Genomic DNA, 57,671 nt, shown 5'->3' on the forward strand with positions numbered 1-57,671 from the left:
GAGCACCGGCAGATTGGTCAGCACCGCGTTGCCGAAGCGCCGGTCGGGTCCGTCGAGCGTCGGGCCGGGCACCGCATGCATGCCGGTCAGGTCCTGCAATTCGCGCAGCACGTCGATGCTCGCCGCGCCGCCGAGCGGCACCTCCTGCAACGCGACCACGTCGGCGTTCAAGGCCGCGATCACTTCGGCGATGCGCGCCGCCGAGCGTTTGCCGTCCGTGCCCACCGCGCCGTGAATGTTGTACGTGACGATGCGCAGCGGCTCGCCTGCGTCGCGTGTATGAGCCGACGCTGTACGCACGCGCGGCACGGGCTGCGCTTCTTCGAGGGTCACGGTTTCGTTGGCGCGGCCACTCATTGCCGCCTCATCAGCATGCGCCGCAAGACGAGCGACATGGACACCAGCGCCACGCCGATCGCGGCCACCAGCAGCAACGAAAGCGGCGTCGGATGCCTGACCGCCGTGACGAGTTGGCGAGCAAACGACGTCGCCAGCAAGACGCCCGGCGCCATGCCGATCGCGGTGCCCGCCATGAAATCCCAGAAGCGGATATGCGATGCGCCCGCCGCGAGATTGACGATCGAAAACGGCGCGACCGGCACGAGCCGCAACAGGATCACCGCGACGAGTCCCTTGCTGCGCAAGCGTTCGCTGAGCTGATTCAGGCGCGCGCCGGCCAGTTCGCGCACGGCGTCGCGGCCGAGCCAGGCGCCCACCGCCCAGCCCGCCGCCGCGGCGATCAGCGTCCCCGTGAGCGCATAGGCGGCGCCCGCTATTGCGCCGAACACGAGACCCGTCACGGCGATCAGCAACGTCACCGGCACCGAAAGCAGCGCGGCCACCACGTACATCGCCACGACCGCAATCGGGCCGAAGTGCGTGGCCGCGAGCCGTTGCGTCTCCGAGGTGAGCTTGGCGAAGCTGAGTTCGTGACCGAACGGCGTGAAGCGCCACACGACAGTGAGCGCGACGACGCCGAGCGCCAGCGCGCCGAGCACCAGCAGCTTGGCGATCACCGGACGATGTGTCGGCTCCGGCAGAAACTGTGCGAGCAGTTCATTGGCGGCGATCGGCGCTTCGGGGTCGAGCACGTGAACGCCATCCGCGATATCGCGCAGTTCGGGCGGCACTTCCGGCGTCAACGGTTCGAGCGTGCGCACCGAATCGCTGTTGCTCTTGATGCTCGCGATCGCCGCGTTGAGCCGGCCATGCTGCGCGAGCGCCTCGTCCACGTCGGCTTCGCTCGAATCGAGATGTTCGGCGAGCAGGCGGTTGCGAATCCGCGCGATCGCCGCTTGCCGCTCGTGATCGTCGCGAGCGTCGATCACGATGCAGCACTCGGAGTCGAGCACCATCGAACGATTGTTGAGGTTCGCGCTGCCGATCACGAGCAGCCGCTCGTCGACGATCATGATCTTGCTGTGCACGTTGATGAAGCGGCCGTTCGGCGCATCGACGGCGGGCGCGTACATCGCATAGCGGCCGTTGCTGTCCGCCGCTTTCAGCAGCTTGTGCAGACGGGCGCGCAGCACGCCCATCGTCGCTTCCTGAAGCCAGCCGCTCTGCCGGTACGGACACACGACGGCGAGGTCCGGGCCGTCCGGTTCCGCGATGCGTTTTTGCAGCGCCGAGCCGACCGAATTCGCCGTGAAGTACTGGTTCTCGATATAGATGTTGCGGCGCGCGGCGGCCACGGCGGCCAGATGCAGCGCCTTCACCTGCTGGATGGCGGGCCGGCCGTCGTAGGCCGGCTCCGTGAGCGAGATGCCCAGATCGACGTCGGCGAAATCCGGCTCGATGTCGGACGGCCACAAATCCGTGCGCGGCGGCGACTTGCCGTTGAACGGCCGGCCGGCCTTGCCGCTGCGGCGCGAACGGCGCCAGCGCTCGCGGGCCAGATGCGCGATGGCGGCGGCCGCGGGGCCGTCGAACATCAGTTGCGCGTCGTGCATCGGCTCGTAGCTCGTCTTGCCGAGATTCTTGCGCAGCGGATCGTCGGGCCGATGCTCCGGCGTGTCCCAACGCGAGCCGGTGAGGTCGATGCCGCCGGTGAACGCGAGGCTGTCGTCGATCACGACGATTTTCTGGTGATGCGATGCACCGAGCGGATGCCGGCCGTCGAGCCGGAACCACAAGCGGCGGTGCGCATGCCACGCCGGTTTGTACGAGGGCAGCCATTCGCGCTCGAACGCGTACAGCATCGCGAAATCCCAGCCGAGCAGATAGATGCGCAACTGCGGATTCGCGTCGAGCACCGCGCAGAGAAATTCGGAAAGCTTCGGCGGAAAGCCGTCGTCGACGCCGCCGGGAACCAGCTCGATGCGGCTGTCGATATCCCAGCCGAGGATAAACACCGAATGACGCGCGCGCGGAATCACCTTGCGCAGGACCGCGTAATACGAAGCCGCGTCGATCAGCACGCTTGCACGGTGCGCCTGGAGAATCCATTCGCAGGTGGAGCCGGTGTCCATCACCGCGCCGTTCGGGACGGCGGGCGGCGCGTCGGCGGTATCGCGCGACGGCGGATCGAGCAGTTCGGATTGCATCGGGTCAGGTTCACTCATGGCGGCGCGTGCTGCGGGTTTGTGCAACGGGTTCGTGCAACGGGTTCGTGCAACGGGTTCGTGCAAAAGGGTCGTGCAGCGGGTTCGTGCAGCGGTCAGTGGCAACCGGCATGCAAGTCGCATTCCACGGCATGTCAGCCGGGTGCATTCGACCGCGTGTGACTGCGCTCGCCGCTATTGCAAGCGGCGGGCGGCGTGTATTTGCTCTACGTCCGTTGAAAATTTGGCAGACATAACGCAGCGATTGTTTAAAGCTCCGCGCGAGGCCTGGCGCACGCGCGAGGCATGCGCTTTGCAAGGCGCTGCCTATTTGCTTCCAGGAGTCGTGCATGAATTGGCAGGCACCGTATGTCGTCGCGCGATCCGGCGAAGGCGCGCCCCGCAGCGCGAAAAATCGCGTGCAAGCGGGCACGGCGAGACTTGTCGGTGCGACGCTCGTGGCGCTGTCGTGCGCGTGGCTGCCGTGCGTGTCGGTGGCGGGCTCGCTGACGCAGGCGCCGTATGGCGTCACCGCCGATGGTCATCCCGTCACGCGTTACACGCTCACGAACGCGCACGGCTTGAGCGTCAGCTTTCTGAGCTATGGCGGCGTGATCAGCGAGCTTCGCACGCCGGACCGTCATGGCCGCATGGCGAACATCGTGCTCGGCTTCGCGAGTCTTGCCGACTATGAGAAGTTCAACGGCAACATCCATTTCGGCGCGCTGATCGGCCGCTATGCGAACCGCATCGCGAACGGACGCTTTACCCTCGACGGCCAGACGTGGACGCTGCCCGTCAACGATCCGCCGAACGCGCTGCACGGCGGTCCGTCGAGTTTCGATGCCAAGGTATGGACCGTGAAGCCGGTCGAATCGCCCCACGGCGCGAGTGCCGAATTGAGCTACGTGAGCCCCGACGGCGAGAACGGATTTCCGGGCACGCTCACCACGCGGGTCACCTACACGCTGACGGACGACGACGTGTTCCGCATCGACTATCGCGCGAGCACCGACAAGCCGACCGTCGTCAATCTCACCAATCACTCGTATTTCAATCTGGCGGGCGAGGGCAGCGGCAGCATCGAGCGGCAGACGATCCAGATCGCGGCGTCGCGCTACACGCCGACCGATTCGACGTCGATCCCAACCGGCGAACTCGCGAGCGTGGCCGGCACGCCGATGGACTTGCGCAAGCCGACCGCGATCGGCGAGCGGCTGCGTTCGTCGTTCAGGCAACTGGTCTACGCGCACGGCTTCGATCAGAACTGGGTGCTTGACGCGGCGAGGCAGGAAAGCAACGCGGCGGACAAGTCCAGCGAAAACGCGCTCCCGCGCTTTGCGGCGCGCGCCGTCGATCCGGCAAGCGGCCGCGTGCTCGAGCTTTATACGACGCAGCCCGGCTTGCAGTTCTATACCGCCAACGGCCTGAACGGCAGCGTTGTCGGCACGTCGGGCAAGACCTATCGGCAGGGCGACGCGTTCGCGCTCGAGGCCGAGCATTTTCCGGATTCGCCGAACCAGCCGGCGTTTCCGTCGACTGTGCTGCGGCCCGGCGAGACGTTCCACGAAGTCACCGAGTGGCGCTTCAGAACCCAGGGCGCCGCGGGCAAATAAGCGCGCGGCACACATTATGCGAAACCGTTGAGACCAGGCTTTTCCACCGGCAAGGAGATGAATATGGCTCAGCATCCCGCTCGCTCGCAGAACCACCGCCATCCCGACGAACCGCGCATGGAGGAAATCGAACGCGCGCTCGAAGGCGCCGAGTTTCCGACCACCCGCGACAAGCTGGTCGAGCTTGCGCAGCGCAATGGCGCGGACGGCGAAGTTCTGGCCGTGCTCAAACGAATGGGCGATCGCTCTTTCGACAGTGTGTCGTCTGTGGTTCGGGAGGCTTCGAACGTGGAATAGGGCGCGGTGTTGCGTCCATGATGCGTCGCTGCGTCCCTGCGGTCGTGATGCGGCGCTCGCAGCAGCGTAGTAGCGCGATAACGTGAATGGACCGCGCCGCGCGTTTCGGCGCGCGGTCCATCCATTCACGACCACGCAAAATCGCGCGCATTCAGCACAAGCGCAAGCGTGCCGACGAGAATAAAACTGAACGCCCAAATTGCGTCGAGATTGAACCAGCTTCGCGACACGAACCTGAGCCCGAGATAACGGTAGACGAGCCACGCGATCGCGCCGCCCGTGAGCACCATCGCCGCAGCATGCACGCCGGACACGACGAGCGCCATGCCGAGCCGCGACTGCATCAGCGTCTGCGCGGCTTCGTGCGCGCGGTCGAGATCGTTCGCGCTGCACAGGCCCAGGTAGATCGGCACGAGCATCAGTCCCGCGCCGTGCGCGAGCGCGATTGCGAACGACCACAGCGCGAGCCGCGACGGCGCAATGCGCGCGAGCACTCGCGGATGACGCCGCCACAGCAACAGGAAAACGCCGAAGCCGATCACGAGCGCGCTCGCGCCCGCCTGGATTTCGCGCTGCCACGCGAGCAGCGCGCCGAGCATCGCGAACGGCATCACCATCAGGAAGATCGCCAGCACATGGCCGGTCGCGAGCCACAGCAGCGCGCTAACAAGCGCGCACGCTTTCCGTTGCATCAATGCGCTCGATACGGCGAGCGGCCATCCCATCGCCGGATTTGCGCCGTGATAACAACCGCTTGCGACGACCGCGAGCCACAGGCCCGCGTGCGACCAGCCTGCGCTCAAACGCCCACCGACGGATAGCAGAACGAATCCGTCGAGCAGTCGCCGCCTTCCAGACGGATCTGATGCGCGCGGTAGCCGTCGGGGAACCTGACCCAGAAATTGTCCGCGAGCGCGAGGCCGCCCGCCGGGTCCGCATGCGCCATCACTTGCGCGGCGGGCACGCCGTTCGGATAGAACTGGTTATCCCACGTCGAGTAAAGCGAGTTGGTCCAGTAGACGCGCTTGCCGTCCCGGCTGATCTCGACCATCTGCGGGCCGCCCGTGAACGCCTCGCCGTTCGGATGCGGCGTGCGCCGCACGATGCCGCCAAGATGCACCGAGCCGGCGAGCTTCGGCTTGCGCGGCTCCGTCACGTCGTATTGGCGCATTTCGCCGGTGCCCCAGCAGGCGACATACAGGAATTTGTCGTCGATGGAAAGATCGATGTCCGTGACGAGCGGCGGCACGGCGCCGAATCCTTGCAGCAACGGCGGCAGCGATGCCGGGTCGGCGGGCTCCGGTGGAATCGTCGCCGTCTTCTCGATGTGAAACTGTCCGCCTTCGCGCCACCAGGTCCAGATCGAGCCTTCGAGATTGGTCGTGTCGACCACCACGCCGATAAAGCCGTATTCGCGGCTCGGATCGTGCGCGGGCCGCACTTCGAGCGCCATCTGGTGATTCGCGCCGAGATCTATCGTCTGCACATTGCGCCGCGCGCGAAGGTCCCAGAAGTGCACGGCGTGGCCGTATTTGTTCGCGAGCAGGTCCTCAGGCACGATGCCGTTTTCGAACTGCGGCGGCAACGCCCATTCGCTCGACACCATGTAGTCGCGCGGCAGATTCCACCAGAAGTCGTAGTGCTTTTGCTGCGGACCGCGGTCGATTTCCCAGCGCCCGAGCACCTCGAACGTTTCGCAGTCCATGATGAAGATGCCGGGAGGGCCGTCGGTGCCGTCCGGGCCTGCGCCGCCAAGCGTGCTCACGTAAATGCCTTCGGGTCCGCAATGAACCGTGTGCGGACGCGAATAGCCGGTCTTGCGGAAGATTTCCTCGGGCTCGATGATCTTGTGAATCTTCGCCTCGGTCGGATGCGGCTTCGTATCGACGATGTAAATGCGCGACGAGCGCATGCCCGGAATGATCAGATAGCGCCGTTCGAGAAACGCGTGGCCGGTGAGCGGCGAGAGCGCCGACGAACACGCGTTCCAGCCGAAATGATGGAATTCGTCGCCCTTGTTCGGCACGGGCACCGTATGAACCACCTGGCTATAAGTCGGCGAGCCGGGCTTCACGTCGATGACGGCGAGTGCGTCCGGCTGCGAAAAGTCGGGGCTGAGCAGCAGCGTGTACGCGTATTCTTCCGCGGGCGCATCCATCGCGAGACGCGGCGAGGCGTGGAACGTGGGATCGGGGCGCATGCCCATGACGGTATCTCCTCTGTCTGGCTCGGGGCGTGGCGCGGCGTGGGACCGCCGCGTTGCGCTGTGCGCGCTGGATCCACCGAGCGCGCCCCGGCTTTAGATTTAGTCCACCGCAGCCGCGAGAGCAACCCGGAGTTGTGCCGGGCTTTACAGGAAGCTATCGCGGGACACGGCTTTTAAGCGCTGGCCGCAGTGTCTGCAAGCGGCTCCTCAAGCCAGATCCGGTGGTCCGGCCCTCAGCACGTCGACGTGTTTCGGAATCAGGCCGAGGTCGAGGAACGCGTCCGCGATCTGCTGCTGTTCGCCGAGAATCACGCGCGTGATGCGCTCGGTGCCGAACTGCTGACGCGCCACGGCGGCATCCACGACCGGTTTCGGCAAGCCCCAAAGCTGCGCAAGTTCGCTCGACAACTGGTCCTTGTTGCGGCTGCCCCATTGGTCGACCTTCTCGATTTCCTCGATCACGATCCGGATCACGTCGGGATTTTTAGCCACATAGCTCTGCGACGAGAAGTAGTAGCCGCGATTGCCGACGACGCCGCTCGCATCCGCCACCACGCGCGCGCCGAGCGTCTTTTGCGCGGCGGCGAAGAACGGGTCCCAGATCACCCATGCGTCGATGGAGGCGCGTTCGAACGCGGCGCGCGCATCGGCGGGCGCGAGGTAAGCCACGTTCACGTCGGAGTATTGCAGGCCATGCTGGCGCAGCAGCTTGACGAGAAAGTAGTGGACGTTGCTGCCCCGGTTGAGCGCGATCTTTTTGCCCTTGAGATCCGCCACCGAGCGGATCGACGAGCCCGGCGGCACCAGCACGGCTTCGGATTGCGGCCGCGGCACCGTCGCCGCGACATAGGCGAGCGGCGCGCCTGCGGCTTGCGCGAAGATGGGCGGCGCTTCGCCGACATCGCCGAAATCAATCGAGCCGACGTTCAGCGCCTCGAGTTGCACGGGGCCAGCGGCAAACTCCGTCCAGCTCACGGATACATTCAGCGGCGCAAGCCGCTTTTCGAGCGTGCCGCGGCCTTTGAGCAGATTGAGGTAGCCCTTCTGATTGCCGATCCGCAGCGAGCGCGGCGCGCCTTGCGACGGCGCCTGCGCAAACGCGAGCGGCGATACCAGTGGCGAGACGGCGACCGATGCGGCTGCCGCGGCGGCGCCCACGGAGAGTTTGATGAACGAGCGGCGGTGGTTTCGATTTGTTGTCGTGGACATGGCAGGCGAGAAAGTTAGGGATGCATGGGCCAATCCATCGTACCCGCGGGCGCGAGCCTGACGAACCGATCTTTCGCCGTAAGCAAATCAGCGCGGATGGAATAGACGCGACGGCGCGCTTCGCATCGCGGCGCGCCGGTTCGCGCGAACGGAGCGCGGCGCGCAGTGCTCCGGGCATGATGAGAGCCCCGGTTCACCAGACGCGTTTTAATCGTGACGTCAGTGCTTTCCGCCTTCTGCCCGAGTCATCGCGTCGATACGCGAGCCATGCGCGCGCGTGTTGTGTCGCGCGTGCATGCGTGTGCCGTCGGCTTGGCGATTGCCTGCGCGGCGAGCGCCGCAACGCCCGCGCAGGCCAACTGTTTCGACGATGCCGCCGCCTATCAGCATGTCAATCCGCTGATTCTGCGCGCGATCGCGTGGCAGGAGTCGCGCAACCAGCCTGGCGCGACGCATGCGAACGCGAACGGCTCGACCGATTACGGCGTCATGCAGATCAACTCGATTCATTTGCGCACGCTGTCGCGCTACGGCATCACGCGCGACGAACTGATGACGCCGTGCAAGAACATCTACATCGCCGCGTGGCAATTGCGGCGGCAGATCGTCAAGTACGGCAATACGTGGGCGGCGGTGGGCGCGTACCATTCGGCGACGCCGGCATTGCGCGACCGCTACGCGCGGCAGATCGCGGCGATCCTTCGCGGCTGGAACGTGCTGCCCGCGCGGCGAGATAGTGGCGCGGGCATCGAGCGCGTGTCCGATTCACGGGATGCCCAACGCTGAGCGCAGCATGCGGGCCGCGTCGCGATGCGCGAGCGACGCCTCCGGAATCATGCCGCCCATCGAGAAAAAGCCGTGGATCATGCCGGGGTAATAGACGACGCTCGCTTCGTTGCCGTGGCGCTTCAGTTTGTCGACGTAGCGCGCGTGTTCGTCGCGCAGCGGGTCGTATTCCGCCGAGACGATCCATGCGGGCGCGAGTCCGCTCCAGTCGCGCGGGGCGTCGCGCTCGCCGTCGAGCGGCGCGAAGCGCCAGTCGCGGCGGTCATCCGCAGTGGCCAAGTAATGGCGCTGAATCCAGCGGATGATGTCGAGCGACAGGAAATAGCCGTCGCCATAGCGGCGATGCGCTTCGGTTTCCATTCCCGCCGACAGCGCCGGATAAACCAGCAGTTGCAGCGCGAGACGGATGCCGCTGTCGCGCGCGCCGACCGCGCAGACTGTCGCGAGCGTGGCCCCGGAGCTTTCGCCGCCGACGGCGAGCCGCGTGCCGTCGATGGCCAGCGACGCCGCGTTCGCATGCAGCCAGCGGAGGGCGTCGAATGCATCGTCGACGGCATGCGGGAAGCGGTATTCCGGCGCGAGCCGATAGCCGACCGAGACGACCGCGCAGCCGGCTTCGTCGGCGAGCGCGCGGCATAGCGCGTCGGCGGTCGCGACGCTGCCGACCACATAGCCGCCCGAATGAAAGAACAGCAAGGCGGGCTGCGGATCGGCCCAGCACGGCGGCGCCGGATAGTAGACGCGCGCGTCCAGCCGGGCGTGGTCGCGCGTTTCGATCGTCAGGTCCTCGACGGCCGCGAGCGCGCGCGGCGGCACGTCGCCGAGCGGCGTGTAGTAATCGAAGCGCTGCCGCGCGGCGCGCAGCTCGAGGGCGTCGAGAGTCTGCGCGCCGGCGCTCGTGCGACGCGCGAGGAACTGCTGCACGCTGGGGGCAAGCGACATGGCTTCGTCCGGTCGGATGTGACCTGATCGAGAGTAGAAACCGGTCCATGCAGATGGCTTGCAGGCGCGAAGGGGGAAGTGGGGATGCGAAGTGGGGGGGCGGAGTGGGGCGATGCCGAAGCGATGCGAAATGAAGCCGGAAGCTAAGCGGGTGCCGAAGCCGAAGCCGAACCGAAACCGGACGCCGATACCGGAGTGGAAGGTGAAGCCGCTGCCCGAGCCAGTGCGAACGCCGATGCCAGTTCCAATGTGTAAGCCGATCTCGATGCCGCTCTCGCTTTGATAGTCGCCAGGCACCCGCGCGCCTGGCGGCCATAGCGCTCAACGAGTAACGTCATCGCCACCCGCGTCCCGACCGGGCGGCAACACGCGCATCAGGCTGCGCGCCCGAGGACGGCCAGCCGTACGCCGCCGCATTAGCATCCCAACCCGTCGGCCGCGCATAAGGCGGTGGCGAAAACGGCGGCTGACCAGGCGCGCCTGAATACGGCGCCTGCGGCCCTCCTTGCCAGGGCTGCGCGTACGGCGCCGACTGCTGCCCATATTGACGCCAACGCGCGCCGAGTTGTCCCGCGCCGCTGCTGCTGCGGAACAGCAGCATGCCGAGCACGCCCATCTCCGCAATCGAACTCAGTCCGAACAGCGCGCTCATCGCGCCGAACGACATGCCGCCGCCCATCATTCCGAGCGACAGCACCGAGGGTATCGTCATCAGCCCCGCGACCACGGCCCAACCCTTCATGCTGGACCTGCCTTGCCACGGCTGGGTAAGACCTTGCGCGGGCGGCTGGTAATTCGGGGCGTGCGGCGGGTGCGGTGGATGCGGTGGATGCGGCGGATACGGTGGATACGGAGGGTGAGGCTGCCCGGCAGCGGCGGAACTCGGCCCGCCGAAAGCGCCGGGAGAGGGGCCAGCGGCGCCGGCGTTACCAACACCCGCACCACTGACGCTTGCAGCACCTCGACCCCCGCTCGCGCTCCATCGCACCCTTCGCGCACCGTCCCCGGACGTACCGCTTGCCGCGTGCGGAAGACCATCGATAGGCGAGTTCGAGCCCGGCCGGGCCCGAGCGCCGCCTGGCACGTGCGGACCCGTTGGCGAATGTGCATCGTCAGGCCCTTGCGGACCATACTGACCGTTGCCGATGCGCGGATCGGAGAATGGCGGGTTGCCGCCAACGGGAGTCGACATGATTCCTCCTGTGCCGCGGAACGGCTCAATCAGCGGATTGTCGTCTTCCTGCGAAGGACTTATATCCGCCGATGCGAACCCTCCATCGCACACGCGAAGCGGGATCGCGCTCAGCGATCCACGCGGTCAGCGTCCTGGACGTCGCGTCCTCGGCGAACTCATCGATCCCACGCTTGCAAGGTCTGGAACGTCGCGCCCGCGACCGACCTCAGCGATCAACGCTTGCAGCACCTTCACCACCGCGCTCTCGCTCACCCTCACCGATCCAACGCCTCCAGCACCTCAAACGGCACACCCTCCGTCACAATCTCCCGATCGCCCACAGCGCCGGTCCTTGTCGTCAGTTGCAGCACGGCGTTGGGGCCGAAGCTGCGCGCGCTCGCATTGCGCTCCTTCACTTTCAGCTCGATGGCCATCCACGAAGCGGGGTCGTCCAGGATCGTCGCGTTAGCCGCGGCGATGCGCGTCTGAAGCCGAGCGTCGCCGCCCGCCTGCGCGAGCGCCGCGTGATTCGCGTCGAGCCGCAATGCGGCCTGCCGCCGCAATCGATAGCGCTGCACATACGTCAAATTCGGCCGCTGGTTCTTGCGCACGCTCGCCAGATGCTCGTCGATGCGCTCCGCCGCCTGCGCGTCCGGCGAAGGTTCGTAACGCACATGACTCGCATGACCCCTCTTGCCGAGCGCCTCGTTGCGCTCGCGGCGCGCGAGAGCCTCGGCGGCAAAGAGCGCGACGAGCTCGCCGCGAGCGTCATCGACGGCGCGCGTGTAGGTCCGCGCGTCGAGATACTCGATGTCGAGAATCGAGCCGCGATGATTGAGCCGGCCATCCTCGCGCACCAGCAGCAGCTTCGCGGAACGGTTGCGCTCGCGCAGGGTCATCGTCGCGGCGGGCGCGTCGATAGAAAAGAGGCCCACCGTGTGCCGGCCCTCGCCATCGAGCGGATGAGAAAAGCCCGGCGCGATGCCGCCACGCAACTGCCAATGGCTGCCGATGCCGACACGATGCTCTTCGACCTGCACGCGGCCGCTGCGCTCGACCACTTCCGCGCTCTGACGCGAGCGCTGCCAGCCGCCGCCCGCCGACGGCCCGGTTCGCACCGACAACGGACGCGTGCGTTCGCCGCTTCCCGGATCGACGACGGTGTCGCGGCCGAAGCTCGCGACCCTGGCCGTCGCGTTCGCGTCGAGCGTGACGCCGCGCCGGCGGTTGAGCGTGTGAGCATCGGTCCAACTGATGGACACGTCCGCGTCGTCCCAGTAGCGCGACGCGAGGCGATTCCAGACGCCTTCGGGCCCGTCGTCGTGCGCGCTGGCCGATTCGTCGAACAGATGCTCGACGATGCCGGCCAGCTTCGCGCGCAGCGACGCGTCGTCGTAGCCGCTGCCGTCGGGCAGCAGTCGCCGCGCGACGCGCAGCGTCACGCCGCGCGGCTCGCTGAGTTCGCGCGCATGCAGCGTGGCGTTCGCGACGAGTCCCGCGCGCAGCGCCGTCAACGCGGTGCTCACGTCATAGCCGACCAGCAGCCCCGCGCCGACGTGCCGCATGCTCGACTTCGCAGTGCCGATGAAGAACGCCGCGCCATGCGTCGAGCGGCTGATGTCGATCACCGCCTCGCGGGTGCGCGACGCGCGCAGATCGAGGCGCGGCGAAATCGGCATGCCGTGTCCGCGCAGAACGGTTTCCACGGTGATGTTCAGGCCGCGCGTGCTGATGCCTTGCCGCCCGCCGTCGGTGAGGCGCAGACGCTGCCCGGATTGGAGATTCGCGGCCACGTCGACCAGCGTCTCGCGCACATCGTCGACATTGTTCGCGGCGCGCATGTCCGGCGCATGCTGCGTGGCCGCGCGCAACTCGTTCACGGTGTGCCAGAACGGCGCGTCGTCGGGCAGGCCCGCCACCTTGCCCCACACCGCAAGGCGTTCGACGGTGAACGGGCGCTTCGCGATCAAGCGGAACGGCCGCGTTTTCGCGAACTGCTGCGGCGGCATTGTGAGCCAGGCGGCGGTGGTTCGGCGGAGGCTGGCGCGGAGGCGGCGCGGCATCGGGGCGTGGGCTGCTGAAGCCGATGTGGATGAATTCGCGCCAGCCTGCACCGGCTGCGTCGCTTCCTCGCACATCGCGTTAGCGCGCTGCGCGATCGCGCGCAGCGTGTCGTCATCGGGACGGCCGGGCGGAAAGCCGCCGCGCTCCAGCCAGACGCTTAGCGCCGCGAGTTCCGCGAGCGACGCCTCGGGCCGTGCATGAGCGAGCGCCGCGCGCGGATCCATCGCCGGGCTTTCTAGCAACTGCGGCAGCGCCGCCTGCAAGTGCTTGCGGACCTTCGCCTCTTCGGCGGCGATGGTTTGGCGCGGCACGCCCTGAGTGCCGAGACGCAGCGCGGAAAGCGGTGAACCGTGCCGACCGCGGAACATGCGCGGCAGCAACGTCTTCCAACGTTTTTCGCCGACGCGCGGAATCGTGTTTTCTGTGAAGCGTGCGAGGCGCTGCTTCGTTTGCGACAACTCGCTGTGGCGCGCGTCGTCACGGAACGACTGACGCCACGCGAACAGCGCGCCTCGCTGATCGGCGGTCAATGCGTCGCGCCCGTGGGTCAGCAGGGTCGATGCGGCATCGAATGCGCGTGCGGCCAGCGTCGTGGCGCCAGCACTATTCGTTGTGGGCGCAGCCGCGGCTCGCGGATTTTCGCCGATCGTGCTTATGCGGGCCGCGAGTGCGCCGGGCGCGGGATCGTCGGTTGCGGTCGAATCGTCTGCGTGGATCGGCTTGAGTGCATTGGCGCTCGTCAACAACGCTTCGACGCCGAAGCGATGGAGGTCGTCGTCGTAGGGATTGAGCGTCGCGCTGCGCAGCGCGGTGAGGATCGCGCGGCCCTCGCCGGAGCGCGCGAGCATGCGCGCCGCGCGCCATGCGTCGCGCTCGGCGTCGCTCGCCGAACGCCGCAGATGCGGTGCCGCGAAGTCGAGCATGCCGATGCGCTCGATCATCAGATGCGCGGATCGGCAATCGACCGCGCCCGCTTGGGCGAGCGCGTCGGCTAACAGTGCGCCCCGCAGCGCCGCTTGCATGTCGTTGAGATCGGTGGCGTGGTCGGCGGTATTGTTCGCGATGTCGTTCGCAAGCTCGTTTGCGATTTCGTTGGCGATTTCGTTGGTGGTGTTGTTGGTGGTGGTGTTGTTAGCGGCGCGGTTCGCAATGTCGTTGGCGGTCTCGCTGGTGGTCGCATTGGCGATGTGGTTCGCGATACCGCTGACGGTTTCATTGGCCGTCCCGTAAGCGGAGAGCGAGGCAGCACCGACCCGCTCCTCAGCCGAGCAAAGTCGATGCAAACGATCAGCAAGGGTCGCTGCATCGACTGGCTGGTCGAAGCCGTCGTTAAATAGCCGCTGCACATACCCAACGAGCCCGGCGCGCGTCGTGATGGCATCGAGCGGAATCCGCCGCGATGACGTCGCTGCCTGATCCGCTTCATCTATGTCATGCGCGACGGCGCCACCCTTGCGCGTACCCAAAGCACCAGCAGCACCCGCGGCCAGCAGTGCCATATCCGCCAACGGATCGGTCCCGCGCCGCGCATGTCTCGCCGTGGTGATCGGCGGAAAGCGGCGCTCCCCAGGCGCGTGATCCTCGGGCCCCGATGCGCTGCCCTGCGTGCTGTGCTGAAACAGCGCGGTGCTCAATTCGACGCGGCGCGCGCCGACGACCCGCGCGGGCCGCGCAAGCGCCCCGCGAAACCACTCAGGCATGCGCCGCCGCGTCGGCGTCGGCGGGAGCGCCGCCGCGGCCTCCGCTTGCGCCGCGGCAGGCGCGTTTTCGATCAGGCTGTCAGCGGACGAAACATCGAGCGGGCGATAGCGGAACATGTCGACGCGGCAGAAGGAGACCGCGTTGCACTATGTCCTCCCAATGTGACAGCCGGTTGCTGCGGCGCCGCGCGATGCGAAGCGCGGCATCGAATTACGAAGCGACGATGTGCGATTCTTCCGCAGCCGCGTGCGGGTTCGCTGCATCGTGGACGTCGTCCGCGTCGAGATGTGCGTCCAGCGACGCGTATTCATTGAGCCAGCGTGTCGCAGGCGTGTCGTCGGGCGCTTGCAGCGGACGCGTCATCGCATACAGATAACTGTCGCCGGCCAGCAGACCGCGATTGGGCCGGCATTCGTAATTCGTCAGCTTCGCTTCGAGCGTGAAGCCGAGCTTCTCCATGCTGCTGTGCGCGTCGCCATCCACGGCGCAATACGCGTAAATGCGCAGAATCGGCGGCTGCGCGAGCATCCACGCGAGCAGCTTGCGCAGCGCATGCAGGCCCGCGCGCCGGCGACGCGCACCGCCGCGCCGGCTGATCATCACGCCGACTTCGACGCGCGGCGGATGCGGCCGCAATTCGATCATGCCGGTGAGCCGGCCGCTCGCGCGGTCTTCGAGAACCCAGCGGATCAGTGTGCCGTCGCGCCAGCCTTGCACGGAATCGTCGATGAATGCGAGTGTCTCGTCGAGTTGCGTGTGACGCTTGAAACTGAGGTCGCGCGTCGTCGCGGCATCGCCGAGCATTGCTTCGAAAAGCGCTTCGGCATCGCGCGGCTCGGGCGGCCGCATCAGCAGGTCGGCGGATTCGATCAGCGCGGGAAAGCGGAATGGCGATGGCGACATCGGAGATCTCCAGGCGCGGCGTTTGATCCCATTGTCGATGAAGAGATGCATGACACATCGCGGATGCCGCGAAGGCGGAGGCGCAAATGCGAAGGGGAAGGCCCACGCGTTCGCATCGCCTGCCGGCATTTCGCGCGGCCCGATACGTCGCGTGCGAGCCAACGCTAAGGTGCCGTCATGGCGGCACATGCCGGTTTGCCGCGCCGAACCTGGGAGAGTCCAACGTGAGCAGCAAAGCCATTGCCGCATTGCCGGCGGCGAGCGTCGGCGGCATAGAAGGTGCAGGTCATCAAGCGTCGTCAGAGAAAGCCGCCGGGCGCGCGGCGCTCGTGCCGACGAGTGTCAAGCTCGCAGGCGAACTGGCGCAGTTGCGCGACATCGCATCGCCGCCGCAAGGCCCGGTCAAGTTCAGCCTGTCGCGCAAGGGCGGCGACAATCTGCCGGTGCTGCGCAGACCAAGTGTCGTGGTGATCGCGCCAGGCGCGGCACGCGTCGACGACGATAGCCAGTCGTCGTGGACGCGCACGCTGCCGGTTCGGCCCGTGCAAACGCGATTCTCCGACGCGCCTCCTATCGGGCAAGCCGCATTCGACGCGGCCGCCGCGAGGGACATGTTCGCCAACATCGCGTTGCTCGTTGAATTCACGAAGCGTGTCGGCGAGGTGATTCACGGCGCGACGTGAGCCGGCTGTCATGCAGCGCTTGACCGGCCGCTGTACGCGGTCGCGTCTTCGCTTGCGTGTGCGTCATCAAGTTGGCGGCTGCGTCACAGGAACAGGTTCGACACCGTCGCGCAGCAACTCGCGTCGTTTCAAGCACGCAGCCACGTAAATTCCCCCGCCACGATCCCTTCGAACATCTCATCCGTCGATTCGATGATGTTCTTGCGCCAATAGCGGCCATGCTCGGCGTAGTGCGCAAGCAGATCGGCGAGTGCGGAGCCGTCGACGTCGTAAGTCATCGGCACGCGAAGCACGAGCACGATGCCGCCCGTATCCGTATCGAGCCCGAGTTGCGCCTGGTCTTGCGCGTAGATGAGCAGGTTCGCTTCCAGCATCAGCCGGAACACGACCAGCGTACGGCCGGCCGTCACCGTGCCGTAATGAAAATTGGCGTAGAGCGCGTCGAGATCGTTTTCGAAGTGTTCGAGCCGCACGTCGAAGCCTTCCACCTCGATCGAGCGCGTGCGCAACACATGCTCGGCATCGGCGAGGCCGACCGTCGCGCACAGATCGCGCACCAATGATGCGTAGCGCTCCGAACTATCGTTGGTGTCCAAATCAAAGGCCCGCGCAACTCAATAAAATCCCGCCGATGACGCAAAGAGCCGGCACGCGGCGAACCGCGAGCCGGCCGGCAAACTGGCGACAAGCTTGCACCGCATTCCGCAGCGCGGTTTGCGGCGCGCCTGGCGCTTAATGCCCGGTGCCGCCCTGGATCGTCTGACCCGCGGTTTTCATGGTGTTGGCAACCGCGCCCGCCAGCGACATCTGCAGCGTGGCCTGCGCCGCGCCGATAGCAGCGGTGCTGCCTTGCGCGGCCATGCCGGTGATCGCACCCATTGCCGGACCGATAGACATAAGACCTCCTCGTGCTCAAGTTAAGAAGAAATGCTGCCCTGTGCGGCAGGCAACCACAGCCGCCGCACAGGGGCGAGCCTCGTGCGCGGCGCTCAGGTTGCGCCGCGTTTATCCGCAAGCTGCCCGACGATGCGGCTCGCGGCGAGCAGACCGCGATAGAGCTTCGCGAGATCGTTGCGGTCGAGTTCGGTTGCGCCGTGCGCCTCGCCGACGTTTTTCGCGGTCGCCTCGAGCGCCTCGCGTATTGCGGCAGGACGCGGTCCGCCGGCCGGATCGGCGAGCGTCTTCTGCAGATCGTTGAAGTCGGCGGCGCACGCTTCGAGCGGCGCGTAGATGTTCGATGTTTGCGTCATGGGAACCTCACTTCGGTAGCGGCAGATAAGCGGTTTTGTTTGCCGCGGTCTTGTTCGCCGCGCGCGGGGCGGGCGAGGGCGGCGTCGCGGGAATATCCTCGACGGGCTGCATCACGCCGCGTGCAGCGCCGCTCGCGATTATCGCGGGACCGTTGTTGGCGGATGTTTCGTCGCTACTCGCATTCTTCTGCGCATCGCTCGCGCTATTTTCCGCGGCGTTTCCCGTGACGTTTCCCGCAGCAGCGGCCGTCGACGAAGCCGGTTCTTCCGGCTGCGTATAAATGTGTTTGACGCCGTCGGGTGTCTGGCCATAGCGCACATCGTCGGAGGACATCAGGAAAGAGAACGAAGGCGCCGACGGCAACGCATCGTCCGCTTGCGCGACGCGCACACGCACGTCCTTGACGTTGTCGCTCAGATCGTGGCGCATGCGCGCGACGGCCGATTCGACGTCGCGCGGATTGGCCGCCTTGCCGCTGATTTCGAAGTTTCCGCGTCCTGTGTAGACGACTTTGAGTCCCTGCATCGCGAGCGAATCCGCGATGTTGCGTACGTCGTTCTGCGCGATGTCGTAGTGCCGTACGATGCCGTTCGGCGAGATCCGCATCAGCATCTTGCGCACCTGCGTGTCTTCGTCGGGCGTCGCGACCATGCCGCTCACCATCACCGTCGCGCCTCGCACCTGCGCGTGCACTTCCTTCATGTGCGCGGCGGCGAGTTCGAGATTCACGCGCTGCGCGAGGTCGCCCGCGTCGCGCGGCAACGCGGCACGGCTGACGGCTGTCGTCAGCATCACCGAGCCGATCACGAGCACCGCGCCGAGCATCGCGCACGCCGAGACGATGCCCGTCATTCTGCGGCGGCGCGAGCGCTCCGCCGCGCGCCGGGTTTCGTCCGGCTTCACGAGCAGCGTCGAGAGCAGATCGAGATCGCTCGGCCAGGCCGCGTCGTCCGAGCCGATGCACACGACGGTATCGCCGAATTGCATCGGCACGAATTCGAGCAGGATGACGGTGCCCGGCTCGTCTTCGTCTTGCGATGTGGGGAAGGCTCCCTGAGTGCCGTCGTTGCTTTCGTTGTTGATACTGCTTGACTCATTGCTTTGAGCCGCGAAGTCTCCCGCCATGACCTCCATCATGCGACGCGCGCTCACCACGCCGCTCGCATCGACGATGAGCAGCACGTCGTCGCCATGCCAGTCGGAGATGCGGATGTCGGCGTCGTCATCCGCGCCGATCCGATGAGCGCCGGTGCCGAGACGCAATTCCGCGCCGGCATGCACGCCAGTCAGGATACGCAGCAGCTTCGTCATGGAAAGCCCGTTCAAGGATGATGCGGCGCGCAGCGGCACGCCTTCGACACTCACTCTAGCCGCCGCCGATGACGTTCCAGCACACAATGCGAAGCGGATACATGGAAAGCGAAACTGCGCGCGAGGGCGGGAGAATGCGAGGCATTAGCGGCATTAGCGGCGCGCGGCGGCCGCAAGCGCGGCGCCGCGCTGCACTATGCGCACGTTCAATGCGCGCTCGCGCATTGGCGATGTCGAAGGCTTGCCGTACATGAGCAGCAACAGCGGCAACAGCAGATTAAGCCGTCCTGTGCGGCCGATTTGTTCCGCCGATGCTTCGCCTCCTGCGCCTGCGCCCGCGCGATCTGAACCAGCGCCTCGCGATGCCGACGCGTCGATCAGCCGCTGCCGCCACGCGCCCATGTCCGCATCGCCGGGCGCACCGGTTTGCAACTGCACGCGAAGCAGATCGATGAAGCGCTCATGCAGCAGCGCATCGAGCGATGCCTGCGGACGCGCAGCGGCTTCATCGCGCGATGCGAGCAGCGCGTCGCACCAGAGGCGCGGCAGCGTCTCCGAAAGATCGGCGCGACCCGCTTGCACCTCGACGAACTTCTGCAACGGCCCGCGCTCAGGTGCCGCGATCGCCGCCTGGCCGCTGCTGCGCATGCGAACCTGCGTGTGCGGCGCGCCATTCTCGCGATTCTCGCCGTCAGCGCCGTCGCGGCCGTCATGCGATTGCCCGCCGTTGCCGCGGCCACCGCCGCCGTCGCGCGTTATACGAGCGGAGTCGGCGGCATCCGGCGCATGCTCGCTCGCATCGTTACCCGTCACGACGATGGGCCGTCGCATGCCCGTGCGACGCGCGGCATTGCGCCTGCGCGCGTTGAGCGCCGCGAGCTTGCGCGCGAGCTGCGAACCGCGCATCGCCGCTTGCTGCGTGCGCGCATAGCTGAACGTAATCGTGCCGCGATACAACACCGCGAAGCGCGCGACCGTTGTTTGCTGCGAGCGTTCGCGAGCCGCATCCGCGTGTGCCGTCAGCGACGCCGCGTTGAACGGTGTGCCGACGCGCGTCATTGCGGCACCGCCGTATGCATGATCTCGTTCGCGAAGTGCAGCAGCGCCGCCGCCGAAAACGGCGCGGCGATCACGATCGCCACCGTCACCGCAATCAGCTTCACGCCGTGCGAAAGCGTCTGATCCTGCATCGACGTGATCGCCTGCAGGAACGACACGCCGAGTCCCACCAGCGCGGCGACGATCACGATAGGCAGCGAGATATACATGCAGAGCAGCATGCCCTGAGTGGTGAAGCGAACGAGCGTGTCGATGTCCATGAGTCGATGTCCATGAGTCGATGTTCCCGATCTTTGCGTGCTAACGATACGTCATCACAAGGCCGTGAATCAGCGTCGACCAGCCGTCCATCACGACGAACAACAGCAGCTTGAACGGAATCGCCACGTTGGTCGGCGTGACCTGATTCAAGCCCATCGCGAGCAGCACATTGGCGATGATCAGATCGATGACGATGAACGCGATGTAGAGCAGAAAGCCGATCTTGAACGCGTCGGTGAGTTCGGTCAGCGTGAAGGCCGGCGCGAGCACGATGAGGTCGTTTTCATGCAGGCTCGATGCAGCGTCTTTCGGCCACACGACATTCGCCGAGCGGATGAAGAAGCGCTTTTCGCGCTCGTTCGTGTGCTTCTGCAAGAACGTGCGGAACGGTTCGCGCGCGGCGCTGAAGACCTGGATCAGCGCCTGAGTGGGCTGGCCGGCGATCGTTTGGCCCTGCATCGATTGCATCGCCTGCATGCCGACCGGCGCCATCACGTACAGCGACACGAGAATCGCCACGCCGTTGAGCACCATGTTGGGCGGCACCTGCTGCACGCCGAGCGCATTGCGCAACAGGCCGAGCACCACGACGATCTTCGCGTAAGACGTGACGACCATCGCGACGAAAGGGACGAGGCTGATCGCAACGATGACGATCAGCAGTCCGGTGATGTCACTGAACTGGACCATCGCCGTGCGCCATGCGCAAAATGCGGATGCCCAGATGATCGCCCACGGTGACGAGCTCGCCATAGCCGATGGTCTGGCCATGCGTGACCAGCTTGAGCTGCGCGTCGGCAACCGGCGTCGGCAGTTCGAGCACATAGCCGGGGCGCAACGCATACAGTTGCGAGAGCGGCAGCGCGACGGTGTCGACTTCGAACTGGACGGGCAGATCGAGTTCGCCGATGTCGATCGGATTCGAATGTTGATCCGGTGCGAGCAAATCGTCCGGGCGAACAGGGTCCAGCTCATCGGTCATGATGGGCTCCTTCGTAAGTGAAAGCCTGCGGCCTTCAATGTTGACTTGCGCGTGAACGCGCATCAGGCCGGGCGAGCCCCAGGCCACGGTGGCGGTCGCCATCGCCGTCGCGGGCTCGGCGAGCGGGGTGGCGTGGGTCGTGGCGTGGGTCGTGCCGTTGGCGTCGGCTGGGTGAGCGGCGCAGGTTTCGTCGATGCGTTCTACGCCGCTGGCCGGCAGCAGCGCGCGCAGATTGCCCGGCAGCGAACGCAGCAACACATCGCCGGCTTCGAGCGCGCGCAACGTGTCGACGGGCAGACGGCGTGAGCCGAGTATCAGGCGTCCGGGCACTTTATAGCCGTCGAACGGCGCGCTGTTTTGTGTCTGCGATGAAGCGTGCGCACGAAAAGCGTCGGCGATAAGGCGGACTGTGCGCGTGCCGTGCAATGCTTCGAGCGCGTCCACCACGGACGCAGCAAGCAGCACGCGCGCGCGATGCCGCGTGCCGTCGAGCGAGAAGGTCGCGTCGAATGTTGCGCAATCGTGCACCGAAGGTTCAGGCGGCGTGCCGCGCGCTAGCTGCGTGACATGCATATCGCCGAGGCCGAGCGCCGCGAGCCGCTTCAGCAGCGGTTCGACCAGCACACCGGCGACGGCGATGCGCAACGCGCGAGCCGTATCGCCGGGCACCGGCGCGCGAGAGAGCGTGCCGTCGGGCAGCGCGGCGATGTCGAGGGCAGGATACGCGGCGAGATCGAACAGCACGCGAACCGCGCCGGCCGCATGCGCGAGATCGAGCACGCCGGGCTGTTCGAAGGGCGCGTGACTGCGCTCGGCAGCGGGTTCGAGCGTCGCTTGCCAATCGACGATAGCGGCATCGCGCGCGAGCCATTGCGCAGCGCCGGCATCGCAGACGAGCCGCGCGACGCGCGCGGCAAGCGGCGGCACGGCGCGAAGCGGCAGTCTTGCGATGGGCGCCGTTTGGGGAACCCTCGCCGCCGCACGTTCCGCGGCAGCGTCCACCCCTGGCATTTCGGCGATCGAATAACCCATGCGGCGTCGGTTCAGGAATGCGGCCAGCGTCGGCCAGGATAAACGACGGGCGGCGCGCTCACCACACCGTCAGTTCGATGTCGCGCGGCGTGCCCCACGCGTTCAGCAGCGAAGCGAGCTCGCGTTCGAGCATCGCACTGTGGTCGAAGAGTAACTGCCGCGTTTCGATGCCCCGCGTGTCGAACCGAAGCGACAACCAGAAACGCGAAAGAGACAGATAGAGCGTCGTGTCCGGCAGAATGCGTTCGTCGAGCGGAATGCGCACTTCCCAGTTGCCCGCGTCGCCGATCGCGGGGTCCGCGCAGAAGGCCGCGACCTCTCGCGCGAGCGAGCGCGCCAGTTCGAGGAAATGGCCTTGCGTGCGAAAGAGGGCGTCGACGGCGGGCATCGTCGCTGGCGGCAGGCGCTGTAGCAACGCTTCGTGCGCGGCGATAGCGCGTTCCGATGCATGCGCGCTTTCATCGGCGGCATGGGCTTCGGTCTCGGCTTCTGTTTCGGCGCTTGAATCGCGGGCGTGATCGTCGCCGAAGCGGTTGGCGTGCGCGTCGTCGTCTGCCGCGCCGTTTGCTGCGCACGCGCACTCGGCTTGCGACGCGCCTGCGGCTTCGTCGAATGAAACCGGCGTGCGTTGCGAGCGCGTGCGACGCACCAGCGCCGCGTAATCGAAACGCCGCGCGCGTGCGGCGTCGGCGGCGGGACGCGAATCGGCGTCGGACGGAATGATGCGCAGCGGCCGCGGTTCGATGATCGTCATGAGCGTGAACGTGAAGGTGATCGGCGCGGCTAGATCGTCACGCGGCCGAGCGGCTGCAGTTCGACATGCTCGCCGAGTTCCTGATACGAATACACCGCGAGCCAGCCGAGCCGCGCCTCGATCATGCGGCGCACATAGCGGCGAATATCCATCGACGTGACGAGTGCGACGCCGTCACGCGGCGTATCGCCTACAAACGATTGAATGCGGTCGATCAGAAAACCGACTTCATCGGGCGGCAGAGCGAGGAAGTTGCCCGTCGGCGTCTGCTTGATCGCCTGGCGGATATGCTGCTCGACCGGCAGATCGAACAGTACCGCGGGCAATTGCCGTCCCGCGCCCGCCGCGCGATGCGCGAGAAAGCGCGCGAGGTCGCCGCGCACGTATTCGGTGAGCATCAGCATGTCCTTTTCTTTTGCGCCCCACACGACGAGGCTCTCCAGAATATTGCGCACGTTGCGGATCGGAATCTGCTCTTCCAGCAGCCGGCGAAGTACATCGGCGATACGCTGCGGCGGCAGCACTTTCTGCACTTCGGCGACGAGTCCCGGATACTCGGCGTTCTGCTGATCGAGTATCCATTGCACTTCCTGAATGCCGAGAAAGAGCGACGCATGTTTGCGCAGCATCGCGACCGATGCATGCGCGATCACCTGTTCGGCGCGCCACGCCGGTTGCTTCGGCGGCAGGCTCTTTTCGTCGATCCACCACGTGGGCCCAGGCCCGCCGTCGAGTCCGCGGCGTTTTTCACTACGAGCGGCGAGTGCTTCCGCGTCGGCGGAAATTGGTTCGCGTGTGCCCGTGAGCCTCGGGTCCGGCAGCATCACCTTGCCGGGCGGCAATTCGATCGCGCAATACGGCACGTCGTGCATCAGCAGTTCGCAGCTCGACGCGGGCAACTCGTCGCTGGTCCACATCGTGATGCCGGGAAACGGCAAGCCGAGATACTCCTGCAGACGTGCGCGTTCGGTTTCGAACGAGCGGTCGAGCGCGGCCGTCGACAGACGCGCGACGAGGTCGGGCGAGATGCGCACGCCGAGCGGGCAGGTGAACTGCGGCGCACGCGTGAGAATCGCGGGCGTCTCGGCTTTCGAGCCGGCGCGCTGCATCGCGTTGACGGCTTCGCCCGCATGCGTGGTCGCGGCGGGCTTGCGCTTGCCGAGCCGATAGCCGCAGAACGCGAGGATCGCCGCGAGCAGCAGGAACAGCGATGTCGGAAAGCCGGGCACGGCGGCAAAGCCGAGCAGCAGCAGGCTCGCGAAGTAGAGCGCGCGGGCGCTTGCCGACAACTGGCGACCGATCTCGTCGCCGAGCGACAGAGGCCGCGCGTCGCGTTCGTCGGAGACACGTGTGATCATGACGCCCGCGGCCACCGAAAGCAGCAGCGACGGAATCTGCGAGACCATCGCGTCGCCGACCGACAGAATCGAAAAGCGGTTCGCCGCTTCGCCCGCCGTCATCTCGTGATACGCGACGCCCACCGCGATCCCCGCAATGATGTTGATGAGCGTGATGATGAGCCCGGCCACCGCATCGCCCTTGACGAACTTCATCGCGCCGTCCATGCCGCCGTGCAACTGGCTTTCGACGGCCAGCGTCGCGCGCTTGCGGCGCGCCTCTTCGGGCGTGAGAAGGTTCGCGCGCAGATCGGCGTCGATGCTCATCTGTTTGCCGGGCAATGCATCGAGCGTGAAGCGCGCGCCGACTTCGGCCACGCGTTCGGAGCCTTTCGCGATCACGATGAACTGCACGGTCGTGATGATCACGAACACGACCATGCCGACCACAAGGTTGCCGCCCACCACGAGTTCGCCGAAACTTTCGATGATGTTGCCCGCGTCCGCGTGCAGCAGAATCGACTTGGTCGACGCAATGTTCAGCGAGAGCCGGTATAGCGTCGTGAAAAGCAGTAGCGACGGAAACACCGAAAGCGACACCACGTTAGGCACATACATGGTCACCATCAGCAAGGTCACGCTGATCGTGATGTTGATCGCGAGCAGGATGTCGATCAGAAACGGCGGCAGCGGCAGGATCATCAGCGAGATGATCGCGACCACCAGCAACGCGATGCCGATCTCACCGACGGCGGGTAGCTTAAGTGTCTTGAACATCGCGGCTCTGGAGGTTGTGGTGGCTGTTGTGGCTGTGCGCGCCGTGCGGGTTTTCGATCTGCCGCGCGCCGATCGCGTCGACCCAGCGGAGAATCGCGGCGACGGTCTCGAACAGTTCTTCGGGAATCGGCTCGTCGATGCCGATCTTGTAGAGCGCGCGCGCGACCGGCGGGTTGCCGATGATCGGCACATTCGCGTCGCGCGCGAAGCGCCGCAACTGCGCCGCGCTTTCGTCCATGCCGCGCGCGATCACGAGCGGCAACGGATGCTCGGCCGGCGCATAGCGGATCGCGACCGCATAGTGCGTCGGGTTCACAATCAGCGCATTCGCGAAGCCGACGCGCTGCGCGGGCGCCGCCGACGTCGCGAACTCGCGCGCGAGCTTCTTGCGTTCGGCCTTGATTTTCGGGTCACCGTCCATCTGTTTGCGCTCCCGCTTGACTTCGTCCTTCGACATCTTCAGCTTGCGCAGAAACAGCACGCGTTGCAGCTTGACGTCGATCACGCCGATCACGATGAACACGGCCACCGCGACGGCGAAGAGCTTGATGAGCAGCGACCAGAAGAGCTTCGACAATTCCGGCAGCGGCTGATACAGCGAACCGACGATCAACGGCAAAATCCATTTGATCGTGAACCACATCACCACGCCGATAATCGCGGCCTTGACGATCATCTTCACGAGGTCGATCACCGTGCGCCACGAAAAAATCCGCTTCACGCCGTCGACGGGGCTCACGTGCTTCAGATCGGGCACGACTGGTTTGGTCGCGATCTGAAAGCCCACTTGCGGCATCAGCGCGGCCACTGCCGCGAGCGCCGCGGCGCCCACGCACGGCACGATCACGATGAGCGCCTGTTTACCGAGGTCGAACAGCTTGCCGTACATGAGCGGCTGATCGTGGTTGCCGGACGCGAACTCGAGCGCGGTCGTCACGATCGAACGCAGCGCCCCGCCGAAGCTCGCCGCCGCGAACGCGAGTACGCCGACGACAGCGGCCATCGTCGCGGCGTCGACCAGGTCGACGCTCTTCGACGTCTCGCCGTCCTTGCGTGTGTCGCGCAGGCGTTTGTCGGTAGGCTGCTCGGTTTTTTCTTCGCTCATGACATTCCGCTGGGGTCATCGCATGCGCTGGGTGCCGCTGTGTTTGCCGCTGTTTGTGCCGCTGTGGTCGATATGCGGTGCACGCGGCTCCTTGCCCTGGTAGCCCGACGGTAGCGGGCCGCTCGTCACGCGGCGCTGCGGATGCGAAGCCCGCGTCCGGCAAACGAAGCGACGCGGTTCGGGCTCGCGGCGCTGCGTGGCACGGCACGCGACGCACGACAGAGAGCACGACACGCCGCTTGCCCACTTCGCGTGGATCACGCTCGCTTCGTATCGCGCATTTGCGGCGCAAAGCGGAGCGGTATCCTGGTGCATCGCTGCGCGCCGCATGCCGATGCTGAATCGGCCTTGCGTGGCAGCGCTTCGTCGACAAGTCCATCAGCAGGAGTTCTCGCCATGAGTACCGCCACGCCGGATTACCTCAACTGCAGTCAGGCCATTGTGGGCGGTCTGATCGACACGCTGTCCTGCGCGCTGCTCAACAATTTTCCGACGCTCGAAGCCGATCCGTACGACATCGAATTGACGCTCGACGCGCTGCGTCTGTTGCGCCCGCGAATGGCCGAGCTCGACACGATGGAAGCCGTGCTCTACATGCAGCGCGGCCATTGGGATGATGCGATCCGCGTGTTCTCGCGTGTGATCGAAGGCGCGCCGCACTTCTCGTATGCGAAGGCGCTGCTCGCGTTCTGCCTGTCCGTGAAGGGCGATACCGGCTGGCGTCAATGGGCGAGCGCCGCGCTCGCGCAGAACCCGGACCGCGACACGCGCCAGCTCGTGCGCGCGCTCGAAGCTCGCGACGATCTGCGCGAGGCGATTCGCGTCTATCGCAACGGCGGCACCTTCGAAGTGCCGCTGTCGATCACCGCGCTCAACGACGACCTGCCGCAAGAGCCGCCCGCCATGAGCCCGCCGCCGCCCACCGCCGCGCATAACGAGGCGATCGCGCAGCAAGGCTATTTGCGCATCTGATTATCTGTTCGCGGTGGTCGGCATGATGCTACGTTATCCGAAACATTCAACGGAACGAGGCTGAGCATGACACTTCCTGTGACGAACCAGCAGATCGCGGCCGCGTTGCAAGCGGCAGCGCCGGCATCGCACGCGGCCGGTGGCGACGCATCGCTGCAACAGGCCGGCGACCGCTTCAAATCGCTGATGCAGAATCCGCGCATGGCGCCGCCCAATCGCGGCGACGACATGAGCACCAATGTGATCGCCAAGATGGCGGCGTCGCAGGACGCGGAGATTCAGAAGTCGGTGAACGACGTGGTCGCGTTGTCGAGCCAGGCGAACAGCATGTCGGTCCAGGAGATGACCGCAGCCGCGATGAAAGCGACGCTCGAACTCGCCAGCACGCAACTCGACATGGAGGCCAAGATGGGCGTGGTCAACTCGTCGAAGTCGTCGGTTGAAACGCTGATGAAGAATCAATAGCCCATGTTGCAGACGATGCGAGACGCCACGCAAGCGAGACACGCCTCGGTCCGCGCGATGCGCGCGGCCGCGCTCGGGCTTGCGCTTGCCGGCTGTATCGTGCTCGCGGGCTGCCAGAAGGAGTTGTATCGCAATCTGACCGAACAGGACGCGAACGAGATGGTCGTGGCGCTGCTGGAGCAGGGCGTCGATGCGTCCAAGAGCACCATCGACAACGGCAAGACCTGGACGCTCGAAGTCGACGACAAGCAACTGGTCCACGCAATGCAGGTGCTGCGCGAGCGCGGCCTGCCGCATAGCCGTTACGACGATCTCGGCAGCCTCTTCAAGAAGGACGGCCTCGTGTCGACGCCGACCGAGGAACGCGTGCGCTTTATCTACGGCTTGTCGCAGGAATTGTCGGCGACGCTTTCGAAGATCGACGGCGTGATCGTCGCACGCGTGCAGATCGTGCTGCCGAACAACGATCCGCTTGCGCAGCAGATGAAGCCGTCGTCGGCGTCCGTGTTCATCAAATACCGGCCCGATTCGGACGCGAACGCGCTCGTGCCGCAGATCAAGACGCTGGTGATGCATAGCGTCGAAGGTCTGACTTACGACGCGGTGAGCGTGACGGCCGTGGCCGCCGATCCCGTCGATCTGCCGAAGCCCGCGCCCGCGCAAGTCTCGCCGCTGCCGACGCTGATCGGTGCGGCGCTGGTGTTTCTCGTCGGCGCCGCGAGTCTCTTTCTGTGGTTGCGGCGCGGGATGCCGGCGAAGGGCGCGGCGGGTCCGCTGTATCCGCGTGTTTATGCGCGAATCAGCGCGCTCGTCGGCAAGTGGCGGCGTGCGAAACCTTCTTCTGCGGCGTGATGATGGCGGCGGTGTCTTCGGGTGGGTTGGCGGCGTCGGGGGCGGCGGGGTCTTCGCCTGCGCTTTCGGCTCAGGCATCGGCGGGTTCTTCGGTTGGGTTGGCGGGGACGGGATCAGCGAGTTCTTCCTCTGCGCTTTCGACGCCCGCATCCACCGCGTTTCCAGCAGCACGCTCCGCGCCGTCCCCCGCAGCGTTCCCATTTTCGCGCGCCGCTGCAGCGCTCGCCGCGTGGCAGCGCAATGCAAATGACGCCGCTCGCTGGGCGCATCCGTCATGGTGGGCGCCCGCGCTCGATGTGTCGCCGGCCACGGTATCCGCCTCATTCGACGCACTGCGCGACGCGCTGGCGAGCACAGGCACCGGTGCCGCTGCCGCCTGTTCGCGGGCGCTGTTGCGCGCGGCCGGCGTGCCGCTGCCGGACTTCGACAGCTTGCGCGCGCCCAGTCCGCTCGTGCTCGATGCGTTGCCCGTCGACGACGCGTTGCGCGTGCTGCGCATGCGCGCGCTGCTGTTGCGTCGGGCGGAGGTGCGCAGGTTGATCGACAAGCCGAGCCGCCGCCGCCTCGCGGAATGGATCGGCATGCCGCTCGAACGGTTGGGTGCTGCGCCGAGGCGTCCCGGTGCTGACCGCGCGTCGGCTAATGTGCCGGATGTAGCGCGCCTCGTCGCGCGCGGCCATCTGCCTTCGCTCGAAGAACTCGACGCGGAACGGCTGGCGTACGAAGGCTATGCGCTGATCGCACGTGACGTGGCGCTGTCCGCCAGCGATGCGCAGGAGGCGGCGCTGTTCGCGTGGCCACGCCCCTGTCCACTCCTACGCCTCGCCTTGCCCCGCGACTTACCCCCGCCGTGGCCCGCCACGACCGCGCGCGAACTCGACACCGGCGGCACCGCGTTCCTGTTCGCGCAACTTCCCGAACTGCTTTCGGAGTGGGCATGGCTATTTGGCTGAGATCGGACCGTCTACTGCCCGCCGCGGTCAGCATCCACGGCGACGCACACGGCCGTGGCCATGTCGGCGCGCACGCGGACGTGGTGCCGCGCGCCGCGTTCGGCGCGCTGATCGAGATCGACGCCGCGTACGCGCAACTCGCCGCCGACCGCGAAGCGACCCTCGCCGCCGCGCGCGACGAAGCCGCGGCGATCGTCGCCGCCGCGCACGCCGAAGCCCAAACGATTCTCGCGGCCGCGCGCGACGAGTACGAGCACGCCGCCACCCGCGGTTACCGCGACGGCGAACAGCGCGCGCTCGCGGACTGGGTCGAGCGCCTCGCGGATGCAGGCGCCGGCCAACGCCGCGCGCAACTGAAAATGCGCGAGCGGATCGCGAGCATCGTGACCGTGGCCGTCGAGCAGATCGTGCAGGTCCAGCAGGCCGATCAACTGTTCGAGCGGGCGCTGTCGGCAGTCGACCGCATCGTCGAAGGCGCGACGTGGCTGCGCGTCGCCGTGAGCCCCGTCGACTACGACAAGGCCTGCGTCGCGTTCGAACGGCTGTCCGCGCGCTGGCGCGATCTCGGCCGGCCGTTTCCGCTGTCCGTGGTCGCCGACAAGCGGCTCGCGCCAGGCAGTTGCCTGTGCGAGTCCGATTTCGGCGCGATCGACGCGAGCCTCGCGACGCAAATGCGCGCGATGCGGCTCGCCGTCTCGCGGGCGCTCAAGCAGTCCGCGAGCGAACTCGGCGCGGTCGCCGAATCGCTCGCGCCGTATGCGCAGGAGCACGAGCACGCCGCCGCCGAACTCGCCCATGCAGACGGTGACTGGAACGGCGGGCACGACGAGGGCTCGCGATGACCCCGCCACGCGCGGCCAATGCGCCCGCCATGCACGAAGCCGACGACCCGGACGACGCGCTGCTTCCGCCTTTCGATGCCGAGCGCCTCGCCGATGCGATCGAACACGAGATCCTGTCGACAGCGAGCATCGCGCGAACCGGCAAGGTGCTGGAAGTCATCGGCACGCTCGTCAAGGTGGCCGGCCTCGACGTGACGCTCGGCGAGCTGTGCGAACTGCGCGCGGCGAACGGCGAATTACTTCAGCATGCCGAAGTAATCGGCTTCACGCGCGACGTCGCGTTGCTGTCGCCGTTCTCGCGGCTCGCCGACATCTCGCGCTCCACACGCGTCGTAGGGCTCGGCCGTTCGCTGACGGTGCCGGTCGGCGACGCGTTGCTGGGCCGCGTGATCGACAGCCTGGGCGAGCCGATCGACGGACTCGGGCCGCTCGATACCATCGAAGAGCGCCCGGTCTTCGCGAACCCGCCTTCGCCGATGAGCCGGCGCATGATCGACACGCCGCTTGCGACCGGCGTGCGCATCGTCGACGGCATGATGACGCTCGCCGAAGGTCAGCGCATGGGCATCTTCGCGCCGGCGGGCGTCGGCAAGAGCACGCTGCTCGGCATGTTCGCGCGCGGCGCGCAATGCGACGTGACCGTGATCGCGCTGATCGGCGAGCGCGGCCGCGAAGTGCGCGAGTTCGTCGAGCTGATTCTCGGACCCGAGGGCATGGCGCGCTCCATCGTCGTGTGCGCGACCTCGGACCGTTCGTCGATCGAGCGCGCGAAGGCGGCTTATGTCGCGACCGCGATTGCCGAGCACTTTCGCGACCGCGGCCAACGCGTGCTGCTGATGATGGATTCGCTCACGCGCTTTGCCCGCGCGCAGCGCGAGATTGGCCTCGCCGCCGGCGAGCCGCCCGCGCGGCGCGGCTTTCCGCCGTCGATCTTCGCCGAGTTGCCGCGCCTGCTCGAACGCGCGGGCACGGGCGAGCACGGCTCGATCACGGCGCTCTACACGGTGCTCGCCGAGGACGAGTCGGGCAACGATCCGATTGCCGAGGAAGTGCGCGGGATCGTCGACGGACACATGATCCTGTCGCGCGAAATCGCCGCCAAAAACCAGTATCCGGCCATCGACGTGCTCGCGAGCCTGTCTCGCGTGATGCCGCAAGTGATGACGCCCGACTATGTGCGCGCTGCAGGCCGGCTGCGCGAGTTGCTGGCGAAGCATCGCGAGGTCGAGATGCTGCTGCAGATCGGCGAATATCAACCGGGCGGCAATCCGCTTGCCGACGAGGCGATTCGCAAGATCGACGCGATCCGCGCGTTCTTCAATCAGGCGACGCATGAACTGGCCGCGCCGCAGGACACCGAGGCGCGGCTTTTCCAACTGGCGAACGGTTGACACGATGAGCACGACGCACAGTCCCGAGACGACACGACGACGGGTGGCCGCGCTTCAATTGACGATAGGCCGTCGCGAGCGGCTCGAGCGCCGTCTGCAAGCGGCCCTGATCGCCGCGCGCGCTGCGCATGCCGAAGCGCTCGCGCAACGCGACGCGCAACTCGCGCGCACGGAGGCCGAGCGCGAGCAATTGCGCGGCTTTCACGCCCGCATCGCGCAGATGATGACGGGCGGCAGCGCCGTTCGTCTCGCCGAACTCAACGCGACGATGCGCTACGCCGATGTCGTCGCCGTGCGTGTTCAGCAGATGGAAGGCGAACTGGCAGCGATTGACACCACGTTGCGCGGCAAGGCCGACGAACTCGCCGCGGCTACGCGCGCGTTGGCGGTGAATCGCAGCCGCATCGATCTGTGCGGCGAGCGCATCGCGCACTTGCATGTCGAGCTGGACCGTCAAGCCACCGACGCCGAGGACGACGAAGCGGAGGAAACCGCGCTAGCGCGTTTGCGTCCGCCGACCGGCATCCACGGCAGAGCCCTTTGAAGACACCGCGCAATGAGCACGCCACACGGTTCCAAATTTGATTAGCCATCCGTAATGTACGACACCATCACCACACTGCCGCAATTCGGCGCCACACTGATCCGCTCGCTGACGGTGCTTGGCGTGTGCTCGGTGCGGCTCTTCGTGATGCTCTACCTGTTTCCTCCGACGGCGGACGGCATCCTGCAAGGCGTGGTGCGCAATGGCGTCGTGCTGCTGTTCAGCTCGTTCATCGCGTATGGTCAGCCGGTTTCGCTTTATACGTCGCTGACCGGCACGGCGCTTGTCGTGATCGGCTTGCGCGAGGCGGCCATCGGGCTGCTGCTGGGCTTCGCGGCATCGACGGTATTCTGGGTCGCGGAAGGCGCGGGCATCTACGTCGACGATCTGGCCGGCTACAACAATGTGCAGATCACCAATCCATTGCGCGAAGAGCAGTCCACGCCGACGGGCACCTTGCTCGCGCAAGTGGCGAGCGTCGCGTTCTGGACCTTCGGCGGCATGACGTTCCTGCTCGGCGCGCTGTACGAGTCGTATCACTGGTGGCCGTTGACCGCCGCGACGCCGGTGCCCGCGAACGTCCTCGAAAGCTTCGTGCTGCAGCAAACCGACTCGCTGATGCAGACCACCGCCAAGCTCGCCGCGCCGATGATGCTGATGCTGCTGCTGGTCGATTTCGCGTTCGGCTTCGCGGCGAAGTCGGCGCAAAAACTCGAGCTGATGACGCTCAGTCAGCCGGTGAAGGGCGCGCTTACGGTGATGATGCTTGCGCTCTTCGTCGGGATTTTTGTCGACCAGGTCCGCGATCAGCTCGTGCTCTCGGGTCTCGGCGAACAGTTGCGCGCCATCGCGGGGCCGCTGCGCAAATAAGCGGGCAATGAGCGGGCAAATAAGCGTGCGCGCCGCGCCGCCAATTCTCAACACTCCTCAAATGCGCATGAACCGTCAGATTTGTTGAGGATGTGCTTCACACGCTTCGATACATTGGGCATCGCCGGCTCACGTTGCACGTTGCATGACGCACGGCCAACCCATCGACCATCGTGGACATCGTGGAACCCATGAACAACAAACGGCTCATGCTTGCTGCCCGGCTGGCAGCGTCTCTTGTCTTCGCGTTGCCCGCCTTGCTCGCGGCGCCCGCCGAAGCCGCCGCGATCCGCTGGCGCAGTTCCGTGGTCCACGTCAGCGCCGAAGGGCAGGACGTGAAAGACGTGCTGCGCGATTTCACCGCGGGACAAGGTGTGCCCGCAACCATTTCCGGCGACGTCCACGGCAGCGTGAGCGGCCGCTTCGACATGCCGCCGCAGCGCTTTCTCGACACGCTCGCGTCGAGCTTCGGCTTCGTGTGGTTCTACGACGGCAGCGTGCTGTCGATCAGCGATGTGAACACCGTCACGCGACGCGTGATCAAGCTCGATCATGCGAGCGCCGCCGACTTGCGCGCGGCGCTCACGCAACTGCGCATCGAGAATTCGCGCTTTCCGATCACTTACGACGAGAGCCAGAGCACCGCGCTCGTGAGCGGCCCGCAAGCGTATGTGCAACTCGTGTCGGAAGTCGCGCGCCGGCTCGACGACAACGCGGCGCAGCGCTCGGGCTCGATGATTCGCGTGTTCCAGTTGCATCATGCGTGGGCCGCGGATCACAACGTCGAGATCGACGGCAAGACGGTGACCGTGTCGGGCGTCGCGAACGTGCTGTCGTCGATGTACCATCCGCGCGACAAGCGCGGGCGCAACGGCGCGGACAGCTACGAGCAGGCCGCCAATCGCGCGGCGCGCGAACCGACGATGCGCCGCCTGCAACCGATGCGCGACGTCACCGGCAGCACCGACGGCGGCGGCTACGAAAGCGGCGTGAATCCGCCGCTGCCTGCGGGCATTGCGGCGAACGGCGGCGTCGCGCCGGGCATCGGCGGATTGCTGAACGGCATGGCCGCGGGCGGTGGCCCTGGCATGCAGTCGGTCGGCTCGTCCGATGGCGGCGACGGCGGCAGCGGCGACACGTCGGTGAGCGGCAGCCAGACGCTGCCCGTGATCGAAGCCGATCCGCGCACGAACTCGGTGCTGATTCGCGATGTGCCGCAACGCCTGTCGCAGTATCAAAGCCTGATCGACAAGCTCGACGTGCGGCCGCGTCTGATCGAAATCGAGGCGCATATCATCGAGATCGACGACAACGCGCTCAAGCAGATCGGCGTCGACTGGCGCGCGCATAACAGTCACATCGACATTCAGACCGGCAACGGCACGACGCAGCAAAACGGCTACAACGGCAACATCGATCCGATCTTCGGCACGCAGACGCTGTCGGACGGCACGACCGTCATCAACACGACGCCGCTCGGCGGATCGCTCACGGCGGTGCTCGGCAACGCGGGCCGCTATCTGCTCGCGCGCGTGAACGCGCTGCAGCAAAGCAATCTCGCGAAGATCGATGCGAGCCCGAAGGTCGCGACGCTCAACAACGTCGAGGCCGTGATGGACCAGAAGACGCGCTTCTTCGTGCGCGTGTCGGGCTACACGTCGGCGGATTTGTACAGCGTGTCGACCGGCGTGTCGCTGCGCGTGTTGCCGCTCGTCGTGGAAGAAAACGGCAGGACGGACATCAAGCTGAACGTTCATATCGAGGACGGCGCAATTACCTCGCAGCAGGTCGACAACATTCCTGTGATTACGACCAGCACGATCAACACGGAGTCGTTCGTCGGGCAGGGCGAGAGTCTTTTGATTGCCGGCTATCGCGTCGATACGTCGACGAACGGCGAAACCGGCGTACCGGGTCTTTCGAAGATTCCGCTGATCGGCGGGCTGTTCCGTTATCGCGACGACCAGCGCAGTCACATGGAGCGCTTGTTTCTGCTGTCGCCGCGCATCATCGAGTTTTGAGCGCGACGCTTGGGGCTTAGCCGTTGCCGCGCGTGCGCGCGGCGAGGGCGGCTGCGCTCAGCAACGCGTACGGCGCTTTCGGCGCGCCGCTCGCGGACGCGGCGAACGCTGCTTGCGAGTCGCCCCACGCGGGCGCATTGCGGGCCACCGCGCTATCGGCGGGATGCACTTCCGCGCGAGGCGTCGCGGCCGGCGCAGCGACGGGCTGCATCGGTGCGAGGCAGGTCATGGCTGCGGCTGTGCGGGCATCGTCGTGCAGTGTCTCCAATGCGACGCCGTGGCTATCCACGCAATCCACGCTATCCATGCTCTCCGCGCTTTCAACGCTTTCTTCAAGCGCGGCCTCCGCCGTATCGGTCATCTCGATGCGGTAGCCGTGCGCATACAAGGTCCGCAGATGCACGCCCCACGGGCCGTTCAGTTCCAGCTTCTTGCGCAGCTTGTAGATGTGCTGTTCGAGCGTGCGTCCGATGATGTCCTCGGAACGGCTCCATACAGCGCCCGCGATCTGGCGACGGCTCACATATTCGCCGCGGCGCGAGAACAGCAGCCACGCAATCGCGAATTCGCGCGGCGTGAGGCGCACCGCGTGGCCGTCGACGTGAACCGTGCAGTTGCGGCGATCGAGCCGGTATGCGCCGCATTCCAGCGTGTCGCTCGAATCGGCGCTCTGTAGTTGCACGCGCAACAATGCGAGGTGCACACGCAGCATCACCTCGCGCGCATCGACGGGCGACAGCACGACGTCGTCCGCGCCCGCATCGAACAGCCGCGCGATGGCTTCGCGGTCGTGGCCCGCGCCGATCACGATCAGCGGCGCGCGGCGGTCGGCATAGCAGGCACGCCGCGCGAGCACCGGGCGCAGCGGATTGAGACCGGTGTCGGCGTCGATCAGGATCGCGCTGTATTCGTCGCGATAGATTGCGCGCGCGAAGGCGACGTCATCGGCGAACCGATGGCAGACCGCGCCGTCGGCTTCGAAACAACGGCAGATCAACCCGAACAATGTTGCGCTTCTGGTCATCACTGCAAGTTTCATTTTTCCTCCGTGCGATACCGCTCGCCCGCGAGACTCACGGGCGAAGGGCGAACGTCATTCGTGGAACGGGTAGGCGGATGCGTTTGCGGTTTCGGCCGATTACGCAATTCGAATGACTCGACAGTAGAGGGAGCGGTCCATCAAGGATGTAACGTTTTGTTTCCTCACCGCGATTCAATCGCCTGATTGAAAAGCGGATCACGAAATTGCCATTTTTCGACTACCTGTTTCTCGTAGTTCACTCGGCGCAATAGACGTTTTTTGCCGCTTGCCGAAAAAATAATGACGGAGCAGGGCGCGTTGAACCTTACAGACGCGAAGCTGTGCGAAGCGCGGAAATCGCTTTCGCAACAGCCGTTTACGCGCTACCCTTACATTTATGTAATGTTGTTGTAAGGTTAAGGCGAGGTTTAGACGCCGGCCAATATTTAACCGCTGCGGTATTGGGGGCAAGCGACACGCGCGTCCATCGCTTGCAATCCGTAATACGCATTTATTTCCGCACGAGCGCCTGCTTAATTGCGCGTTTTCCGTTATTTACCGCTATGAGAATTGTTGAGCGTGTTTAATTGCGGATTGCCTAATATGGGCTCGCCGCAGGTGAATCGTGCCTCGATCCAACTGGAGACTCGCCGTGCCGTATCTGCTCAACGCCTGGTATGTCGCCGCGCTGTCCAGCGAGGTCACGGCGGATGCGCCGCTGGCGCGCACGCTGCTCGACGAGCCCGTCGTGCTGTATCGCGTCGCGGGCGGACAAGCGGTTGCGCTCGCGGATCGCTGCCCGCATCGCTTCGCGCCTTTGTCGCGCGGACGCGTGGTCGACGGTGCGCTCGAATGTCCGTATCACGGGCTGCGTTTTGGCGCGGAAGGCCGCTGCGTGTTCAATCCGCACGGCGATGGCCGCGTGCCCGCACGCGCCGAAGCGCGCCACTATCCGGTGCGCGAACGATACGGCGCGATCTGGTTCTGGCCGGGCGATGCGCAACGCGCATCGGATACGCCGCTTCCCGCATTCGATTATCTCGATCCGCAAGAGAACTTCACGAGCGAGCGCTATCTGCACACGCACGCGAACTATCAGTTGAGCGCGGACAATCTGCTCGACCTGAGCCACTTTCAGTACCTGCATCCGGAAACGCTCGGCAGCGAGCAGATGGCGAGCGGCGCGGTACGTGCGACGGTCGCGGGCAACACGGTGTCGGTGCGTCGCGAGATGAAGGGCGAATATCTGCGGCCGATGCTCACGCAGAGTTTCAATCTGCTCTATGGCGAGCGCGCCGACCGCGAACTCGACGTGCAATGGATACCGCCAGGGCTGCTCACAATCGTCGTGCGCATTTGCGAAAGCGGCTTGCCGGAGACGACGCGCGAAGCGGTTTCAGCGCATTGGCTCACGCCCGAAACCGCCGCGAGTTCGCATTATTTTTTCGCGTTCGGTTTGCCGCGCGCGATCGGCGAGCATGGCGCGGAGCTGGTGAGCCGCACGGCGCAAAGCCTGCTCGCGCCGTTTCGCGATGAAGACATTCCGATGCTCGAAGCGCAGCAATGCGTGATCGGCGATCGCGATTTCTGGTCGCTGCGCCCGGCGATGCTGCCGATCGACGCGGGCGCGGTGCACGCGCGCCGCATCATGGAACGGCTGATCGCGGACGAAGCGCGGCAAGGTGTATCGACGGCGGGGGAGGTGTTGTAGTTGGGGGCTGCGGCCAGCAGCCAAAGCCATCGACAAAGCGTCCGCCCGTCGTTACATCGCGCCGCCTGGCGCGTCAGCGGCCGCTGTGCCTGTGCCCGTGCTTGCAAGCGTCGGCACCACGCCACCAACTTCCAACGCAGCCGATTCACCCTCCGGTTCCGACACCGGCGTCCAGAACGTCAGGCTCTTACCGATCCGGCTTTGCTCATGCGATGCACGCAGTCCGTACTTCCAGCCCTGTGAACTGCTGCGCGCGACCTCACGCAGACCGAACAAACCGAGCGGCCGCCACGCCGACGGGTCTTCGAAAGCGCTCTGCATTTTCCGTTCGAGCGTGCGCAGCTTCGCCTCGATCAGCGCACGCTCCGCGCGGCTCAGCGTCCGCGTGGACGCATCATCTTCCAGACGCGAGCGCAACTGATTCGACAGCGTCAGATACTGGTTCAGGCGCGGCACGCATTCGTCCTTGATGACCCAGCGTTCGCCGAACGAAAACTCGCCGGACGATTCCAACTGCGTCTGCTCGATCACCTGTTGCAGCCGTTGCGCGCCGATGCCGTGCACCCACGCCGGATTCGCGCGCACCGAGCGGGCCCAGTCGTCGGCGTTGCGGAACATGCGGTCCTGCATCGTGTATTCGGCGACGAGGCCGCGGTTATCGCGCATCGCGAAGACGAACGACGAGCGCCCAAACGGCGTGACGTCGACGGCCGCGCCGGCCAGCGTCTTCGGGGCAGGGCTGACCGATCCCACGTCGCCTAAGTCCAAGCCCGTGCTCAAACCGTCGTCGCCGAGCGCAATCGCACGCGGCGCGAACTGCGCGCCCGCGCTCGCTGTCAGCGAGCCCTGCACGGACGTCGCGCCGATCGTGCTGGCAAGCGCGCCGCTCTCCTTCAGATCGGCGGCGGAATAGAGCGTCACGCCCGAGCTCACGCCCGCATAAACGCCGACGCGATCCGGCGAACTCGCGCCCGGCACGTTCGCACGCGCGACGCCGCCGACGGTCAGCGGCGTCGCCGTGACCGACGTCGCGTTATTGCTTTGCGACGACAGCGAAATACGTTCGTTGTCCGCGATACCGGCGGCGAGGATCTGCATGAACTCGTCGGGTGTCTGTGCCTGTTCGGCTGCGTCCCAGTAGGCGTTGACCATCTGCCGGCTGTCCTTGTGCCAGACCTCGGCCTCGTGCGCGGCGGTCGCGGGCGTGGGCGCGAGCCGCCGCGCGCGCAACACCACCGACTGCTCCCACGCAAGCGAGCCGCCCACGCCCGACGATGCCCAGCCGCCCGCCATGCCCGCGACGCCGGCCACATCGAGCGCCGCGCCGACGAAACCTTGCGCGCCCAGCGCGCCGTTCACGCGGCTGCGGTTGCCGAAGATCATCTGGCCGCCTTCGTACGCGGTGCCGATCGAATACATCGAATCGCGCCCGCCGAGTACCGTCACGATCGGTCCCGCGGAGACCAGCAGCTTCGCGGGCAAGTTGCCCCACGCGCTGGCGTCGAGCCCGAGCGCATTGCCGTCATACGATGTGAAGCCCGTGCCCGGCACGTTCTGCGCCATCAGCGCGAGATGCTGTTCGCGCAAGTTGCGCGTCGTGATCCGTTCGAGCGGCGCAATGCCGGGGTTGTCCAGCAGATCGTGCGCGGCCTGCAGATTGCGCTGCGTGGGCTCGGCGAGCGGGGCGTCGTCGGCGGCCATCGCGCTTGCATTGAACCAGCGTTCGAGCGTGGCAAGCGTGAAGCCGCCGTCCGTCATTTCATCGACGAAGCGACGGCGCCGCTCGCGGTCGTCGAACATGCGCAAGCAGCGCTCGACGTTGCGCTGCGCTCGCGGATCGCCTTGCCCGCGCATTGCGGCGACGCGTGCACGCGCGGCGTCCCACATCCGCCGCGCGTCGCGCCGGCCGATTTCGAACGATTCGGGCCGGCGCTTTTGCAACTCGCGAAGCCGCGCGTCGGACGGCACATCGGGGCGCGCATCGGTCCATGCCCGCAGGCGCTCCGCGTTCAGCGCATGCGTGAGCATCCGGCCGGGCGTGGCCGCGCGTGGCAACTGCTCGTTGCTGTAGTCGAGCAGCGCGGTGCGGGCGGCGATCAGCGCGGTGTCGTAGCGTCCGCGCGTCGTGTCGAAGAACGGCGTGTCGGCGCCGAGCAGACTCGAGACGCCGATCGGCGAGCGGTTCCTGCCGAACACGCGCGGCACGTCGTGCACCGCAAGCCCCACGCGCGCCTTCACATGCGCGAAGCGCTGGGCAGGCGGTGCGCCGTCGATAGAACCGAGCGCCGCGTCCTTGCGCTGCTGCCGCTGTGCGCCGCGCTCAACCCACGTCGTGCCGCCGTCGAACAGCAACTGTGACGCGCGCTCCAGATCGGAGCCGGGGCCGCTTTCGTCGAAGCCCATCTGCCACAAACGGTAAGCCGTGATCGCTTCGATGTCGCATGCGCCGATGTCGTGGGCGTTGGTCTCGTTCGCGTCGACGGCGTCGGGCGGCAGACGCCGCGCCGCATCGAGCGCGAGCATCGCGTGCCGGCCATACGGATCGTCGATGAACATGCGATACGTCGCGTCGTCGTTGAGATCGGCGGGTGTGGCGCCGAGGTCGGCGTCCATCGAACGCAGCTTGTGACCGGCCTGCAGATAGACGACGAGCCGCGCGGCCGCGCTGTTGCCGCGCTCCGCATGCGGGGCGCTGTCGCCGAACTGCAAACGCAGCAGACCTTCGAGTGCGGCGCAACGCGCCTGCGCGAGGTTTTGCGCGCAGCGCCAGGTGCGGGGTTCCAGATCGGTTGCGTCGGCTGCGTTGGACTTGTCGGGTGGTGCATTACTGGCGATGTCTAGCGGCTGCTGCAAGCGTTCGAGAATTCGCGCGGCCAGCGCGGGATCGCCGCCGCTCGCCTCGGCGAGCGCCTCCGCGACCGGCACCACGCACTCCTGCGGCAGGCGTTCGACGGCCGGCGGCAACGACGCGTCCGCACCCGCCGGCCGGGGCCTGCGCAGCGTGAGTCCGTCGAGCAGGCTATTGATGGCGGTCTGCCGCGCGTCCGCCGCCTCCGGCGTGGCATCGGCTGGAATCGGGAAGAGCCGGTTCACGGCGATCACGGGCTGCATGAAGTGATCGTCGAGCGTTTGCGCCCATTCGCGGGCGGCCGCGTTGGCTTCGCGGTTACGCAGACGGCGCAGCGTCTGGCCGATCGCGCGCGGACTCATGAACTTCGGCACGGGCAGCGCGCCGCGCGTTGCGTCGTCGGCCAGGAAGGCGGCCGTGCGTCCGATCGACGCGTTCGCGAGTTGCGCGCCCTGTGCGCCGATCGCGATTGCCGCGCTGTCGAGCGATGCCGGTTCATGCGCCGGCGCGCGTTGCGGCGGACGGGGAAAGCGCGTATCGGCGGCTGGGTTGGCGACGCTGCCGGCTGCGGTGAGCGTCGATTCGAGCACGGTTACCGTGGTGTTCGACGCGCGGAAAATCCGCGTGACCGGATTGTGGCGCACGCGGTCCGAGAGACGGGCGAGGCCGCTGAGCGGGGTCTGGGTGTCGGGGGTGGTGGGGTGTGTTTGTGGCTGCGGTTGCTGTTGTGATGAAGTCGCGGCGTTATCGCGGCTGGGTAGAAGAGAGGTCAGTGGCGGAAAGCGGAAGTTCATCGAGTCCTCCGAAGCATGCAGCGGCGCGGCGCGCGAGAAGCGGGAGTGTGGCGTCGGGCGTCGCGTGTGAGGCGGGCGCCGCGTTAGGCGCTATACGTCACGCGTTTCGTGCGAATTTGATGTGTCGTGTTTCGCCTCGTGCGTGACGCAAGACCCGACCACGCTATTGCGCAGCCGACGCCGCGTTCAACGGCGGCTCCGGCGCGGGCACCACTGCGGCGGGGTCGCTCGCGCGATAGAACAAATACGTCGCCGAATACGGCACGAACAGCGACACGCCTTCCTGGTCGCAAGCCGGATTCGGCGGGACGCCGCCCGAGGTCAGCACGCGCTGCACCGACGTCGTCCTCGCAAAGCGGCCTTCGCCTGTCCGCTCGCCGGCATTGAAGCGCGCGTCCATGCGTTGCCACGGCAGCGCGTCGGGCGTGACGGTCTGGTCGGCGGCGAGGCGTCCAATCATGTAGCTGCCGTCGTACGCGCTGAACATGCGGTTGGGCATCACCGTGCCGACGCTCTTGCGCGCCTGATCGACGAGCGTGGCTTCCGTGCCTGTCGACGTCCATTGAAGCGCGCCGCCGCTTCGCCGGCAGTTCCACACTTCATCGCCGACCGCGCTCAACACGTCTTGAAGGACTTCCTGCGATCCGGCTCGCAGCGACAGCGGCAAGGTTTCGTTGGCAGGCGGGACGAGCTTCTGCTGCTGGGCGATCTTCAGTTGCATGGAACCAGGCGTCGGGTCGGCACACGCGGCGAGAAGACTCGCGAGCGCAAGTGCGACGAGCGCGCGGACGGCGACAGCAGGCGCATGGAACGCGGCCACGGGACAGAGCGCGGAAAGAGAATGTTTCGGCACGGCGATCTCGACGCAACGCAATGGCGGTAGTAGACATGAAGCGCAACGGACGCGCCGGCACGCTGCGAAGCGCCGGACGGATTTGCGCAGAAGCGGCTTCTTGTGTCGACTTGCGCGAGATCGCCGCGAGTGCCGCGCAATGATGGCGGTTGTGCGCCGCTGCGCGCTCAAAACCGCCGGACCGATCTACGCAGAATCGACTTCTTGTGTCGACCTGCGCGAGATCGCCGCGATGCCGCGCAACGACGACGCGTGCGCGCCGCCGCACGTCGCAACCCGCCGAACGAACTTGCGCAGAATCGCTTTCTATGTCGGCTCCCGCGAGAATGCCGCAACGCCGTGCAAGTACCCGCGACAACCGCTAACGTCCACGTCACACCTGCCGCAACCCCTCATCGTCCGCTTCGCTTTATTGCGCATCGTTGCGCGCGGCACACGGCAACTGCATCGCGCCGCGTTTACATTCAAGCGTGCCCGGCAACAACGCGCGCCAGGCCACCGCGTCGCTTCGCTAACAAGGAGTCGTCATGACGTATAGCGCATTTTCCACGCTGTCCTATCCGGCAGGCGGATATACGGGCGCGGCCGATCCTTCGTCGCTGTTCACGCGATCCATCACTGCGCAGCCGAACGCGTGGGCAAACGTCGGCGGCAACGTCGGCAGCAACGCCGGCGCGAACTGGAATTCGCCAGGCGGCATGGGTGACAACGCGCTCGAACAACTCTTCCTGCAGTTCCTGTTGAGCATCACGAGTCCATCGCAGGAATCGTCGGGCATGCCGATGCCTTCCATGCCCTCGATGCCTTCGCTCCCGACGAGCAGCGGCGGCGTCACCCAAGCGAGCTATCGCAGTTCATCCGGCACGCGCGCGGTCAACTCGAACGGCGCCGTCGAGCGAGGCGACGCCAACGTGCGGCCGGCCGGCTCGGGCAATGCGGCGGGCGTCGCCCAGACGCAGTTGCACAAGTCGGCGGCCAGCATCATGGCGGACCAGGGTGTGCCGATGGACAAGGGCGTCGACACGACCGTGTGCTGCGCGAACTTCGCGTCGGCGTGTCTCGTGAAGTCGGGGAAGATTTCCGAGTCGCAGCACACGAATCTCGTGTCGACGCTTCACAGCGAATTGAAAGGCGACGGCTGGCGCACGGTGAGCCGCAACGAGGCGAAGCCGGGCGACATCTGCATCGTCGGCGACGATGAGCACGTCGAGATCGTCGCGAGCAACGACAACGGCCGCATCACGTTGATCGGTTCGAATAATACGCAAGGCGGCAGCGGCCCGCAGGTGGTGTCGTACGACACTTATACGGGCAATCGGGGCGACGTGAAGTTCCTGTCCGAGTGACAACCCGATATGCGATGCAAGATGCGCGAGCCTCACGCGCATCGCGTTCAATCACGACAGCCTAACGCTCAGCCTAACTAACGCTCGACCATCAACCGGTCATAACCATGAAACGAACCGTGCTGCTGCCGCGCCTGCCAACCAGGCGCGAGCCGCAAGTCCGGCATGCGCCGAGTCAACGCGCGCAATAGCGACTCCAGTTGCATCCGCGCGAGCGCCAGTCCCATGCAGCTATGCGGACCCGCGCCGAACGTCAGCGAACGTCCGGCCTCGCGTTCAAAGCGAATCTCATCGGGCGCGGCGAACACCGCCGGGTCGCGATTCGCGGCGCCGATGAGCGGCATCACGCGTTCGCCGCGACGAATCCGGCAGCCGTCGATCTCCACATCGTCCCATGCATAGCGAAACACGGACTGCACCGCGGGATCGTAGCGATACAGTTCGCGTACGGCTTGCGGCACCAGCGCGACGTCGTCCTTCAGCGCCTGCCACGCGCGCGGCTCGCGCAGCAGCGCGGCGACGCTATTGCCGATGGACAGCAGCGTCGTGCCGTATCCCGCGATAAACAGAAACAGGATATTGACGAGCATTTCGCGCCGGCCGATGCCGCCTTCCTGTTCGAGCCGCAGGAAGCGCGAGGCCGCATGATCGGGCGCGGCGTGAGGGTCGATCGCCCGCATGAACGATTCGACTTGCGCGAGGAAGGCTTCGGTGTGCATGGCCGCGAGCGCGTGTTCCGCGGCGGACATCGGCGCGCCGCTGATCAGTTGCCACGCGCCCGCCGACGCCTCCAGATAACTCGCGCCATGCGCATCGGGAAACCCGAGCAGACGGCAGATCGTGCGCACCGGCAACGCGCTCGCGATGTTCGCGACCAGATCGAAACGCGGCAAGTGCTCGCATTGATCGACGAGGCGCGCGACTTCATCGTCGATAAACGCTTGCAGCGACACCAACGCCTTGCGTGAAAACAGCGGCCCGAGAAAGCGCCGCAGCCGTTCGTGCGCTTCGCCCGTTTGAAACACGACCATGCTGGCATAGCCGAGCGGATCGTCGAGCGGCTCGGTGCCAGGCGGCGGCCGCGCCGAAAAACGCGCGTCGTCGAGTATGCGGGTGACGAGCGCATGCGACGACGCGAGCCATACGCCGCTCGCGTCGCGGCACAGCGGCCGATGCGCGCGCAACCATCCATAGAGCGGATACGGATCGCCCGAACCCGTGCCGATGATCGACGGCAGCACGCTGTACGAGCCTGGGTCCGGGATCTCGCAGGTCATCGGCGGTTCGCCGTCAGCATGCGTGCGTGTATCGGTGAACGGCACGTCGAACGTAAGAGTCACACGTTAAGAGTGTAATTGCCCGGCGACTGTACAGGCTGCTCGACCGTCAGCGGCTGAACCCGATTGTTCGGCGCGCTGTTCAGATTCAGATCGCCCGCGCCGATGTTCACCTGATCCGCTGCGAACTTGTACGTGCCGTCGCTCTGTTTCTCGCCTTCGACGAGGCCGCCGCTCATGATGAGATCGAAAGGCGAGCGGCCGTTCGTCATCAGTTCGTTGACTTCTTTCTTGCCGTCGGCGGTGAAGCTCACGCTGCCGTCCGCGCCCACCGTGCCGACCGATTTGCCGTTCTTGTCGTACAGATTGCCGGACGGATCTTCGAGCAGGCTCACTTCGCCGCCGGAGCGCGTCGAGAGTTTGATGGAGCGCAGCGGCGGATTGCCGTTCGACGGCGCGCCGGGATACTGACCGGTCGAGCCGGGGAACTGGCCGCCGCCGGGATACTGACTGCCGCCCGGATACTGGCCGCCCGTGATGCCGAGGTCGTTGAGCAACTGCTGGATGTCGGCGTCGATCTGCGCCTGGTTCGCGCCGCCGTTCTGCTGCCCGCCTGGGTACTGGAACGTCGGGCTCTGGTAGTACGCGGAGTTCACGTTATTGGTGGTCATGGTTCCTCTCACAAGGTTGATTCATGCGGATAACGAAGACTGATGAGGTCGCCAGATCGCGCCGACTTCAACACAGACAGACTATGGGAAGGGCATCGGCGTGCGCGGACGGATGCGAAGCGGGGTGTGAGCACGCGAAATCCGCGCGCCACAACCGCATGCTTCGCGATCACGCTCCGCGCTTCGTATGCGCGCGATAGCCACGCGCCGCGCGTCCGAGAATGCAGGGTGTCGCTCCATGCCATTCGTTCGCCCAGGTACGTGCAATGAAAAACGATCCATGCAGTGTCGCGGTGCTGGGTGTGCTGCTGACGATCTTCTCCGTGGGACTGCGGCTCGGCGCGCACGCAGACCTCGAGGAACTGCTGCTCGTGTTGCGCCAGCTTCATCCGAACCCGGCGGTCGTCGACATCTGCGAGGTGAGGCTGCTCGTCAATTCGCGGCGCTGGATCGATGCGTTGCGTCTGTTGCGGCAGATCGACGAGCAGGGCTACGGTTCGCCCGTCGTCACCGCATTGCAGGCCTGGTGTCTGTACATGCTCGCCGATCGCGACTGGCGGCGTTGCGCGGCTGCGGTATTGCGCAGCGGCGATCCCACGGCGCTCGCGATCGTCGCGAAGTTTTTGAGCGTCGGCGGGGACTCGATTGCCGCGCGCATTGCCGAAGCGTTAGGCAATGAATACACGTGACGATGCCCGCGATGAATTCCACGCCAAGTCGCCGCAATGCGCAAGCGATGTCGGCCAAGTCAGCGCCGTCATCGCGACGCGGCCCCGCTGCGCGCATTGCCCGCTTTCACGATGCGGTCGTAACGCGCCTGCAATTCCGCCGCACGACGTGTATCGCCGGCTTCGCTACAGCACACGATGAGACCGGTCAGCGCGCGCTCGCGGAACGCGCTGTCCGCACACGCGTTGGCCAGTTCGTAGACGGTTTCCCATGCGGCGATGGCCTGCGCGACCGGCGCATGCGCGAGCGGCAGCGTGCTCGCGAGAACCGCATGAACGCGCATCTCGTCCCGTCGACGCGGCGTGGCGCCGGCCTGCACGCCGGCGAGCACCGCACGGCTGCGCTGCAGATATTCGGGTTCGAGCGAAAGCCGCGTCCACAGCCAGGCCGATCCTTCGAGCAGCGAGATCGCCGTCTCGAAGCGTTCGCATTGCGTGCTCCATTCGAGCGACGCGCGCAGGTCTTCGAGATCGCTGATGTCGAGCGCGTCGATATGCGCGCGCTCGCCGCGCTTGCGATGCGCGTTCAGCCGCACCGGCAGACCGGTTGCGAGCGCGAGCGCGGTGCGGTCGTATTCGCCGGCGTCGCGCAGCATGTCGCGCGCGAGATGGCGGACGGGTCGCCGGATATGCAGCATCCACTGTCCGCTGCTGTCGATTTCCTCGACGAGGCCCGCTTCGGTCAACGCGTCGAGCGCGGCGTCGGCGAGCGCGTCGCTGCGGATTGCGTCGTGCAGGGTGGCGGGCGTGCGTTCGTGCGTTTGCTCCGGCGTTCCGACGCCTGTGCTTGCGGCCATCGACGGCTCGCAGGCGCCAAGCAGCCCGATGGCCGCGCAGCGCGGGAATTCGCCGGCGAACATCGAGAGGCGCAGCAAGTGCAGACGCGCGCGTCGGTCGAGCCGCGCGAAATGCAAATCGAACGCGAGCGTGATCGGCGCCGAGCGCGAATGCGGAACGCCGGGCGTTTCGATGCGTGGTCCGATGAGCGCATCCAGACATTGCGCGTAGCGGGCCAGTGCGCTTTCGAGCGGCTCGCCGGCGCGCATGTTCTGGTCGATGGTCGCCGCGGCGAGTTCGAGCGCGAGCGGCACGCCGGCGAGCAGTTGCGTGATGAGCACGGCGGCGTCGATGGCGGCTTGCGACATCGCCCCGCCGTCGAGCGCGGTCAGCAGCGCGTTGCCGCTCAGCGGACGCGGCGACGTTTGCTGGGACGTTTGCTGGGACGTTTGCTGCGACGTTTGCGGCGATGTTTGCGGCGACGAATGCGGCGACGAATGCGGCGAAACCCGTTGCCGCTCCCGCCGCGCGGACAGCGTCGCGAGCCGTGCGAACAGCAGACGCAGCGCGTCGTATTCCGGCGCGAGCGTCGCGTTCACGCGAGGCTGTTCGGGCGTGCGCAACGGGCCGAGCGTGACGACTTCCTCGATGCACAAGCCAAGCGGCGCACTCGCGGTCACGATCGCACGCACGTTCGGTCCGGCCGCCAGCAACGCGTCGAGCGTGTGGGCCGCGAGCGCTCCGTCGCACTCATTGCAATCGACGACGAGCAGCACTTCGCGCGTGCGCACGCCGTCGAGCAAACGCGCGAGCGGCGTCTGTCCCGAACCCGCGGGCAGATGCAACGCAAGCGCGAACGCAGCGGCGAAACCGTCGTCGGGCGTGAGCGCCGAGAGCGCCACCGGCACGACGCCGTCGCGAAAGCGCGCGGCGAGGCGGCGCGCCGCTTCGTGTGCGAGGCGCGCCTTGCCCGCACCGGTTGCGCCGACGAGCGTGATGAGCCGCGTGATCGATATGAGGCCGAGTACTTCCGAAAGCTCGGCATGCCGGCCGATGAACGGCGTGAGTTGCTGCTGCGTGCGGGCCGGGCTCGCCGCTGCGCCAAACGCGGGCTGCGCCGCGCGAGGCGCGGTCACGATCGGCGGCTCGCTCGGCAACTGCCAGCTCGGCGCGGGTGGAGCAGGCGGAGTGGGCGAAGCGGAATCGCCAGGGCCGTTGGTCTGAACCTCGGCGGCAAAGCGATAGCCAAAACCCGGCACGGTGACGATCAGATCGCGATCGTCGCCGAGCGCGCGCCTCAACGCGGAAATCTGCGATTGAACCGTATTGACGTCGACGTTCAGCTCAGGCCAGCCGCGTCGCCCAAGCTCGGCCTGCGCGACCGGCCGGCCGCGCGCCTCGACGAGCGCGATCAGCAGTTCGAGCGCCCGCGCGCCGAGCTCGACCTCGAGACCATCGGCGACGAGCCGCGGCGGCTCCTGGGACAGCGTGAAGCGACTGAACGCCAGGATCGTTTCGTTCGGTCGTAATGACGGCATCGTGGATCTCCAGCGGATTCGGCGAGCCCGGTCGGCTGGGCGCCACCGCGTGCGGCGGATCAAATGCTCACCGGTCATGTCGATCGTGGCCGCGTGCGCAGAGGCGTTCTCGCGGCGCACGCGCGGTCGACGCCTTTTGACAATTTCGCCGGGCAATGGATTCGTCAGCTTATTGCGAGTTGCATGGTTCGGCAATAGGGTCCAGCGCGCGGGCCTGTCCACGTTCGGCACGCATCGCGAATCTCAACAGTTCTCAAATCGGCCCGAACGCTCAGATTTGTTGAAGATGTGCGCCGCATATCTGCATAGATTAGGGGATGCGAACGATGGTGGCATTCGCAACGATCGGTTTGCAGCAGCATGCGTGCGGGTGAATCGAGCCGCGCGCATCAACGAGGAGTAGCGCAATGTTCCTGACGCTTTACTTTCCCCTGGCGGCGTCGTTGTCCGTGCAGGATCTGCCGGACGGGTTTCTCAACAAGATACGCGACGGCGATCTGCAACCGGCGGGCGCGCAGGCGAGCCGCTGGTCGGACCTCGCGCGCGGCGCTGCGGGCTCGCCCGACTTGCTGCGCCTGCATGCCGACATGCAGATGGCGCTCGGCATCTGCGATGAAGCCGAAGAACAGTATCGCCGCGCGCAGAAGGCGATCCGCTCGCCGCGTCAGGCGATCCGCGCGGCGTCGTGCCGCAACGCCGGCTGGCAGGCACTGTTTCGTCACCGGCTCGCGACCGCGCTGTCGTGCTTCGCACGGCTCGTCGACGAGCCCGACGTCGACGCGGCGCAGCAGATCGAAGCGCGGCTCGGCATTGTCGGTGCGTTGCACGAACTCGGCCGCTCGCGCGATTCGGGCGACGCGCTCGACGAACTCGCGGCCGCGATCACCGACCCGTCGCTCGGGCACTGGCGCGAGATGATCGCCACGTTGCGCTTCGACGTCGCGGTGCAGCGTGAGTTACGCGGCGCGACGCTGCTATCCGATCACGCGTACTGGCAGTCGGGCCTCGGCGACCAGACGCTGCGCGGCGCGGGCACACCAGGCACACCCGGCGCATTCCGCTCGATGGCCTCCGCAAGCGACGAAGCCGATCTTCACGAAGTCGAAGCGTTGAACGTCTGCACGCCGCTCTTACGCCAACGCGTCGATTATTTGCGTCAGTTGCGCGCGCTGGCGCGTGGCGAACGCGCGGCGCTCGACGGCATCACCGCGCATCTGAACTGGGCGCAACAGCGCGGCTTCGGCGATTATCTGCGCACCACGCGGCTCGAAGTCGTGCTCGCCGCGCTCGCGTCCGACGCGCCGCAATTGGCCGAGATGCTGCTCGAGCCGCTGCATCGGATCGACCACGCGGCGTCGACGGGGCATCGGCAGCTCGAATATCTGTATGCGGTCGCGAAGACGCATCAGGCGCTCGGGCGCAGCCGCGAGGGCATGCTGTTTTTCGGCCGCTACGCGCTGATCGCCACGCAGTGCCTGCGCGACGATTCGCAGGTGCTCGTGTCGTATGCGGGCAAGGCCGCGCGTCAGGCGCCGCAACTGGACGACGTCGCCGCACGTTTGCCCGCGCGTTACCGGCGCGCTTATCGCTACTTGCAGGAAAACCTCGATCGACGCGATCTGTCGGTGCGCGAAGTGGCCGCCGAAGTCGGCGTGACCGAGCGCGCGTTGCAAAGCGCGTTCAAGCATTCGCTAGGTCTTTCGCCGACCGAACTGATTCGCCGTCTGCGGATGGAGCGGATTCGCGCGGACCTTCTCGACGATTCGTTCAACGGCGAGCGCACGGTGCTGTTCACGGCCAACAAGTGGGGCGTGCAGAATCGTTCGACGCTGGTGAGCGGCTATCGCAAGCAGTTTCACGAGGCGCCTTCGGAGACGCTGGAGCGGTGACGCGGCGCGTGCTGTTCTAAAAGGCGTGTTCGGCGTGTTTGGCGCGTTTCGTTCTCAACACAAGTGGCTTTGAGAACCGCGCGCGCCGAACATGCTCGATCACGCGGTCAACACATACTGCAAGTCGGCGAGGCGGCTCGACATCTGCGGATCGCCTGGACGCTCGAACGTATTGCAGAACACAACGGTGGCGTCCTGCGCGGACTGTGTGCTTTTTATCGCGTCGATCGCGCCCGCTTGCGTGGTCTGCAATTCGTGCTTGAGGAAGCCGTAGTTGGCCTGCTCGCTCGACGGATCGAGATGATTCGCGGAGCAATAGTCGAGATAGTCCTGTTTGCGCGAGCCGGTCCATTGCGCGATGCCATAGCCCGATTGCATGTTCGAGTTCGGCGCGCCGATTGCGCCGCCCTGGTTGATGCCTGGGTTCATCCCGCCGCTTTCGTGCCACAGATTCGCGACGACGCCCGCGGCCTGGTTGCGGGTCAGGCCGAAGTCGCGTTGCAGATTGGTCATGAAGTACTGCGCGGTTTTTTTGGCTTCAGGCGTGCTGGCCGAACTGGATTGGCCCGAGCCGTCGCCGGCCGGCACGCCGCCTGTCGTCGATGTGCTTCGGTAGCTGGCGGGCGCGGCGCGAGTTGTCGAAGGCCGCGAAGGCATGGAGGGCATGGAGGGCAGGGAAGGCATCGAGGGCATGCCGGAGCCTGACGCGCCGCTATCGCTGAAAAGATCGGCGAGAATCTGCTCGATCTCGCGCGCGATGTTCTCATCGCTTGCGCTGCCCGTGCCGGAACCGCCGGGCCCGAGCTGATGAATGAGCTGGTCTAGACGTTTGAGTTCGGCGGCATCGATCATGGTGGCCTCGCTCGGAAGGTAAGGGACGAGATCGGTTGAGCATGCAGGATCGAGCCAACTGTAGCAGCGGCGAATTTTCGTTTGATGCGCGGTTCGGAAGTTGACGCCGCTAAAGCGAAGCGGCGAGGCAGCGAGCCACGGCAGCTACAAGCTAAAGCTTCGACCGTTTCCCCAGCCCGAGCTTTTCCATGCCCTCATGAGCGTCGATCACGATCGTCGCGATTTCGCCGACGGTCACGCGCAATTCGGTCGCGCGAGAACGCATGTGCTCATACGCTTCGTTCTCGCTCAGCCGATGCGCGTCGATCAGAATGCGCATGGCCCGCTCGATATGTCGGCGCGCCTTGATCGCCTCCTCGAGCTTGCCGATCTTCGCGTGCAGCCGCTGCTGATAACCCGACGACGCGCGCGCCAGCACGAGTGTGCTCAGCACACCGGTCGAGCGATACGGCTTCGTGATGACGCCGTGCGCCTGCGTATCGAGCAGCATCTTCAACGCAGTCGGGTTCTCGTAGTCGGACAGCGCAATCAGCGTGGCTTGCGTGTCGGCGGCGCTCCAGTTGCCCGCGTTCCTGATTTCGGGGCCCACCAGAAAAAAGATCACGTCGGCATCCGTGGGCAGATGAGCCGGCAGCGGCCAGATCGCGCGAACCGGGCAGCCGATGCGCCGCAACTGCTCTTCGAGCACGCTGCGGTCGTCGCCGGGCGGATGAATCACCACCACGCGCAGCGTGCGCAGATCGTCGAAGATGCGGCGCGCGCCTGCGTTCATACCGGCTCTCCGTCGAGCCAGAATTCGGCGAACCCGTAGGAAGTCAGATAAGGATCGGGTTTGACCGGTTGACGGCCTTCCCACACGATGTCGAATGCGCCGTCAGGCCGGCACACCGCAATGCGCGGCGTGAGGATCGCGTGATTGTTCGCGCGGTCGATTCGCAGCGAGCCTTCGGGCGAATCGAATTCGACCTCGTAGACCGCGTCGACCAGTTTCGCCGTATCGAGGCTGCGCGTGCGTGCCAATGCGAGCGCAAACAGATGCACCTGGTTGTAGGCCATCTCCGACCACATGCTCGCGGGCTGGTCGCCAAAGCGCGCTCGCCACGATTCGAGAAAGCGCTGGTTGCCCGGCAGCTTCAGCGTGTTTACGTAGCTCGCGGAAATGATGTGGTTGCCGCACAGTTCAGGACCGATCATCCGCGTTTCGCCCTCGGTCATCGTCAAGCTTGCAATCGGGATGCGTGCGGGATCGATTCCATGCTCGCGATAGAGCTTGTAAAACGCACGCGCGCCCCGGCCAATCAGGGTCGAAAATACCACGTCGGGCTCGACTGCCCGGATCTGCTCGATGACGTCTTGCAGCGCCGCGGGGTCCGCGTCGCTCGGCAGATAGACTTCTTCGACAATCTCGCCGCCATGCTGCTCGACCATGTCGCGCATGATGCGGTTCGATTCTCGTGGATAAATGTAGTCGGCGCCAACCAGAAAAAAACGCCGGCCATGATTGCGCAACAGGTAGGCCGCCAGTTGCATGCTGTTCTGGTTCGGCACCGCCCCCGTATAGATCACGTTCGGCGAGTATTCGAATCCTTCGTAGATCGAGCAATACCAGAGCAGCGCGTTATAGCGTTCGATGACCGGCAAGACCGCCTTGCGGCTCGACGAAGTGGAACAGCCGAAAATGACCGTGACCTCGTCTTCCTGCAACATGCGCGACGCGAGCCGGCGATATTCGTCGGGATCGCTTTTCGGATCGTACACGACGGGGTCGAGCAGACGACCGTCCACGCCGCCTGCCGCGTTGACTTCCTCGATTGCAAGGACGGTGCCGAAAAAATGCTCCGACTCCGTAGCCGCCGTCACGCCCGTGCGCGAGAACAGCACGCCGACGCGCCAGCCCGTTTCGGCGGACAGCGGTTTCGCGGGCTGTTGCCGGTTCGTCTCCATCGTCTCCATCGTCTCCATTCAGTGTTCTCCTCGCTGCGCTGCGCTTTGCGTTCGGTTAGACCGCGGCGCGTTGGCTAACTGTTATTCCCGCACTTGCGATGATTGCCTGCTCGACGAACCCTGCGGCGGCGAGGCAGCGTGCATCGTCTAACGGCCGGCCGATCACCTGCACGCCGATGGGCGCGCCGCGCGCGCCTCTGAGGCCCGGCACATTGACGCACGGACAGCCGAGCAGCGTCCAGTTGCGATTGAACGCCGGGTCTCCGGTCGACGCGAGTCCGTCGGGCGCTTCGTCGGGCGCGCTCGGCGTGAGCAGCGCCGTGACGCCGTCGAACAGTTCGGCGAGCCTGGCTTTCGCGCGAGCCATCGACGCACACGCGTTCGCATACGCCGCAGCATCGACATTGGATGCGCGCGCGAGAAACGCAAACAGCACCGGCGACAGTTGCGCGCGATGACAATCGTACTCGAAGCCGAGCGTTTGCCACGCTTCATAGCTTTGAATCGTGTCGTGCGCGGCGATCAGTTCGGCCATCCACGAGTCGAAGCGCAGCGGCCGAACGCGGCCGCCAGCGCGCTCGATCGCACGTATCGCCGTGTCGAGCACGTGGCTCGCATTCGCCGAAGGTTCGGTCCACGGATAGGTCTCGGGTACACCGAACACGGGCGGCTCCGCGTTCCGGTCGAGCGCGAGCGGACGTCCGCTCAAAACCTGCGCGAGATAGGCCACGTCGCGCACGCTGGCGGCAAAGAGGCCGACCGTATCGAACGACCACGAAAAGCATTTCATGCCGGCCGTCGGCAGCATGCCGAGCGTCGGCTTGAAACCGGCGACGCCGCAAAACGACGCGGGCCGTATCGTCGAGCCGCCCGTCTGCGAGCCGATCGCGAACGGCGCGATGCCGGCCGCGACGGCTGCGGCCGAACCGGACGACGAACCGCCCGCCGTGCGGCCAGGGTCGCACGGATTGCGCGTGACGGTCGGCGCCATGTAAGCAAATTCGCTCGTCACCGTTTTGCCGACGAGCACCGCGCCGTTGCGCTTTAACAAGGTGACGATAGCCGCGTCCGACTTCGGCCGATGATCCGCGTAGATCGGCGAACCGTACGAAGTCACGAAGTCGTGCGTGTCGAAGATGTCCTTGACCACGACGGGCAGCCCGGCAAGCGGCCCTTGCGCGGCGGACGCGTTCGCGCGCGCAGTTTCGTGCGCTGCCTGGCGCGTGGCAACGGCGGTCATCGCGCGAAGTTCGGCGTCGACTTCCTCGATGCGCGCGAGCGATTCGAGCACGGCACGGCTGCTGCCTTCATGCGGATTCTGCGCGCCGCGCTCGAGCAGCGCATAAGCGGACTGCGGTCGATAAAACGATTGGGCAAGAGTCATGGCGTAAGTGCAGAGGAGAGTCAAACGCGCAAATGTTCGTAGATCGATTCGGCTGCCGCATCGTCCTTCGCGTTGCCTTCGTCGACGATCTCGCCTTGCTTGAGCACCGCGTAGCGGTCGGCAACCTTCAGCGCGAACGGCACGTTCTGTTCGATCAGCAAAAGCGTCGTGCCATGACGGCTGCGCTCCCATAACAGCGCATCGGCCAGCCTGTCGATCACCGAAGGTTGCAGACCCTCGGTGATTTCATCGAGCAGGATGATCGACGGGCGCATCATCAGCGCGCGCGCCACCAGCAGCATCTTCTGCTCGCCGCCCGAGAGCGTGCCCGCGTACTGGCGCAAGCGGCTGCCGAACACCGGAAAAATCGGCTCGATTTCGGCGAAGCGCTCGTCGAACACGGAGACGTTCACGAGCCCGAGCCGCAGGTTGTCGCGGATGCTGAGATCCTGAAACAGCGCATGTTCCTGTGGCGCGTAGGCAATGCCGGCCCGCGCGATGCGATGCGGCGGCAGCCGCGTGATGTCCTGCCCATGCACATGCACCGCGCCGCTTTGCTTCGGCAGATAACCCATGATCGTTTTGAGCAGCGTGGTCTTGCCCATGCCGTTCTTGCCGAGCAGCGCGACGGCTTCGCCATTCGCGACGCTGAACGACAGCTTGCGCAGCACGACCGACGCCTTGTATCCGCTTGTCACGTCCTTCAGATTCAACGCGATCTGGCTCACGACGCCTCCCGTTGTGTTGCTGCGCCGGCGGCTGCATCGCCTTGCGCGGTGCCGGCATAAATGGTTCTGACGAGTTCCGAGTTGACCACTTCGTCGAAATTGCCTTGCATCACGATGCGCCCCTGATGCAGCACCACGATACGCGTGGCGATGCCCGCGACGAAATCCAGGTCGTGCTCGACCAGCAGGCAACACAGCTTGTACCGGTGAGCGAGCGTCGCAAGCACGTTGCCGATCTGCGTGCGCTCGGTTTTCGTGAGGCCCGCGGTCGGCTCGTCCAGCAGCACGATGCGCGGTTCGAGCGCGAGCACCATCGCGAGTTCGAGCGCCTGCTGTTCGCCGTGCGAGAGATCTTTCGCGACGGCGCCGAGCTTGCGCTCGAGGTTCGTCGCGCGAATCACTTCGAGCGCATACGGCGGCAATGCGAGCGTGGCCGAGCGCCGCACGAGCGACGGCCGCTCGATCAGCGTGCCCGCAATGCGCAGACATTGCGCGACGGTCAGCGTTTCGAAGATGTTGGCGTTCTGGAACTTGCGCCCGAGGCCAAAGCGCACGCAACGGTCGGGCGGCAATTGCCGGATATCGTTGCCGCACAACATGACCGTGCCGGCCGAGCGTTCCGCGCCGTCGCTCATGCAGCGCATCAGCGTCGTTTTGCCCGCGCCGTTCGGACCGATGAGGCCGACGAGTTCACCCGCCTGCGCGTCGAGGTCGATGCCTTGCAGCACCTTCAGACTGCCGAAATGACGCGCGACGCCGCTCATGCGCAGCGCGGGCGCGGCGGCATGAAGCGCGTCGCCGTCGCGCACCGGCCGCTCGATCAGCTCCGGTTCGCGCGTCTCGCCCGCGAGATGGCGCAGCGGCTTGACGAGCAGCGGCACGAGACCTTGCGGCAACAACACGATCACCGCGACGAACGCGGCGCCCAAGATCAGTTGCCACGCGAACGGCATGATGCCGCTCAGATACGACGTGCCCACGTTGATCAGCAGCGCGCCGATCACCGGACCCCACAACGTGCCGCGTCCGCCGAGCGCGACCCAGATGATCAGTTGCGTGCCGAGCACGAAGCCGGTCAGTTCGGGCGCGACCACGCCGCTGAACGAGCCATAGCCGAAACCGGCGAGTCCCGCGACCGCAGCAGTGGCGACGAGCAGCCCGATCTTCACGAGCGACGTGTTGATGCCGAGATACAGGCAGCGCGATTCGTTGTCGCGAATCGCCGCGAGCACGCGCCCGCCGTCGCTGCGCACGAAGACCCACGCGAGTCCCACGACGACCGCGAGCGCCGCGCCTGCGATCCAGTACCACGCTTCGAGCGAGAGATCGAAGGTCTGATAGCCGGTCAGCCCCGAGCTCGATCCGGTCCACTCGCCGCCGGAGAGCAGCAACTGACTCAGCACGATGGGCAGCACGAGCGACATGACCGTTGCGAAGAACGGCGAAGCGCCGCGATAGAACGACAGCCAGCCGAGCAGGGCGGCGACGCCGGCCGTCACGGCAAGCGTGGCCGCGAGCGCGAGCAGCACGTATGCCGTCGAAAAGCCGCCATGCGTGAACACCAGGCCGGCCGCATACGCGCCGAGTCCGAAGAAGGCCGACTGGCCGAACGTCAGATAGCCGGTGTAGCCCCACAGAATATCGACCGTCACCGCGACGATCGAGAAGAAGAACGCCTGAATCAGCACGTTCAGCAGATACGAGCCGAACAGGAACGGTCCCGCTGCGATCAACAGAATGCCGAGCACGCCGATCATCGCAAGACCGCGCAACGATTTTTGCTGCGTACCTAAGCGCTTGCTGCCCGGCGACGAGTCGCGCCCGGCATGATCCAGCGACGCGTTGACTTTAGCCATGAGAGAACCCCCGCGGACGGATGCGCAGCGTGAGCGCGGCCAGCACGGCGATGGTCAGCCCGCCGAGCACCGGGCTCACGAAGGTGCTGACGAGCACCTGGCAGGCGCCGAATACGAAGCAGGTGACGAGCAGGCTCAGCATCGAATGCCCGGACACCATCACGAGCATGAAGGCACTGACGAGCCACGGCAGACCCATGTCGGGATCGACGCTCGATAACGGCGTGATGAGCACGCCGGCGAGCGAACCGAAGGCCGCGCCGAGGCTGAACGTGATAAAGCGGATACGTCCCGAGTGAATGCCGAGCCCGCGCGCGAGGTCTTCGTTCATGATGACCGCGCGTGTCTTCACGCCGAAGCGCGTGCCGGTCAGCAGCGCGGTCATGATCGCGCAGATGCCGAGCGCAACCGGAATCAGCACGAGGCGGTAGGCGGAATAGTCGGTGCCCGCAATCGACACCACGCCCTTGAGCGGCGTTTCGACGAACTGCACTTCGCGGCCGAACACCATTACGATGATTTGCCCGATCACGATGCCGAGGCCCCACGTC

Annotated in this window: 50 protein-coding genes (2 of these 50 cut by a window edge); 17 read left to right on the forward strand and 33 right to left on the reverse strand. The window is 66.0% G+C overall.

Annotation, left to right across the window (positions count from 1 at the left end):
* Window positions 1-357: the beginning of an endonuclease/exonuclease/phosphatase family protein gene (locus P0D87_RS05620; protein ID WP_053860700.1), read on the reverse strand. The gene continues 420 nt to the left of window position 1, outside the view; only the first 357 of its 777 coding nucleotides appear in the window; it begins with the start codon at window positions 355-357; the stop codon falls past the left edge of the window.
* Entirely contained in the window at window positions 354-2,564 is a 2,211-nt protein-coding gene (locus P0D87_RS05625) for a VTT domain-containing protein (protein ID WP_053860699.1), read from the reverse strand. The genes P0D87_RS05620 and P0D87_RS05625 overlap by 4 nt, the downstream gene beginning before the upstream one ends.
* Before the next feature lie 329 nt (window positions 2,565-2,893).
* Here P0D87_RS05625 and P0D87_RS05630 point away from each other — a divergent pair, with 329 nt between their 5' ends.
* A complete protein-coding gene (locus P0D87_RS05630) occupies window positions 2,894-4,159 on the forward strand; it encodes an aldose epimerase family protein (RefSeq protein WP_171799896.1) in 1,266 nt (421 codons plus the stop codon).
* A gap of 63 nt (window positions 4,160-4,222) precedes the next feature.
* Window positions 4,223-4,456, forward strand: a complete 234-nt coding sequence (locus P0D87_RS05635) for a DUF2795 domain-containing protein (RefSeq protein WP_006047099.1) — start codon at window positions 4,223-4,225, stop codon at window positions 4,454-4,456.
* A 125-nt stretch (window positions 4,457-4,581) separates the two neighbouring features.
* On the opposite strand, the gene P0D87_RS05640 is transcribed toward P0D87_RS05635, so the two are convergent.
* The 3 genes from P0D87_RS05640 to P0D87_RS05650 form a co-directional block, all read right to left on the reverse strand.
* Window positions 4,582-5,259 carry a hypothetical protein gene (locus tag P0D87_RS05640; protein WP_053860698.1) on the reverse strand — a complete coding sequence of 226 codons (678 nt, stop codon included), beginning with the start codon at window positions 5,257-5,259 and terminating at the stop codon, window positions 4,582-4,584.
* Complete coding sequence (locus P0D87_RS05645) at window positions 5,256-6,662, reverse strand: selenium-binding protein SBP56-related protein (protein WP_053860697.1); 1,407 nt, start codon at window positions 6,660-6,662, stop codon at window positions 5,256-5,258. Before P0D87_RS05645 ends, P0D87_RS05640 begins: the two co-directional genes overlap by 4 nt.
* A 207-nt stretch (window positions 6,663-6,869) precedes the next feature.
* Window positions 6,870-7,871 carry a sulfonate ABC transporter substrate-binding protein gene (locus P0D87_RS05650; protein ID WP_053860696.1) on the reverse strand — a complete coding sequence of 334 codons (1,002 nt, stop codon included), beginning with the start codon at window positions 7,869-7,871 and terminating at the stop codon, window positions 6,870-6,872.
* 267 nt (window positions 7,872-8,138) lie between these two features.
* Here P0D87_RS05650 and P0D87_RS05655 point away from each other — a divergent pair, with 267 nt between their 5' ends.
* Window positions 8,139-8,657 carry a lytic transglycosylase domain-containing protein gene (locus tag P0D87_RS05655; protein ID WP_053860695.1) on the forward strand — a complete coding sequence of 173 codons (519 nt, stop codon included), beginning with the start codon at window positions 8,139-8,141 and terminating at the stop codon, window positions 8,655-8,657.
* Here the strand turns inward: P0D87_RS05655 and P0D87_RS05660 are convergent.
* From P0D87_RS05660 to P0D87_RS05675, 4 genes are all read right to left on the reverse strand, one after another.
* A complete protein-coding gene (locus P0D87_RS05660) occupies window positions 8,637-9,599 on the reverse strand; it encodes an alpha/beta hydrolase (protein ID WP_053860694.1) in 963 nt (320 codons plus the stop codon). The two genes, P0D87_RS05655 and P0D87_RS05660, sit on opposite strands and share 21 nt — an antisense overlap.
* 334 nt (window positions 9,600-9,933) lie before the next feature.
* Window positions 9,934-10,341 (reverse strand): hypothetical protein, encoded by a 408-nt coding sequence (locus P0D87_RS05665; protein WP_216649094.1) that lies wholly within the window; start codon window positions 10,339-10,341, stop codon window positions 9,934-9,936.
* 707 nt (window positions 10,342-11,048) lie between these two features.
* Window positions 11,049-14,654, reverse strand: a complete 3,606-nt coding sequence (locus P0D87_RS05670) for a hypothetical protein (RefSeq protein ID WP_053860693.1) — start codon at window positions 14,652-14,654, stop codon at window positions 11,049-11,051.
* Window positions 14,655-14,748: 94 nt separating this feature from the next.
* Window positions 14,749-15,441, reverse strand: coding sequence for a GNAT family N-acetyltransferase (locus tag P0D87_RS05675; RefSeq protein WP_053860692.1), 693 nt, complete (start codon window positions 15,439-15,441; stop codon window positions 14,749-14,751).
* Between the two features lie 224 nt (window positions 15,442-15,665).
* Here P0D87_RS05675 and P0D87_RS05680 point away from each other — a divergent pair, with 224 nt between their 5' ends.
* Window positions 15,666-16,124: a hypothetical protein gene (locus tag P0D87_RS05680; RefSeq protein ID WP_321175856.1), complete on the forward strand. Its 459-nt coding sequence runs from the start codon at window positions 15,666-15,668 to the stop codon at window positions 16,122-16,124.
* A 128-nt stretch (window positions 16,125-16,252) separates the two neighbouring features.
* Here the strand turns inward: P0D87_RS05680 and P0D87_RS05685 are convergent, their stop codons facing one another.
* From P0D87_RS05685 to sctU, 11 genes are all read right to left on the reverse strand, one after another.
* Window positions 16,253-16,720 (reverse strand): CesT family type III secretion system chaperone, encoded by a 468-nt coding sequence (locus P0D87_RS05685; RefSeq protein WP_053860691.1) that lies wholly within the window; start codon window positions 16,718-16,720, stop codon window positions 16,253-16,255.
* A 136-nt stretch (window positions 16,721-16,856) separates the two neighbouring features.
* The gene (locus P0D87_RS05690; RefSeq protein WP_006047110.1) at window positions 16,857-17,021 is read right to left on the reverse strand and encodes a hypothetical protein; all 165 of its coding nucleotides are present in this window, start codon (window positions 17,019-17,021) and stop codon (window positions 16,857-16,859) included.
* Between the two features lie 92 nt (window positions 17,022-17,113).
* Window positions 17,114-17,374 carry a hypothetical protein gene (locus P0D87_RS05695; RefSeq protein ID WP_053860690.1) on the reverse strand — a complete coding sequence of 87 codons (261 nt, stop codon included), beginning with the start codon at window positions 17,372-17,374 and terminating at the stop codon, window positions 17,114-17,116.
* Window positions 17,375-17,381: 7 nt separating this feature from the next.
* Window positions 17,382-18,686: a secretion protein gene (locus P0D87_RS05700; protein ID WP_408636743.1), complete on the reverse strand. Its 1,305-nt coding sequence runs from the start codon at window positions 18,684-18,686 to the stop codon at window positions 17,382-17,384.
* 153 nt (window positions 18,687-18,839) lie between these two features.
* On the reverse strand, window positions 18,840-19,745 hold the full coding sequence (locus P0D87_RS05705; protein ID WP_053860689.1) for a hypothetical protein: 906 nt from the start codon (window positions 19,743-19,745) through the stop codon (window positions 18,840-18,842).
* Complete coding sequence (gene sctS / locus P0D87_RS05710; RefSeq protein WP_006047114.1) at window positions 19,742-20,005, reverse strand: type III secretion system export apparatus subunit SctS; 264 nt, start codon at window positions 20,003-20,005, stop codon at window positions 19,742-19,744. Before sctS ends, P0D87_RS05705 begins: the two co-directional genes overlap by 4 nt.
* 40 nt (window positions 20,006-20,045) lie before the next feature.
* Window positions 20,046-20,696, reverse strand: a complete 651-nt coding sequence (gene sctR, locus P0D87_RS05715; protein ID WP_053860688.1) for a type III secretion system export apparatus subunit SctR — start codon at window positions 20,694-20,696, stop codon at window positions 20,046-20,048.
* Entirely contained in the window at window positions 20,680-22,020 is a 1,341-nt protein-coding gene (gene sctQ / locus P0D87_RS05720; protein ID WP_053860687.1) for a type III secretion system cytoplasmic ring protein SctQ, read from the reverse strand. The genes sctR and sctQ overlap by 17 nt, the downstream gene beginning before the upstream one ends.
* Window positions 22,021-22,078: 58 nt before the next feature.
* On the reverse strand, window positions 22,079-22,774 hold the full coding sequence (sctP, locus tag P0D87_RS05725) for a type III secretion system protein SctP (RefSeq protein ID WP_053860686.1): 696 nt from the start codon (window positions 22,772-22,774) through the stop codon (window positions 22,079-22,081).
* A gap of 29 nt (window positions 22,775-22,803) precedes the next feature.
* A complete protein-coding gene (gene sctV / locus P0D87_RS05730) occupies window positions 22,804-24,888 on the reverse strand; it encodes a type III secretion system export apparatus subunit SctV (RefSeq protein ID WP_053860685.1) in 2,085 nt (694 codons plus the stop codon).
* On the reverse strand, window positions 24,872-25,993 hold the full coding sequence (gene sctU, locus P0D87_RS05735; protein WP_053860684.1) for a type III secretion system export apparatus subunit SctU: 1,122 nt from the start codon (window positions 25,991-25,993) through the stop codon (window positions 24,872-24,874). The genes sctV and sctU overlap by 17 nt, the downstream gene beginning before the upstream one ends.
* A gap of 396 nt (window positions 25,994-26,389) precedes the next feature.
* Between sctU and P0D87_RS05740 the strand changes: the two genes are divergently transcribed.
* From P0D87_RS05740 to sctC, 9 genes are all read left to right on the forward strand, one after another.
* Window positions 26,390-26,965: an HrpB1 family type III secretion system apparatus protein gene (locus tag P0D87_RS05740; RefSeq protein ID WP_053860682.1), complete on the forward strand. Its 576-nt coding sequence runs from the start codon at window positions 26,390-26,392 to the stop codon at window positions 26,963-26,965.
* A 66-nt stretch (window positions 26,966-27,031) separates the two neighbouring features.
* Window positions 27,032-27,430: a type III secretion protein HrpB2 gene (locus P0D87_RS05745; RefSeq protein WP_006047122.1), complete on the forward strand. Its 399-nt coding sequence runs from the start codon at window positions 27,032-27,034 to the stop codon at window positions 27,428-27,430.
* A 57-nt stretch (window positions 27,431-27,487) separates the two neighbouring features.
* On the forward strand, window positions 27,488-28,282 hold the full coding sequence (gene sctJ / locus P0D87_RS05750) for a type III secretion system inner membrane ring lipoprotein SctJ (RefSeq protein ID WP_029970654.1): 795 nt from the start codon (window positions 27,488-27,490) through the stop codon (window positions 28,280-28,282).
* 2 nt (window positions 28,283-28,284) lie between these two features.
* A complete protein-coding gene (locus P0D87_RS05755; RefSeq protein WP_408636745.1) occupies window positions 28,285-29,235 on the forward strand; it encodes a type III secretion protein HrpB4 in 951 nt (316 codons plus the stop codon).
* Window positions 29,220-30,077, forward strand: coding sequence for a type III secretion system stator protein SctL (gene sctL / locus P0D87_RS05760; RefSeq protein WP_171799895.1), 858 nt, complete (start codon window positions 29,220-29,222; stop codon window positions 30,075-30,077). Before P0D87_RS05755 ends, sctL begins: the two co-directional genes overlap by 16 nt.
* 29 nt (window positions 30,078-30,106) lie before the next feature.
* Window positions 30,107-31,468: a type III secretion system ATPase SctN gene (sctN, locus tag P0D87_RS05765; RefSeq protein WP_053860681.1), complete on the forward strand. Its 1,362-nt coding sequence runs from the start codon at window positions 30,107-30,109 to the stop codon at window positions 31,466-31,468.
* 4 nt (window positions 31,469-31,472) lie between these two features.
* Complete coding sequence (locus tag P0D87_RS05770; protein WP_053860680.1) at window positions 31,473-32,012, forward strand: type III secretion protein; 540 nt, start codon at window positions 31,473-31,475, stop codon at window positions 32,010-32,012.
* A gap of 54 nt (window positions 32,013-32,066) precedes the next feature.
* Window positions 32,067-32,882 (forward strand): type III secretion system export apparatus subunit SctT, encoded by an 816-nt coding sequence (sctT, locus tag P0D87_RS05775; RefSeq protein WP_053860679.1) that lies wholly within the window; start codon window positions 32,067-32,069, stop codon window positions 32,880-32,882.
* Between the two features lie 191 nt (window positions 32,883-33,073).
* Complete coding sequence (gene sctC, locus P0D87_RS05780) at window positions 33,074-34,903, forward strand: type III secretion system outer membrane ring subunit SctC (protein ID WP_029970663.1); 1,830 nt, start codon at window positions 33,074-33,076, stop codon at window positions 34,901-34,903.
* A 16-nt stretch (window positions 34,904-34,919) separates the two neighbouring features.
* On the opposite strand, the gene P0D87_RS05785 is transcribed toward sctC, so the two are convergent.
* The gene (locus tag P0D87_RS05785; RefSeq protein WP_053860678.1) at window positions 34,920-35,942 is read right to left on the reverse strand and encodes a response regulator transcription factor; all 1,023 of its coding nucleotides are present in this window, start codon (window positions 35,940-35,942) and stop codon (window positions 34,920-34,922) included.
* A 607-nt stretch (window positions 35,943-36,549) separates the two neighbouring features.
* Between P0D87_RS05785 and P0D87_RS05790 the strand changes: the two genes are divergently transcribed.
* Window positions 36,550-37,635, forward strand: coding sequence for an aromatic ring-hydroxylating dioxygenase subunit alpha (locus P0D87_RS05790; protein WP_321175855.1), 1,086 nt, complete (start codon window positions 36,550-36,552; stop codon window positions 37,633-37,635).
* 51 nt (window positions 37,636-37,686) lie between these two features.
* Here the strand turns inward: P0D87_RS05790 and P0D87_RS05795 are convergent, their stop codons facing one another.
* Both P0D87_RS05795 and P0D87_RS05800 read right to left on the reverse strand, forming a co-directional pair.
* The gene (locus tag P0D87_RS05795; RefSeq protein ID WP_053860676.1) at window positions 37,687-41,277 is read right to left on the reverse strand and encodes a hypothetical protein; all 3,591 of its coding nucleotides are present in this window, start codon (window positions 41,275-41,277) and stop codon (window positions 37,687-37,689) included.
* 163 nt (window positions 41,278-41,440) lie between these two features.
* Window positions 41,441-42,130, reverse strand: coding sequence for a DUF3455 domain-containing protein (locus tag P0D87_RS05800; RefSeq protein WP_053860904.1), 690 nt, complete (start codon window positions 42,128-42,130; stop codon window positions 41,441-41,443).
* Window positions 42,131-42,657: 527 nt separating this feature from the next.
* Between P0D87_RS05800 and P0D87_RS05805 the strand changes: the two genes are divergently transcribed.
* On the forward strand, window positions 42,658-43,476 hold the full coding sequence (locus P0D87_RS05805) for a hypothetical protein (RefSeq protein WP_053860674.1): 819 nt from the start codon (window positions 42,658-42,660) through the stop codon (window positions 43,474-43,476).
* 77 nt (window positions 43,477-43,553) lie between these two features.
* Here P0D87_RS05805 and P0D87_RS05810 read toward each other — a convergent pair whose 3' ends face one another.
* Together P0D87_RS05810 and P0D87_RS05815 are read right to left on the reverse strand one after the other, a co-directional pair.
* Window positions 43,554-44,753 (reverse strand): cytochrome P450, encoded by a 1,200-nt coding sequence (locus P0D87_RS05810; protein ID WP_053860903.1) that lies wholly within the window; start codon window positions 44,751-44,753, stop codon window positions 43,554-43,556.
* 59 nt (window positions 44,754-44,812) lie between these two features.
* Window positions 44,813-45,424, reverse strand: coding sequence for a hypothetical protein (locus P0D87_RS05815; protein WP_053860673.1), 612 nt, complete (start codon window positions 45,422-45,424; stop codon window positions 44,813-44,815).
* A gap of 266 nt (window positions 45,425-45,690) precedes the next feature.
* On the opposite strand from P0D87_RS05815, the gene P0D87_RS05820 reads away from it, so the two are divergent.
* Window positions 45,691-46,113: an HrpB1 family type III secretion system apparatus protein gene (locus tag P0D87_RS05820; protein WP_321175854.1), complete on the forward strand. Its 423-nt coding sequence runs from the start codon at window positions 45,691-45,693 to the stop codon at window positions 46,111-46,113.
* 68 nt (window positions 46,114-46,181) lie between these two features.
* On the opposite strand, the gene P0D87_RS05825 is transcribed toward P0D87_RS05820, so the two are convergent.
* Complete coding sequence (locus P0D87_RS05825; protein WP_053860671.1) at window positions 46,182-48,467, reverse strand: winged helix-turn-helix domain-containing protein; 2,286 nt, start codon at window positions 48,465-48,467, stop codon at window positions 46,182-46,184.
* Between the two features lie 407 nt (window positions 48,468-48,874).
* On the opposite strand from P0D87_RS05825, the gene P0D87_RS05830 reads away from it, so the two are divergent.
* A complete protein-coding gene (locus tag P0D87_RS05830) occupies window positions 48,875-50,356 on the forward strand; it encodes a helix-turn-helix transcriptional regulator (RefSeq protein WP_006047139.1) in 1,482 nt (493 codons plus the stop codon).
* Window positions 50,357-50,455: 99 nt separating this feature from the next.
* Here the strand turns inward: P0D87_RS05830 and P0D87_RS05835 are convergent, their stop codons facing one another.
* The 7 genes from P0D87_RS05835 to P0D87_RS05865 form a co-directional block, all read right to left on the reverse strand.
* The gene (locus P0D87_RS05835; RefSeq protein ID WP_006047140.1) at window positions 50,456-51,208 is read right to left on the reverse strand and encodes a phage tail tip lysozyme; all 753 of its coding nucleotides are present in this window, start codon (window positions 51,206-51,208) and stop codon (window positions 50,456-50,458) included.
* Between the two features lie 151 nt (window positions 51,209-51,359).
* The gene (locus P0D87_RS05840; protein WP_006047141.1) at window positions 51,360-51,980 is read right to left on the reverse strand and encodes an ANTAR domain-containing response regulator; all 621 of its coding nucleotides are present in this window, start codon (window positions 51,978-51,980) and stop codon (window positions 51,360-51,362) included.
* Entirely contained in the window at window positions 51,977-53,152 is a 1,176-nt protein-coding gene (locus tag P0D87_RS05845; RefSeq protein WP_053860902.1) for a transporter substrate-binding domain-containing protein, read from the reverse strand. The genes P0D87_RS05840 and P0D87_RS05845 overlap by 4 nt, the downstream gene beginning before the upstream one ends.
* Before the next feature lie 55 nt (window positions 53,153-53,207).
* On the reverse strand, window positions 53,208-54,536 hold the full coding sequence (locus P0D87_RS05850; RefSeq protein WP_053860669.1) for an amidase: 1,329 nt from the start codon (window positions 54,534-54,536) through the stop codon (window positions 53,208-53,210).
* Window positions 54,537-54,556: 20 nt separating this feature from the next.
* Window positions 54,557-55,264, reverse strand: coding sequence for a branched-chain amino acid ABC transporter ATP-binding protein (locus tag P0D87_RS05855; protein WP_053860668.1), 708 nt, complete (start codon window positions 55,262-55,264; stop codon window positions 54,557-54,559).
* Complete coding sequence (locus P0D87_RS05860; RefSeq protein ID WP_006047145.1) at window positions 55,261-57,120, reverse strand: ABC transporter permease subunit; 1,860 nt, start codon at window positions 57,118-57,120, stop codon at window positions 55,261-55,263. Before P0D87_RS05860 ends, P0D87_RS05855 begins: the two co-directional genes overlap by 4 nt.
* Window positions 57,113-57,671: the 3' portion of a branched-chain amino acid ABC transporter permease gene (locus P0D87_RS05865; protein ID WP_006047146.1), read on the reverse strand. It continues 275 nt past the right edge of the window; only the last 559 of its 834 coding nucleotides appear in the window; its start codon lies beyond the right edge, outside the window; its stop codon occupies window positions 57,113-57,115. Before P0D87_RS05865 ends, P0D87_RS05860 begins: the two co-directional genes overlap by 8 nt.

The organism is Paraburkholderia sp. RL17-368-BIF-A, from assembly GCF_046054045.1.
In the GTDB taxonomy this organism is placed as follows: domain Bacteria; phylum Pseudomonadota; class Gammaproteobacteria; order Burkholderiales; family Burkholderiaceae; genus Paraburkholderia; species Paraburkholderia graminis.

Bases quoted from the DNA above. Each gene is read 5' to 3' on its own strand.
- P0D87_RS05815 (WP_053860673.1), bottom strand. From the start codon at position 45,424: ATGACCACCAATAACGTGAACTCCGCGTACTACCAGAGCCCGACGTTC.
- P0D87_RS05635 (WP_006047099.1), top strand. From the start codon at position 4,223: ATGGCTCAGCATCCCGCTCGCTCGCAGAACCACCGCCATCCCGACGAA.
- P0D87_RS05630 (WP_171799896.1), top strand. From the start codon at position 2,894: ATGAATTGGCAGGCACCGTATGTCGTCGCGCGATCCGGCGAAGGCGCG.
- P0D87_RS05665 (WP_216649094.1), bottom strand. From the start codon at position 10,341: ATGAAGGGTTGGGCCGTGGTCGCGGGGCTGATGACGATACCCTCGGTG.
- P0D87_RS05860 (WP_006047145.1), bottom strand. From the start codon at position 57,120: ATGGCTAAAGTCAACGCGTCGCTGGATCATGCCGGGCGCGACTCGTCG.
- P0D87_RS05820 (WP_321175854.1), top strand. From the start codon at position 45,691: ATGAAAAACGATCCATGCAGTGTCGCGGTGCTGGGTGTGCTGCTGACG.
- P0D87_RS05700 (WP_408636743.1), bottom strand. From the start codon at position 18,686: ATGACGAAGCTGCTGCGTATCCTGACTGGCGTGCATGCCGGCGCGGAA.
- sctQ (WP_053860687.1), bottom strand. From the start codon at position 22,020: ATGGGTTATTCGATCGCCGAAATGCCAGGGGTGGACGCTGCCGCGGAA.
- P0D87_RS05705 (WP_053860689.1), bottom strand. From the start codon at position 19,745: ATGACGCGCGTCGGCACACCGTTCAACGCGGCGTCGCTGACGGCACAC.
- P0D87_RS05695 (WP_053860690.1), bottom strand. From the start codon at position 17,374: ATGACGCAAACATCGAACATCTACGCGCCGCTCGAAGCGTGCGCCGCC.
- P0D87_RS05740 (WP_053860682.1), top strand. From the start codon at position 26,390: ATGAGTACCGCCACGCCGGATTACCTCAACTGCAGTCAGGCCATTGTG.
- sctJ (WP_029970654.1), top strand. From the start codon at position 27,488: ATGCGCGCGGCCGCGCTCGGGCTTGCGCTTGCCGGCTGTATCGTGCTC.
- P0D87_RS05660 (WP_053860694.1), bottom strand. From the start codon at position 9,599: ATGTCGCTTGCCCCCAGCGTGCAGCAGTTCCTCGCGCGTCGCACGAGC.
- P0D87_RS05770 (WP_053860680.1), top strand. From the start codon at position 31,473: ATGAGCACGACGCACAGTCCCGAGACGACACGACGACGGGTGGCCGCG.
- P0D87_RS05795 (WP_053860676.1), bottom strand. From the start codon at position 41,277: ATGAACTTCCGCTTTCCGCCACTGACCTCTCTTCTACCCAGCCGCGAT.
- P0D87_RS05850 (WP_053860669.1), bottom strand. From the start codon at position 54,536: ATGACTCTTGCCCAATCGTTTTATCGACCGCAGTCCGCTTATGCGCTG.
- sctU (WP_053860684.1), bottom strand. From the start codon at position 25,993: ATGAGCGAAGAAAAAACCGAGCAGCCTACCGACAAACGCCTGCGCGAC.
- P0D87_RS05625 (WP_053860699.1), bottom strand. From the start codon at position 2,564: ATGAGTGAACCTGACCCGATGCAATCCGAACTGCTCGATCCGCCGTCG.
- sctV (WP_053860685.1), bottom strand. From the start codon at position 24,888: ATGTTCAAGACACTTAAGCTACCCGCCGTCGGTGAGATCGGCATCGCG.
- P0D87_RS05650 (WP_053860696.1), bottom strand. From the start codon at position 7,871: ATGTCCACGACAACAAATCGAAACCACCGCCGCTCGTTCATCAAACTC.
- P0D87_RS05845 (WP_053860902.1), bottom strand. From the start codon at position 53,152: ATGGAGACGAACCGGCAACAGCCCGCGAAACCGCTGTCCGCCGAAACG.
- P0D87_RS05690 (WP_006047110.1), bottom strand. From the start codon at position 17,021: ATGTCTATCGGTCCGGCAATGGGTGCGATCACCGGCATGGCCGCGCAA.
- sctT (WP_053860679.1), top strand. From the start codon at position 32,067: ATGTACGACACCATCACCACACTGCCGCAATTCGGCGCCACACTGATC.
- sctP (WP_053860686.1), bottom strand. From the start codon at position 22,774: ATGACGATCATCGAACCGCGGCCGCTGCGCATCATTCCGTCCGACGCC.
- sctR (WP_053860688.1), bottom strand. From the start codon at position 20,696: ATGGTCCAGTTCAGTGACATCACCGGACTGCTGATCGTCATCGTTGCG.
- sctC (WP_029970663.1), top strand. From the start codon at position 33,074: ATGAACAACAAACGGCTCATGCTTGCTGCCCGGCTGGCAGCGTCTCTT.
- P0D87_RS05670 (WP_053860693.1), bottom strand. From the start codon at position 14,654: ATGTTCCGCTATCGCCCGCTCGATGTTTCGTCCGCTGACAGCCTGATC.
- sctL (WP_171799895.1), top strand. From the start codon at position 29,220: ATGGCTATTTGGCTGAGATCGGACCGTCTACTGCCCGCCGCGGTCAGC.
- P0D87_RS05675 (WP_053860692.1), bottom strand. From the start codon at position 15,441: ATGTCGCCATCGCCATTCCGCTTTCCCGCGCTGATCGAATCCGCCGAC.
- P0D87_RS05825 (WP_053860671.1), bottom strand. From the start codon at position 48,467: ATGCCGTCATTACGACCGAACGAAACGATCCTGGCGTTCAGTCGCTTC.
- P0D87_RS05655 (WP_053860695.1), top strand. From the start codon at position 8,139: ATGCGCGCGCGTGTTGTGTCGCGCGTGCATGCGTGTGCCGTCGGCTTG.
- P0D87_RS05785 (WP_053860678.1), bottom strand. From the start codon at position 35,942: ATGAAACTTGCAGTGATGACCAGAAGCGCAACATTGTTCGGGTTGATC.
- P0D87_RS05805 (WP_053860674.1), top strand. From the start codon at position 42,658: ATGACGTATAGCGCATTTTCCACGCTGTCCTATCCGGCAGGCGGATAT.
- P0D87_RS05755 (WP_408636745.1), top strand. From the start codon at position 28,285: ATGGCGGCGGTGTCTTCGGGTGGGTTGGCGGCGTCGGGGGCGGCGGGG.
- P0D87_RS05835 (WP_006047140.1), bottom strand. From the start codon at position 51,208: ATGATCGATGCCGCCGAACTCAAACGTCTAGACCAGCTCATTCATCAG.
- sctN (WP_053860681.1), top strand. From the start codon at position 30,107: ATGCACGAAGCCGACGACCCGGACGACGCGCTGCTTCCGCCTTTCGAT.
- P0D87_RS05645 (WP_053860697.1), bottom strand. From the start codon at position 6,662: ATGGGCATGCGCCCCGATCCCACGTTCCACGCCTCGCCGCGTCTCGCG.
- P0D87_RS05810 (WP_053860903.1), bottom strand. From the start codon at position 44,753: ATGACCTGCGAGATCCCGGACCCAGGCTCGTACAGCGTGCTGCCGTCG.
- P0D87_RS05840 (WP_006047141.1), bottom strand. From the start codon at position 51,980: ATGAACGCAGGCGCGCGCCGCATCTTCGACGATCTGCGCACGCTGCGC.
- P0D87_RS05745 (WP_006047122.1), top strand. From the start codon at position 27,032: ATGACACTTCCTGTGACGAACCAGCAGATCGCGGCCGCGTTGCAAGCG.
- P0D87_RS05830 (WP_006047139.1), top strand. From the start codon at position 48,875: ATGTTCCTGACGCTTTACTTTCCCCTGGCGGCGTCGTTGTCCGTGCAG.
- sctS (WP_006047114.1), bottom strand. From the start codon at position 20,005: ATGGACATCGACACGCTCGTTCGCTTCACCACTCAGGGCATGCTGCTC.